The organism is Pseudoalteromonas sp. SaAl2, assembly GCF_052947895.1.
The window spans coordinates 1,325,434-1,383,104 of record NZ_CM129605.1 but is presented as its reverse complement, the minus strand read 5'-3'; the positions used below and the strand labels follow the sequence as shown (position 1 = coordinate 1,383,104).

Sequence of the window (57,671 nt, the reverse complement as noted above, 5' to 3'; positions counted from 1 at the left end):
GGTTAGTTCTGTGTACAACACTGTTATTTACTGCGCCGAGTTTTGCAGCGTATGAGCGAAACAAAGCAGTGCCAGTGCAACAGGTGTTATTTGGCGAGGTAAGATCAGTACGCAATATCACCGAACAAGAGTTGGTACAAGATAAAGCAAATGGCTGGAAAACCTTTGGCGGTGCTTTGCTCGGCGGTGTTATTGGAAATCAATTTGGTGGCGGTAGCGGACGCACCGCTGCCACTATCTTAGGTTCGGTGATTGGTGGAAGCGTTGCCCACAATAAACAACAAACCAGTCATTATAATGAATACCATTTAGTTGAGTTGATGATAAAAGTCGAAAACGGTGAGCAATTTATGGTGGTACAAGACGTAGACAGTCATATGCGCTTTAATACTGGCGATGATGTTCGTTTGGTCTATCTATCTGATAACACAGTTAGAGTTGATAAATCCTATTAGGGTGATAGTAAAAGCGAGCACTGACTGCTCGCTTTTATGTTTGTAAATCAAGTTTGTCGATAATGAGTAAAAAAACGATGCATCTTGCCCATTGCCGATTTTAAGTCATCTTTGTTGGGTAAAAAAACCAATCTAAAGTGATCTGGATTAGGCCAGTTAAATGCCCTACCATGAACCAATAATATTTTCTCTGCTTTAAGTAAATCTAAAATCATCTTTTCATCATTTTTGATATTAAAGCGTTCCGTATCTACTTTTGCAAACGCATAAAGCGCACCTTGTGGTTTCGCACACGTTATACCCTCAATTGCATTTAAGCCATGCCATGCAATGTCTCGTTGCTCGTATAAACGCCCTCCAGGGTTTATTAGGCTATCTATAGATTGCACCCCACCCAGTGCTTGTTGAATAGCATATTGGGCCGGCACGTTAGCGCATAACCGCATAGAAGCCAAAATATTTAGGCCTTTACTTAGATCGTCCATCAAATCAATACGACCACTTAGCACCATCCAACCCATGCGTAAGCCTGCTGCACGATATGTTTTGGCTAAGCCGTTAAATGTAATTATTGGCACATCATCACACAAAGCACCTATAGAGCTATGACTTACCCCATCGTACAAAATCTTTTCGTAAATTTCGTCACTCAACAGCAATAGCTTATGCTCTCTAGCAACATCAATAAGCTGCTGTAACAAATCATCAGTATAAACCGCCCCTGTTGGGTTGTTTGGATTTATAAGTACAAGCGCCTTTGTTTTTGAGGTGATTTTACTGCGTATATCTGCAATATCAGGAAACCAGTCTTGTTCTTCATCACACAAATAATGTACTGGGTTTCCACCAGCCAACTTTACTGATGCTGTCCAAAGTGGGTAATCCGGAGCAGGTATGAGCACTTCATCATCATTATTTAACAATGCTTGTGTGGTCATTTGGATAAGTTCACTGACGCCATTACCGATGTAAATGTTATCTACTTCTAAGTTATATAAGCCGCGTTGTTGGTAGTGCTGATAAATAGCCACACGGGCTGAGTAGAGGCCTTTAGAATCACAATAACCTTGGGCTGAGTATAAATTACGAATAATATCGCGATGCATATCTTCTGGCATATCAAAACCAAATGCCGCTGGATTACCAATATTTAATTTTAATACTTTTTGGCCTTCATCTTCCATTTTACGTGCTTGTACTAAAACAGGCCCGCGAATGTCATAACAAACACCTTCTAATTTGTGACTCTTTTTAATTTGTGACATTTCTACCTCTACTAGTGAATACCTAGATTAACCTAATAGAGGATCAAAATGCTAGCGTGTGTTGTCCTTTGTGAATTGAAATTTGTTCAACCTAAGTAGTTTTTATAAAACGAATCTTTTAGCGTGTAGATAACCAATCGGTTAAGGCTTGTTTAGAGCCTTCAACTTGCTCATCCAGCAACTTTGAAGCCGTAATTGCTTGCTCTTGCTGACCATTCGTAAGGCTTTGCTCTATCTCTCTTGCTACATCAGACAAACTTGTTGCCCCAAACTGAGATGCATTCGATTTTAAGCTGTGCGCATGACGAATAGATGCTTCTAAATCTTTCCCAATAGTGACTAACACTTCTGCGGCTAAACGTTCAAATTCAGCGCAACAAAAGGTCAATGTATCGCTAAATTGCTCACCAAGTAATGACTCCATACTCTGTAGTGCACTCTCATCAATAACGACTGTATTCATTTTATTTCCTTTTTATTCTGTGTACTATCATGCACATTTTAATTACTTTAACTTTCTTTAGAAAAAAATCCACTTTATCGATATATTAAGCGTATAATTACAGTGTTTTCAAACTAATTGTTATAATAATAGATTATTTTTATGTCTCGCACCGTATGTGATAAATGCCAATATAGTGCCGTAACTTGTCTTTGTGATGATCTGGTTACAGTGCAAAACCAACTTAACATTATTATCTTGCAGCATCCAAGTGAATTAAAAATAACTAAAAATACAGCAAAGCTACTTAATTTATGTCTGAAACGCTGCACTCTTGTACAAGGTGAAAGTGATAAAGATTTTAAAATTTTAGACACACTACCAGTAACCACAACAGCCTTACTTTACCCCGATCACGATGCAATCTTGCTCGATAAAATAAACTCTCATACTAAACTATTTTGTGAACAACTCACTCATTTAGTGGTCTTGGATGGCACTTGGAAAAAAGCATTTAAAATAATGCAATTAACACCCAAACTAAACGAGTTTAAAAAAGTGAGCTTTGCCACTGTTCCTGCTAATAGATATAGGATTCGTAAAGCACCTAGAGCTGATAGTTTATCGAGTTTAGAAGCCGTTGCACATAGCCTGATGTTGATAGAGCAATGTGAACCTGCCTCCTTATATCAAGTTTTAGATGCACTCAATGATAAACAAACACAATTTATGCCAGAGCATGTAAAAACACGTTATTTAAACCCATGATCTACACCAATCGATTAAAACGCGGCTTTTACCGGCAAGGGCCTGATTACCGTTTTGATGACCAAGTTGACTTCAGCGATATTAAAAACACTTTTGGTTTTCGCACTATGGTTGTTGGAAAATGGGTCACTAAAGAAGAGCGTTATATCAGCGCAAATTTGATTTATGATGCATTAGCGGATTTAGCACAAATATTACAGCTACCACCTAATGCCATTGGACTTAGAGGTAAATTAAACTTTGCTTTTGGTCATGGCGGGCAACAGCATGTTCAGGCTCATTATAATAGTACAACACAAACGTTAGCCCTCGCTAAAAACGCTGGCGGAGGTGCACTTGCCCATGAGTGGTTTCATGCCTTTGATCATCATATAACACGCCACCTATACCCTGATTTCAGCTCTCATTTCTTTGCTTCCAAGTTATGGCTTAAAGAGCCTATTAACAACAGCCATCCGCTCAACAGTGCTCTCAATGAATTTTACAAGAACGTATTTTTAAGCCGTGACACATTGCAAACAAATGACTACGTTAAGCGCTCAATGTTAATCGATGAACAACAAAAATCATTTTATATGAGCATGCCTGAAGAGCTAGCAGCGCGTTGCTTTGAAGCATGTATTGCGAGTGATAAGAAAATAACTAATCTATTTTTGGTTGATAACTTAGCAAATTCAGAGCTAGTTTATCCAGATGCTGAACACATCCTACAAAGCAAACAAGCACTCGACGATTATTTTCATGGTTTAGGCGCGTTATTAATTCGCTAAATCAATTCAGCTGGTATATATCGACCTTAGTGTGCGTTTGTAAGTTATTTTCAAGCCATGCAAGGTAATCAGTAAATGCTAATGGCCGGGAAAAATAATAACCTTGGCCAATTTCGCAACCAAAGCTTTTGAGTCGTTTTAAACTTTGTATGTCTTCTATGCCTTCTGCGACCACATAAGAACCCAAGCTTTTAGCAATATCACACGTTGCACGACAGATTGTTTGGTCATTTTTAGAGTACTCAATATTCATCACGAATTGCTTATCTATTTTTATTTCGTCAAAACCCATTTTACTCAAATAAGCTAATGAAGAATAACCAGTGCCAAAATCATCAATCGCAATTTTTAGCCCTATCAATCTGTAATCATTTAAAGCTGTTTTTATGTTTACACCATCATTTAATGTTGCTGACTCAGTCAGCTCAAGCATCACATTTGCGGCATTTATTTGATACTCATTTAAAAGCGTTAAAAATAATACCGGTAACTCTTTACGCAATAAATCTTTGGCCGATATGTTGATGGAAATAATATGATCCGGGTAAATAGCCTGTACTTCTTTTTGATATGCTAAAGCTTGCTCAACCACCCACTCTGTCAGTTCAAAAATCATTCCTGAAGATTCCGCAATGGGAATGAATTGATCTGGTGGCACATGCCCTAATGTAGGATGATGCCAACGTAATAAAGCTTCTGCGCCGTGAAGGTTACCTGTAGTTAAACAAATTTGTGGTTGAAAAAATAATCTTAATTGATTTTCTTCAATGGCTTCTTTTAAGGAGGATGCAACTTCTAGGCGGTATTGCGACAAACTTGAGTTTTGCGCATCATACATATGCCAACGCTCACCATGAAGCGGTTTTACGCTCAATGCTTGCAAGCCGCGTTGAATTAACTGCTCCGCATTTACAGCATGTAGCGGGTAATTTGCCACTCCTATGTCAACTTTATTCACAAAATGGTTGCTGTTATGGCTAATTCCTTCGGCAAATACCGCCATCGTAACGCATACAAACTGCTCTATTTGGCTCAACTCCAATTTCCCGTTAGCCACAAATGCATATGTACTATCATCAAGCCGCGCTATATAGTGACTTTTAAGTTCTGTCGCTTCTATTTTTTCTGCATTTATTACACTCAACTGATGGGCTAATTTAGCCATTGTTATTTTTATCTGCTCATTCGCATGTTCATAACCAAAGTTAGCGCGGGCGTCTAACAATATAGCAGGCTGAAATAAAATAATTGAATGCGACTGGGATAACTTTACCTTACTTTGAAGACAATTTAGTAGCAGCTTTTTATTGGGCAGTGCAGTTTCATCATCATGTAACAGATTATAATTGTATTGCAAAATACGTAATCTATCTTGAATTAATACTGTACCGATAAACACGCAGGTATTTAATACTATAAAGATATCGTTTAGTAAATGTAACGATTGCTGCAGCATCAAAGTTAACTGCCACACAACCGCTTGAACAATGATCACATACCAAGCAAGAAAATAGCTGCCACTACAAGAAGGTTGAGTTTCTTTCCATTGCATGTATAAATATATCAGAATGGCTGATTCAGTAATAAAGCTTGCCATCAATAGATAAATAGCAAAGTCATACGGTAAGATAATCGCGATAACACTCAACCCAAAAACAGTCAGCAATATCAGTGGCAGTCTTACTCTTGCGATGATAATTTCTCTTCGCCCATAGCTCGAGCGCATAAGAAACATACATGCAAAACCAAGTGCAGCAATGAAGCTTGCAGCACTAACCTTCACAGCAAAGCTGATAGGAACCGTTGCATCAATAAATATGAATACATCTTTACTTGCTAGCATGCCAACCAGTAAACACAATAAGTATGCGAATAAATAAACAAACTTAATACGTCGTGATAAAAAATAAAATGCACAACTGATTGCCATAGCAACTAAAAGTAAAACTGTTAGGGCTAAGATAGTAAACAACTGCTGCTCAACGAGCTTATAAAACACCTGCTCAGGGACTATGTTAATAGCCAATTGACTACTGCGGCTATGTTTAAGATAAACCGCTGCCCAACTTTGATTCGAGCCTGATTTTAACACGCTATGTGGAATTATTTTATCAAGATAAGCAGCATGACGGTGAGAGACTGAATTTAATAATGCAAAATCACTATCTAATAAATAATACTCAACAGTATCAATTTGTGCACCATCAAGGTATAAAAATATGGTCGTGCTTGTTACTCAACTCGTTTAGCTCAAACAGCAACCAATAACCTTGCTGGGGGGGCAAATTAAATGATGTGACATCTTTAAATTCAGCAGTGCGAATTAACTGTTCAAATGGCGGAAGTGTATCAGACAAAGTATCACTGCGAAGCACAGCTGCATTTTCAACAACAGATGCAAGCACACGTGGGCTAACAACACTGCCAAATAACAGTACAGCCAGAATAAAAACCTTAAACAACGTGTTTATATACCTCACTCTCACTCCATGTGTCGATTGAGCTATACTAAAGTATGGAAGGAATATTTATAAATGCCAGTACAAAACTGTAATCTGTGCCCCAAAAACAAAAAAAGCCTGATTTCAGGCTCTTTTAATTTCTTTTTGTAATATGACTTTTATTCGTTTTTATCGTCGCTAATCCGACTTGCTACCGCGCTATTTTGATCTTTATACTTTGCATCTTTACGAATGTTATACGGGTTAGCGGCAGGACCTGACATCGTCTCAAAACTCATCGCCCCAATTTTCATCATAGGTCTAAGTGCCAACGGTAATTTCCCTGAATTGTAAAACTCCAACACAATATTACCGGACCAACCGGGATCAATTCGATGTGCTGTCACATGCACCATTAATCCTAAACGCGCTAGTGATGAACGCCCATCGAGCCACCCTACTACATCAGCGGGTAAAGTAACTTTCTCGTGAGTGATAGCTAAAGCAAGTTCACCTGGGTGTAAAAAGAATGCTTGCTCTTGATCAAGCACAATTTCATCACTCATTATCGATTCCATTGCTTTATTAAGCTGATCTTTGGGCCCGCTTAAATCAACATACGCGGCTGTGTGATCTTGAAAAACACGAAACTTATTTCCCAAACGTAAATCAACTGTCACGCCTGAAATCATCTCATCACTTGGGCTTGGCTCTATAATAATGCGTTGCTGTGCAATGTATTCTTTAATATGGGTATCTGATAATCTCATTATTTTAATCGTCCGTAATCACAATCTCTAACGGATTCTGATGGGGTTGTTGATAATAAAGCTGGCTTGCTATTAAACGCGCGGCACCGGCATAAGTACTGCTGATAGCCGCCTCGTTGTCATTGGCAATTAATTTGCCTCGCTCTGAATATTCTCGAATATCTATCGCCAGTGGAATGTGTGAAAGTACAGGTACGCCATGACGCTGCGCGAGTTTAACCGCACCGTCTTTACCAAACACATGATTTGGCTCGCCACAATGCGTACATATAAAGTGGCTCATATTTTCTATTAAGCCAAGCACCGGAACATTTACCTTGTTAAACATGGCTATGCCCTTTTGTGCATCGGCAAGTGCTAAGTCTTGTGGGGTAGTAACAATAACTGTACCGCTTGAGGGCACTTTTTGGCTCATAGTGAGTTGGATATCGCCAGTACCTGGTGGCATGTCCACGATTAGGTAATCTAGCTCACCCCAGAGAGTTTCGTTCAATAACTGGGTTAATGCGCCGGATGCCATAGGTCCACGCCACACGGTGGCATCATCACTGGGCACTAAAAAACCTATAGACTGAGCTTTAATTCCATTAGCATCAAATGGGTATAAGTGCTTATCATCTTTTGCTTTGGGCGTAGCGCCAGCTAATCCAAGCAACATAGGGATTGATGGACCATAAATATCCGCATCTAAAATACCTACTTTAGCACCCTCTTGCTGTAATGCACCGGCTAGATTAACCGCAGTTGTAGATTTACCAACGCCACCTTTGCCTGATGCCACTAATACAATGTGTTTTATTTTTTTGAATTTATACTGTGCAGGTAACGCAACTGTTGCACTAATTTCCACGGGTTGTTTTAGTTGCTCACTGACAAACGCCGCTAAAGCGTTCATTTCTGAGCGGGCAGCAAACGGTAAAATCAGTTCAATAATTAAAGATTTATCATTTTTACCGTGGATATATTTAATAAACTGCTCATCAATACCTACTGCAAATGCAGCACTGCGATAAGCGGCTAAGGCAGCAATTATCGGTTGTTTTTGCACCGATTTAGAAGAGAATAGTTTTGACAGTCCAAACATAGCAATAAAATAGCGTTTCTTTGATGAAAATTGCCTCGGAATTATGTAACATTCAGGGCATTAACACCAGTCAATTAATAAATATCGGCTAGTCTTGTACGCTCGCGTTACAGTTTAGTGATAAAAATTATGATTTTCATCCGTTCCTTTACCGGAACCGTCAATTCGGAATGATTATGGCACAGCGAAAGATCCTTATAACCAGCGCATTACCTTATGCCAATGGTCCAACTCATTTAGGCCATTTATTGGAATACATTCAAACTGATATTTGGTCACGTTTTCAAAAACTACAAGGTCACGAAACATATTACGTTTGTGCCGACGATGCCCACGGCACGCCAATTATGCTCAATGCGCAAAAACAAGGGATCACGCCGGAAGAAATGGTAAAAAACGTTAGCATAGAGCGTCAACGTGATTTTGCTGATTTTAATATCAAGTTTGATAACTACCACAGCACTCACAGCCAAGAAAACAAAGAGTTTAGCGAATTAATTTATAATCGTTTAAATGCAGCAGGTCACATCAAAAAGCACACTATCTCTCAGTTGTTCGACCCTGAAAAAGGCATTTTCTTACCAGACCGTTTTGTCACAGGAACGTGCCCTACGTGTAAGTCTGAAGATCAAAATGGCGACAGCTGTGATGCATGCGGTGCAACATATAGCCCGACTGAACTAATTAACCCTCGCTCAGTTATGTCAGGTGCTGAGCCTGTATTAAAAGATTCTGAACATTATTTCTTCGACTTACCCGCCTTTGAAGGCATGTTAAAAGAGTGGCTACACTCAGGCACAATTCAGCAAGAAATGGCAAACAAACTTGATGAATGGTTTGCTGATGGCCTACAACAATGGGATATTAGTCGCGATGCCCCTTACTTTGGTTTTGAAATACCCGGTGCGCCAGGTAAATACTTTTATGTATGGCTAGATGCACCAATCGGTTATATGGCCAGCTTTAAAAACTTATGTGATACCAAAGGAATTGATTTTGATGCATTTTGGGCTGAAGGCTCAGATGCAGAGCTTTATCATTTTATTGGTAAAGATATCATCTACTTCCATAGCCTATTTTGGCCTGCAATGCTGGAAGGCGCGAACTTTAGAAAGCCTACAAACGTATTTGCCCACGGTTTTGTTACCGTAAATGGCGCCAAAATGTCTAAATCAAAAGGCACTTTTATCAAGGCGCGTACTTACTTAGATAACTTAGATCCTGAGTTTTTACGTTATTACTACGCAGCTAAACTTAACAGCGGTATTACCGATCTTGATTTAAATCTAGAGGATTTTGCTCAACGTGTTAACTCTGACCTAGTTGGTAAAGTGGTTAATATTGCAAGCCGTTGCGCAGGGTTCATTACTAAAAAGTTTGACGGCAAGCTAAGCGACACCATTATGCAGCCTGAACTACTTACCGAGTTCCAAGCCGCCGCTGACGGTATTGCACAGCATTATGAAAACCGTGAATACAGCCGCGCAATTCGTGAAATAATGGCTCTTGCCGACAAAGCTAACCAGTTCATCGATACTGCTGCACCATGGGTATTAATTAAAGATGAAGCAAAGCAGGAAGAAGCACATCAAGTCTGTTCATTAGGCCTTAACTTATTCCGCATATTAATGACTTACTTAAAACCGGTGCTTCCGGGAATGGCAGCTAACGTTGAAGCTTTCTTAAATAATGAGCTTACTTGGCAAGGCACACAAACTGCGTTGATTAATCATGCAATCAATAAATTTAAACCGTTAATGCAACGTGTAGAAATGGATAAAGTAAACAAAATGGTTGAAGAATCAAAAGAAAGCTTACTCGCTGAAAAAGATAAAATAGATCCAAATAGCCCACTTGCAAAAGAGCCTATTGCAGATGAAATCGAATTCGATGATTTTGCCAAAGTAGACTTACGTGTAGCTAAAATTGCTAAAGCAGAACATGTTGAAGGTGCTGATAAACTTCTTAAACTAACACTTGATTTAGGTGGCGAAACACGCCAAGTATTTGCCGGGATTAAATCAGCTTATGCGCCAGAAGATATTGAAGGCAAACTGACAGTGATGGTGGCAAATCTTAAACCTCGCAAGATGCGTTTCGGTATGTCAGAAGGCATGGTTTTAGCAGCAGGACCTGGCGGAAAAGAAATTTATATTCTCAACCCGGATGACGGTTCAGAGCCTGGCATGCGTGTAATGTAATTCGATGGTATGACTACAGACAGCCGCTTTTTATAGCGGCTTTTTTATTACTATTTTTGTTGTGGCAAAATTAATTTAATCTAAATTCCTTAATCGCGCGTATAAGCCTACTAACTATTACAAAGCCGCTTATTCTACCAAGGAAAAATCATGTTTTCATTCTTCAAACCTGATCCGTTAAAAAAATTGAATAAAGACTACAGCATAAAACTAGAGCAAGCGATGCATGCCCAAAGAAACGGTGATATTCGACGCTACGCTGAGCTTACACACCAAGCTGAAAAAATCTTGGAACAAATCCAAGCATTAGATACAGCTTAAAGGTTAGTTCATTTTTGGATCAGAACGTTTAACCGCTTTACCGTCGGCAAAGTTAGCAACTTCAGTGACTATTGCACCTTCTTTACCTGCCATTTGCCAATGTTTAGATAATACCTGCTGTAAATTAGTAAAGGAGCCAGGCACGCCCTCAATAATATGTTTGGCTTCAACTTTACCATCCCAATGTATGTGTGGAATTTCAACCTGGGGGAATTCAGACAAGTTGTTCTCGCCAACACCGGCAATATAACTCTTACCCCAGCGCACCAGCCAGCCTTCACGCTTAGCGGCTGTTTCTTCGCCATCTACATGCCAATGCTCGGCAAGCATTTGATTAGGTAATAAGAAGATATCTAGCAGCATGTACAAGTTTTTCTGGTTATTCTCATAAGTGATCCCAGAAAGTCCAACTTCTGCAAAACGCCCCGCGTTATAATCCATTACCCATAAATCATCACGGATACCTTCATATATAGGGTATTGATGGTATTTCATTAAAGCAATAATTGCATCTTTCGCTTTTTCTTGAGCAAACTCACCTTCGCTATTGTAAAAATAAGCATTTTCAAATTTTATCGAGTTTAATTTTTTATCTGATGTTGGTTCATGTGCCAAAACTTGAGAGACGAACAGTAATGCAGTGACTATACATGCAGTCATTATTTTCATTTAATCTTCCTTATATAGCATTGCCAGAATGATGCATCGCCCAATATTCAACCAATAGTTAATGTAACACATCACGCTAATTGTAAGACAAAGAACAAGTAAAAAAAAGACAAAATATGAAAAACGAGTTGAAAAACAAATAAAATTGGTTAACAACATATTTTGCGAAGGTGATCTATTCAATATTATTATTTATTAATGAGTCCGCTTTTAAATAGAGTCAATAGACTTGCCACTCTTTTTATTGATAAAAACATTGATGTTTTTATCAATAAAAACAATGAAAAGCTCATTTACTCAGTTTCCTATCCATGAGTTTACAGGCAACAAACCAAATTAAACCAAAGTGTATTACCAATACCTAAAACCACACTTCCAAATCAGAGCTATTTGTATTACAATAAAATGGTATTTATAGCTTGATTACAAATCGAGTTACTGGAAGCCTCAATATGAGTGCCTTCTTTACGAGCCTTTACTTAAGTAAATAGCATTAAGCTCATACCCTTAGGTATCACTAATTAGTTGACTAAATACTGAGAACTTAAATATGTCTAAAAAAATTGCACTAATCACTGGCGCTACCGGTGGTATCGGTTTCCAAGTAGCTAAACGCCTTGGTGAAGATGGTTATACAGTGGTACTTAACGGTATCGAAGATGAAGTGGGCGCTAAGCGTGTTGAAGAACTAACAGCTGCGGGCATTGAAGCTGAATATTATGGTTTTGATGTAACGAATGATGAAGCAGTAACTGAAAACGTTACAGCAATTGGTAACAAATATGGCCAAATTGACGTTGTGATCAACAACGCGGGTGGTCTAGGTGGTCGCAGCCCTATTGAAGGCATGACAACTGAGTTTTTCCGCTTCGTAATGGCGCTTAACCTTGACAGCGCATTTTTTGTGTCTCGTGCAGCTATACCATTTATGAAAAAAACAGAAGGTGGTTCAATCATTAACTACACTTCAAATGCAGCATGGAATGCAGGCGGCCCTGGTGCTGGTATCTATGGCACTTCAAAAGCTGCTGTGCATACATTAACACGTGCATTAGCAAAAGAGCTTGCACCTGCAGGTATCCGTGTAAATGCAGTATCACCAGGTACTATTGACACTCCTTTCCACGCTCAAATTAAAGAAACCAAGCCAGAAGTTTTCGCTTCTTGGAAAGACAGCATCATGCTAGGTCGTCTTGGTCAACCGGAAGATGTTGCTGGTGTAATTTCGTTTTTAGTAAGTAAAGATGCTGCATTTATTACTGCTGAAACCATCCAAATCGGTGGCGGACAAGCGCTAGGTATTTAATTCATTCCTTTATCAATGAATAAACAGCACTGATTTAGCCCGTCAATTAGTTGTTTTTATACATTGCTATTGGTTGAAAATTAAAAGTCGTTGTAAGCTCAGCTTACAGCGACTTTTTCTTATGTCGCGTACTCTATCTAATTTAATTCTTTTAGAAAGCGATTTTTACGAGGTAAATAATAATTATCATAATCTAACGACGAAATAACGCACTTTGCTTTACCAAGTAGTTCTGCTCTGGGAACAAGACCATTCACGCGAGAATCTGCACTATGCTCCCTGTTATCACCCATTGCTAAGTAAGACCCTTTAGGAATAATGATAGTATCAAATGATTGTATTTTTGAAACATACTTCTACACGCGTATTTTATGTTTTATACCCAGCAAATTTTATATAGATTTTTCACACTCATCTCCGTTTATTAAGTAACATATTAATGGACTCGACTCTATTTAAATCAATTCACTGGAATTTGTAACAAAGAATGAATGTTAAAGATGTAAACTGAGCTCAATACCAGCCATTTGTACTAGTGATTTTTGTTCAAATTTAAATAATACTTATTGGAAACAATATAATAAAAAAATGTATATGGAAATTGCTCAAGACCTTTCAACACCATCAAACAAAGCTAAATTCTTCTTAAATTTATTACCGGGAAAAATAATTGATATTCAATTTACCAACCCTTTATCGTTTAGGTTTAAGCTGACATTAATTGGTTATGAAACAGGTAAATATCTGATATTAAAATATCCAAAGCAAGCTAAACTAAATGAATATTCAGATATACTCAAAGAAGGCAATGGCGCGATTGTCCGTTATATTGTTGAAGGAGAACGTGGTGAATGTGTTGCTTTTGCCACCACAATTTTAGCAATATCGGTGAGACCGGAAAAATTACTCTATCTCACCTACCCTAAGCAAATTGAGAGTAGGCAGCTCAGGGAAGTTAACCGATTGCAAACACATATCCCAGCAAAAATCAGTATCAATAAAGACCAACATTTTGACAGTGAAAACTTATTACAAGGTGTCATTATTGATATCTCCGCCACTGGCTGTCGCTTTACCGTGCATGTTAACTCAGGCTTTTTAGCTCTGAAAAAACGCCGGGTTTTTGTTCATTTACTCTCGCCAATAGATAGTAAAGCAGTCATGATAAGTGCGCATGTACGTAATAATCAAATGCAAGGTAACCGGCTCAATGTTGGAATTGAGTTCGCAGACCAAGAACGCGAAAAAATGCAATCGCTGCTGGAAGCGTATGCAATAGATATTAATTGACCAGTCACTGGTCAATAGTAAACAGTTCATATAACAGGTTATATTTTCTGGAGTAAAGTTATTGTGCAGTTAATTCCCCCGCAGGAAAGTCACCTTGTACAAATGCTAAACTGGTTTGAAAGTAAGAAAGCGCTTCGAGAGTGGGCTGGGCCAGATTTTAGATTCCCGTTTGATATAGCGTCATTTACCGACGACTTGCAACTGAATACTTTGAACTCATTAGTGTTGATCTCAACTGAGGGTGAATTTTTAGGGTTTGGGCAATTTTACCTGCGTGTAACAAGGTGCCATCTGGCTCGGCTAGTAGTTAACCCAAGGCTTCGAGGTAAAGGATATGCCCCGATTCTTATTGAGCAATTATGTGAAATAGCTCATAAAAAGCTAAAATTAGAAGAGTATTCTTTATTCGTTTTCGCAGATAATCAAAGCGCGATTAAATCTTATACTCGGTGTGGCTTTGCAGTTGCAAATTATCCTGGTGAAATACCATTAACTAATTGTTTATACATGGTAAGAACATAACTCAGAAACACACCCAGACAAGAAACTAATTACTCTATTTCACTATAAATCAGTTCAATATTAATAATTTTGCTGCGGTTAAGCGTTATTTTGTAGCGCTGATGTCTAACCTGATCCCTGTTTTGGTACACCACAACAACATTCAATTGATACCTGCGTTCAACACTCTGCTTAGAGATTTTACTATTATCAAGATGGTAAAGCTTGCCCTCACCTTTTTTCAGATAACGAGTAAAGGGTGCAAGGCTAAACCTTAGAGTTTGTTGCAGTGTGTCATAGCCGGGTAAGAACTCTTTAGCCCCAACTCGCGTTTCACTAGCAAAATGAAACCATTGTGCAGCGAGCTTATTTTGCTGGCGGCGCTTAGAAAATATATTACGTACACTTTCAGGGATTTTTTTAAACCGAGTATATTCAAGCCAAATGAATTGCGTTGCAACTTTATCTTTCGTCACACTGTTACGAAATTGAAAGCGCCATTTCGGCCGCCCTTTTACAATAGTCCGCCAAATAACTCGCGTTATATCTTCTTTAAAAATCTCACGCATGCCATAAATAGCCCCTAAAATAACAATCAATGTGGCTGTTACTTCGGTAAAACTGCTTCGTGCATTCAGTACAACTAGCATTACCAATGCCATTATAACTGCTGTCACACTTCCTTTTACCAATCGCTTTAAATAGCTATTCAAATAACGCGTATGACGATTAAGAACCACTCCGTGTTCTATAAGGCGCTGTAGTAAACGCATTTTATTAGTAATACGGTTTGCATCTTTTAAGGTTGAGTCAGAATTATATTGCTGCTCTTGCCGATATGCTTGCTCACTTTTACAAAAGTTCAATAAGTCCCCACGTTCTTTTGCGTGGTCACTGCTTCTTGGCCCTTCATCAAGTAACCTTAAAAACGACTGCTCAATTTGCCAACTTAAATAATTGTCTGCATTAGTATAAAAAAGAAATTAACTTTTCGTTATCGGGTGTATAGCGGCGAAGTTTCTTTAGCAGCCCTTGACTTAGCTCTGATAATTCAATTGCACGTTGATAAAACTCATCCGTATCCTCAATTTTCAGTGCATCTTTAACATCTGTATCGATGGCTAAGCGAACTTGATAACAGTAAAGGTTTAAGTTTTGTCGATAATCTTGCTGTTCGCCTTTATTCTTACTTACAAAACGGCTTCTTACTAAAGGTAAGTGAATATTGTTCGCGTTATAAGCTAGATGGGATTTAAAGTGATTATTAAAGTATGCTTCTTCACTGAGCGTTTGTGGATTTATACCCATTTCATTTGGGATGGAAAAATACAGGTCAATGCGTTGTTCTGAGCGTGGGCTTAGTTCTGGTTCGATAATAAAGGATAAGTTCTCATCCTGTTTTAACAATCAATTCTCCTAAAAATTTATTTGATAATAAGTTTACTGCCACATTTAAAATTGTTCAACAAAAAAGGCCTAGTAAACTAGGCCTTAAGAAAAATAAATATTTTTACTGATTAGAACTTAACGTTAACACCAGCGAAGAAACGACGGCCAAGTACATCGTATGTGTACGGGTCTGTATTTGAATCGTTGTTACCTGTGTAGTAAGGAGGCTGCTTGTCAAACAAGTTATTAACACCAGCTGATAAAGATACAGTCTCGTTAACTAAATATGAGCCACTAATGTCATGGTAAATAACTGACGGCGTAGTAGGTGCGTAACAGCTTGCAGGATCATCAATACATGCAAAGCTATCCATACCTGAGATATATCGAGCCTGGTACTGCGCATCCCAATTATCACCAGCAACATTCAGTGTAAAGTTCGACTTAACTTCAGCATAACCACCTGAGCCTGATGTGATGACACCTGTGTAGTCAGTTGGTTCGCCCGTAACTTGTGTAACATATTCATCAAGATACGTTGTATCAAGTCCAGCTTTCCAATTTAAACCTGCGGCTTCAAAACTATACGCAAGGTTTAAATCATAACCTGATGTTTTCTCTGAACCAATGTTTTGTAATTGGTTATTGAAAATAATACGTCCAGTACTATCAATTGTTGCAGATGCAGATTGACATAAAGCCGTGCCAGCATTTGCAGCGTTATTTACACATTGATCTACAATGTATTGACTATCAACTGTCACAATTGCATTTTCAATTTCAATGTCATAGTAATCTAATGTCATTGAGAAGCCTTCAAACCACTCTGGCTCATATACGATACCAGCAGTTAGCGTATCTGCTTCTTCAGGTGTTAATTGATCATTACCACCTACAGTTACTTCTGCTTGGCTTTGAGCACCTGGGTATGTAACATTCTCAAACGAAGGTGAATTACCAGAGTATAGCTCTGAAACAGTTGGAGCACGGAATGCTGTTGAAACAACGCTACGGAACATTAGTTCATCATTAGCTTTCCAAGTTAAACCAAGTTTCCACGTTTCATCAGAACCAAATGTGCTGTAATCAAACGCACGAATTGCAGCGCTTAATTCGACGTTTTGAGCAAATGGTGCATCAGCTAGTAATGGAATTGCAAATTCTACATATGCTTCATTTACATCAAAACCACCTGATGTAGGTTCAACTGGAGGATCGTTCGCTAAACCTTGTGCAGTCAATGAATCAGGCGTGTACCATGCTTTTTCTTGACGACGTTCAACACCGGCTGCAAATGCAGCATAGCCCGCAGGAAGCTCAAACATTTCACCAGATACAGAGGCTGCTAAAATAAATAATTGGCTACCACCATTATTTACTTCAGTATAAACATTTTTACGGAAGTCTTCTGATGTCCACGCAGCTTGATCTAACGGGTTGAATGTACCTTCAGTGATTTGATCTTGAATAGCGCCCATATTATGAAGGTTGCTTAGTTTATCCACTGAATCGTTACGACCGAAGTTAGCTGACACATCCCAAGAATAATCACCGACAAAACCTTCAGCACCAATTACAGCACGAACCGTATCAACAGATTGTTCAAAATAACGAGCACCTGTATCAGACATACGACGGCCATAGAAAATATCATCACCATATGCATAGTTTGCGCTTTCAGTAATGTAGTCGCCATTTGAGTCACGATCTGCAATACCATTACCGTCACGGTCAACTTTACTGTTATATGTTTGCCCTAATAAAGAGTCACCCATCGCTTCATTGTATTCAAAACCAAACCATACTGGTTGTGCAGCCATTTGCTGCTCTGACCAACGTTTAGTGTAAGTAAATTCAGTAAAAAGATTAGTATCATCATTTAATTCATATGTAGCGATACCTGTTAGGTTTAAACGCTCCATTGGCGTGTAAAGGTAGCTAGCTGGGGCAAAGTTATAACGATCTGAATCAGTAAATGGGTGAAGACCACCTTGACCACTTAAGCCATTATCACCAATAGCAAGACCTGATGTAATTGGATTACCATCAGCATCAACTATTTGACCGTCGGCATTTATATCACCAATAAGGCTGTCTTGCCAAATGTGACCGCCTTCAGAGTAAACAGAACCGCCATTACAGTTTAGGCCATTTGCATCTTCAGCAATTGGACAGCTTGAGAAGTCACGATCAGACTGTTTTGCCTTACCACGGTCAGTATATTGCATACCGATTACGATGTTACCTTTATCGAAAGACGTGCCAACAGTAAAATCGATAGAATTTTCTGATGCGTCGCCTTCACCGGTGATAGCAGCATTTACATTCATATCAAGGCCTTCAAAATCATCTTTTAAGATGATATTTACAACACCTGCTACAGCATCAGTGCCGTAGACAGCAGATGCACCATCTTTTAGGACTTCTACAGATTTAATCATTGATACAGGGATGGTATTAAGGTCAACAGTTGACGCAGCACCAGTGCCCGATGCAATCATACGGCGGCCATTTACAAGCACTAATGTCCGATTAGAGCCTAAACCACGTAAATCAATTGACGCATTACCGCCAGAACCATTATTGATACCTGGGTTAGTCATCGCACCGCCAGTGGCAGTCATTTTTTGTAATACGCCATCGATGCTTGTTGCACCCATTGCTTTAATGTCGTCTGCACCTATAAGAGTAACTGGGCTTGCGTTTTCCATGTCTGAACGCTTAATACGAGAACCCGTTACCTGGATTTTTTCAATAGATTGTGCTGCTTCGTCTGCAGCTATAACACTTGTTGAGAACATAGGAATTGCTGAAATAACAGCTAAACCAAGAATTGATTTTTTCATGTGAAACCCTACTTGTTGGAAAAAGTACCTTATTCAGGTAGTGCTCGTTTTTGTTAGAATGACGAGTCAACGGCGGGCAACTTAGGCTGAATTAACTGAACGAAAACTGAATGAAAGAACACTATATAACCACTCGCATTTATTAGGATCTAAAAAAGAAACAAACGTTAATTGATGTTTCAGTGTTAACACTATAAAACTTATAAAAATCAATAAAGTAAGAGCATTAAATCACATAAAAAACATGAATGAAATCAAACACTCTGACTTTGTAATTTAATGTAACTGAGCACCAAATATACCCAAAACAGAAATTTTCACATATTGATCACACTGTTTTATAGAAACCGTAAAACTCGCTGCTAAAAACTAACCATAATTATTCAGTAAGAATGCGTAAATAATCGAAATTCCAAAAGATTAGTGGCATATAACACTGGGCATGACTATATTCATTACCGTTTATTGCCAGATAGAGGTAAAAATATGCAAGGAGCTGAGAGTCTATTTTATATAGTAAAGAAGCAAGGAAGGTTGATTGAAACTAACGCAACCTAAAGTTGTCACGTCTCTAATACCTAACAATAAAGAAATAAGTTATGTGCTGTGTATTGCCCTCAGAGTCTTGCAGTTGTAGCCGTAATTTCCATTTCATGTTTTTTTTCAGAACAAATACCGACCATAGTAGTAGCTTGATAAATATCATCAACAGCCTCGAAAGTAACAGGGATGTAACCCATATACATAGTCACGCCCTCTAGTTTGGCAGAAATAATTGTACTACCTTCGGGAATAGACAAATTGATTTTAAAAGCTGTTTCAGGTGTTAGGTCTGTTACAGGTAACCAAATTTTTGTTGTATTAGAATAATCACATGGTTCATTTGGTTGGCAACTTGCAGCAACAGGCTGCTCTTCTATACTAATCGCTTGGGGATTACATGCAGTCAAACAGAGTATTATCGACAAAAAAAGCATTGTCTGGCTAAAAGTCATGTGTGTTACCTATTATATAAAAAGCAAATACTAATTAGCACGCACTATAAACACAACGACGAAGAGTTAAAAAGCGGGTTAATTTCAAAAAGTGTAACAAAAAATAGTCAACTACATGATAAAAATTGATTGATGTCATAATTTTATGCAATTGACCTATCTTTTTTAGGTCAAAAATTTTATCATTTCCCCCGCAAAAAATAGGGTTTCTCGAGTTTGTTTTCTGAAGCAGTCAAGTATTGGTAGTTTTAGATAACACACTTGTGGAGTAATAGTAGGCCCCGCTTTTCATTAAGTGGGTAATTCATTTCTAAACGCATATATTGCAGCGGAAGCCAGAAAATGAGCCAAACAGTAGCATCACAAACTGAGTACAATTATAAAGTTGTACGCCAATTCGCTATTATGACAGTGATTTGGGGCATCGTTGGCATGAGTATTGGGGTTCTGATTGCTGCCCAATTAGCTTGGCCAGCACTTAACTTTGATACACCATGGTTAACATACTCTCGACTTCGTCCGTTACATACGAACGCAGTTATTTTCGCATTTGGTACAAGTGCACTTTTCGCAACATCGTATTATGTTGTGCAACGTACTTGTCAAACGCGCCTTCTTTCAGACAAATTAGCAGCCTTTACATTTTGGGGTTGGCAATTAGTTATCGTATTGGCAGTCATTACACTACCATTAGGTATCACAAGCTCTAAAGAATATGCAGAGCTAGAGTGGCCTATCGATATTTTAATCGCGATTGTATGGGTAACGTATGCAGTTGTATTTATGGGCACTATTGCTAAACGTAAAGTGTCGCATATCTATGTTGCTAACTGGTTTTATGCTGGTTTTATTATTACTGTTGCAGTATTACACATTGTAAACAGCATGGCTGTACCTGTATCACTTACTAAGTCATATTCAATCTACGCAGGTGCTGTAGATGCAATGGTGCAGTGGTGGTATGGTCATAATGCTGTAGGTTTCTTATTAACTGCTGGCTTCTTGGGTATGATGTATTACTTTGTACCAAAGCAAGCTGGTCGCCCTGTTTATTCATACCGCTTATCTGTTGTTCACTTTTGGGCATTAGTGTCTCTTTATATTTGGGCTGGTCCTCACCACCTTCACTACACTGCACTACCTGATTGGACACAAAGTCTAGGTATGGTGATGTCTATCATCTTATTCGTTCCTTCTTGGGGCGGTATGATCAATGGTATTATGACGCTATCAGGTGCATGGCATAAGCTACGTACTGATCCAGTACTTCGCTTCTTAGTTGTTTCATTATCTTTCTATGGTATGTCTACCTTTGAAGGCCCTATGATGGCAATTAAATCTGTAAACGCACTTTCTCACTACACTGATTGGACCGTAGGTCACGTTCACTCTGGTGCGTTAGGTTGGGTTGCAATGATTTCTATCGGCGCTATCTACCATCTAATTCCAGCACTATTCTCACAAGGTCGAATGTACAGTGTGAAACTTGTTAACACCCATTTCTGGTTACATACAGTAGGTGTAGTACTTTACATTGTTGCTATGTGGATTTCAGGTGTAATGCAAGGCCTAATGTGGCGTGCTGTTAACACTGACGGTACATTAATGTACAGCTTTGTTCAGTCACTACAAGCATCACACCCTTTCTATGTTATGCGCTTCTTAGGCGGTGTATTCATCGTCGCAGGCATGCTAGTTATGGCTTATAACGTTTACCGTACAATTACAGCGAAAAATGATTCGTTGAAATTAGACGCGCAAGCCCAGTTAGCATAATGGAGTGAGATGATGAGCAATAAAAATTCACAAAATAAACACGAAATAGTCGAAAAGAATATCGGCCTAATGGCTATATTGACTGTTTTTGCTATCAGCTTTGGTGCATTAGTAGAAATCACTCCTCTAATGTTCCAAGACGATACAACAAAACCTGTAGATGGCTTACGTCCGCTAAACGCACTTGAAATGGAAGGTCGAGATATATACGTACGTGAAGGCTGTTCTAACTGTCACTCACAAATGATTCGCCCTTTTCGTGATGAAGTTGAGCGTTATGGTCACTATTCTGTAGCCGGCGAATCAGTATGGGATCACCCTTTTTTATGGGGTTCCAAACGTACTGGTCCTGATCTTGCCCGTGTAGGTAAGCGTTACTCAGATGATTGGCATTATGCCCACTTAATGGACCCACGTGCAGTGGTTCCTGAGTCTAATATGCCAGCGTTTCCTTGGTTAGATGAGAATCGTGTTGATACAAGCCTGACTCTTAAAAAACTTAAAATTTTCCGTGATACGTTTGCTATCAACCCACAAAACCCAGCTCACCCTGGTTTAGGTTACGGTAGTGACGAAGAACTAATCGCTGATATTGCTAAAGTTGATGCAATGAATGACGGTAAAGGTGCAACAGAAATGCAAGCCCTTATCGCCTATCTGCAACAACTTGGCACACATTTGAAGTAATTAATTATGGATTACGGAACATACAGAGGCATTTTAACTCTGGTAATTTTAGTATTGTTTATTGTGATTGTTGTGTGGGCATATAGCAAACGTAGCAAAACGCGTTTTAAAGACGCGGCTAATGCCATCTTTGAAGATGAGAGCAAACACAACAAAACACTCTCTAATGAGGAAAAGGGGTCTGAGAAATGACTAGCTTTTTGGAGTATTTGGGTTATTGTATTAACCCTTGCATGCTTATTTATCATTTTTGGCTTACTAGTGTGGAATTTAAAAAACTACGCCGGTGTTAAAGAAGGTGAAAGCTGTGGCCATGAATTTGATGGCATTGAAGAATTAAACAATCCACTACCAAAATGGTGGACTTACATGTTCTTCGCAACATTCGTATGGTCAGTTTACTATTTAGCAGCTTACCCTGGTTTAGGTAACTGGGAAGGCTTAGCTAAATGGACCAGCTCTAACCAAGGTGTGACATCTTTAGCTGAATCTAAAAAAGCAATTGAAGAAGCGAAAGCCAATGGTGAATTTGTTAAGCTTGATAAAGAGTATGAAGCTGCAGATGAACGCTTTGGCCCTATCTTTGAAGGTTTTGCTAAACAAAACATTGAAACATTAGTTAAAGATGAAAAAGCGCTTGAAATTGGTCAACGTTTATTCGCGCAAAACTGTTCACAATGTCACGGTTCTGATGCACGTGGTGGTCAAGGTTTCCCTAATCTAACTGATAAAGACTGGTTATATGGCGGTACACCTGACAAAATAAAAGAAACTCTTTTATACGGTCGTATTGCAGCAATGCCACCATGGGGAGCTGCATTAGGTGATCAAGGCATTAAAGAAATGACTGCCCATGTCCTAAGTTTGTCTGGCCGTACTGTTAACCAAAAAGACGCAAGCGCGGGTGCAGCAAAATTTGCTATGTGTGCAGCGTGTCACGGTGCTGATGGTAAAGGCTCTGTTGCTCATAACTTACCATTTGGTGCACCTGATTTAACTGATAACATCTGGTTATATGGTGGTTCTCAACGTGCTGTTGAAGAAACACTTGTTAACGGCCGCGCTGGTGTAATGCCTGCTTGGAAAGATATTTTAGGTGAAGAGAAAGTACACTTATTAACAGCCTATGTTTACAGTTTATCGCAAGATAAATAAGCAAAATGTTAATAAAACGTTTAAACTTTAATCTTTTATATCAATAGATTAATTAAGATCAAAAAAGCCTCCATCAGGAGGCTTTTTTTAGTCTTTTTATATCAAATCCTATAAAATGTCTCTATCACAAACTAATTAAGTGCTTTTATGAAACCTACTCCTTGGTATAAAAATTTCTGGCCTTGGTTTTTAATCTTTTTTCCACTGGTTGCCATTATTGGTTGTATTTCGTTATTAATTACAGCTATAGGAAATGGCCCTGATATGGTTGTTGATGACTACTATAAAAAAGGCAAAGCGATCAATTTAGAATTAAGTAAATTCGATAAAGCCAAAGCGTTATACTTACATGGTGATTTAACCGTAGAGCACGACAAAGTTAGCTTTAAATTTAATAAAGGTGACACCAGTAACATTCATTCGTTAAAAATGTCTTTTTATCACCGTACCATTGGTGAGCATGATTTTAGCGCGCACTTAACACCAAATGCGAACGGCGAATTTACCGCAATCATTGACCCTTACAGCGAAGGCACTTACACCGTATTTATTGAGCCAATCGACGCTAGCTGGAAGTTAAAAGAAAATATTACGTTGCCAAATGAGCAAAGTATTGCGATAAATCCGGAATATAAGTAGTAATTTATCATGTCAAAAAACTGCTTTCATTGCCTTGAAAGTGTACCAACTGGGTTTAATGCTACCGTTGAAATAGACGGTATCCCTGAACCTATGTGTTGCATTGGCTGTCAGACTGTCGCCGAAACAATAGTTGCTCAAGGCATGACTGATTACTATAAATTTAGAACCGTGCGTGCAGGTAAAGTAGAACAACTTGTGCCTGAGCAGTTAAAGCTTGTTGAAAGTTATGATAACCCGGACATCCAAGAAGAATTTATTTCACAAACCAATGATATCAGTGAAGTTTTATTAACAGTTGAAGGTATTACCTGTGCGGCATGTGCATGGCTTATCGAAAAACAATTATTAAACATGCCTGCTGTAAAACGTGTTGATGTAAATACTTCAACTAACCGCGCCATGATCCAATGGCATAAAGATGCCCTCCCTCTTAGTGAAATAATTAAATCTCTTCTTGAAATCGGCTACAAAGCATACCCATTTCAAGCCGATATCGAAGCAAGTCAAAAGCAACAAACTGCAAAAGCCTATATTCGCCGTTTAGGTGTCGCTGGCCTTATGACCATGCAAGTGATGATGTTTGCCTTTGCTATGTACTTTGGTATGTTCTCTGGCATGGAAGAAAACTTTGAACAGTATTTTCGCTGGATCAGTTTAATCCTTGCGTCACCGGTTATTTTATACAGTGCTCTGCCATTTTTAACCAATGCTATAAATGGCCTTAAAGCCAAACAGCTAAACATGGATTTACCTGTTTCCTTAGCTATTTTTGGAGCCTATGGTGCAAGTTGCTATGCAACTATTATGGCTGTAGGCGAGGTTTACTTTGAATCAATTTGTATGTTTACCTTCTTACTTTTATTAGGTAAATACTTAGAATTTAGAGCACGCCTTAAAGCCAGTGAGTTCACCGCAAACTTACAAAAGCTACTACCTTTAACCGCCCGTATCTTAGATGAGCAAGGTAATGAGCAGATTATCGCGGCTAAAAAGCTTAAATTAGATGACCGAGTACTAATAAAGGCAGGCGAAACAATTCCAGCGGATGGTATTGTATCAGCTGGAACCACGAGTGTTGATGAGTCAATGATGACAGGCGAACACCTCCCCGTAAATAAGTACATTGAACATCAAGTGTTTGCAGGCACCGTGAATCACGACGGTGTTATTGAAATTCGCATTAATAAGCTTGGTCAAAACACCTTATTGAACCAAATTATAAAGTTACAACACAGCGCCCTTGCGACTCGCCCCAAACTTGTAGAAATTACTGATAAAGTAGCTCAGTGGTTTGTGGCATGCTTGCTAATATTTGCATCGATAACAGCAGTTGGCTGGTATCAAGTTGACCCAGAGCATGCTTTTTGGATAACGATATCTGTTCTTGTAGCCACTTGCCCGTGTGCGCTAAGTTTAGCGATTCCAACAGCGTTAACCTGTGCTGTTGCCACACTCACACGTAAGGGGATTTTAATCAAACAAGCCCATGTGCTTGAAACTTTGCCGCAGTTGACACGCGTTGCGTTTGATAAAACAGGCACTTTGACACAAGGACGCTTTAGTCTCGATGCGGTGGATATACTTGCAAAAAATATCAGTAAGGTAGATATATTAGCGTTGGCTGCCCAGCTGGAAAGTTACTCTGAGCACCCTATCGCTTCAGCGTTTGCTCAGTTTACTCCCCAAAACCGTCACCTTGAAGATATCAAAGTGCATCCAGGGTTAGGTATTACAGGTACAGATGAAAGCCACCGCTATGCCATTGGTAAAAGTGGATGGTTTGACTCTAAAAAAACCAATGCCCAAGCAACTTTTTATATTGATGAGCAACCCGTTGCACATTTTTATTTTGTTGATGAAGTAAAACAAAATGCGCAGGGGCTTAATTTCATCATTAAAAGGCCAAGGTTTAAGCTGCCACATGTTAACTGGAGATGCTTCAAATGCAGGGCAGAAGATAGCCAAAAAGCTAAATCTCGATAGCTTTACAACGGGCTGTTTACCTCAAGATAAACAAAAGCAAGTTGAGACTTGGTCTGCTCAAGGTGAAATCGTCGCTATGGTTGGTGATGGCGTAAACGACAGCCCTGTTTTTAACAGTGCGCATTTATCTATCGCCATGGAGACTGGTGCTGATATTTCCAAAAACACGGCCGATGTGGTATTACTTAACAGTGATTTAGCAGCTATTTCGCATTTGCTTAGTGTATCGAAAAAAACACGCCGTATTATTAAACAAAATTTAGCCATTTCATTACTTTATAATGGGTCAATTTTACCGCTTGCTGCAATGGGCCTAGTTGCTCCTTGGATGGCAGTGATTGGCATGTCTGCCAGTTCAATCATTGTTATAACTAACTCCCTGAGGTTATTAAAGTTATGAGTATAATTTATATCTTGATCCCGATTGCTATTTTGTTTGTTATTATCGCCATAGCGGTGTTCTTTTGGGCTGTACGAGGAGAGCAATTTTCAGATCTAAACAAACAGGGCCACAGTATCTTGTTTGAAGACGATAAAGAGCAACACAAAAAAAGTAATGATTGATCCTCTTTTTATTAGTGCATTCGTTATGGGGTTAATTGGTAGCGGCCACTGTATTGCTATGTGCGGAGGGATTGCCAGCTCTTTACAATTGGCAACAGATAAAACGCGGCCCTTTGCTTACTCGGTATCATATAATTTAGGCCGTGCAACAAGCTATATGCTAGCAGGGGCGCTTGTAGCTGGGATCAGTAGCCATTTTGCAAGCCAAAGCCACTGGTTTTCCATGCTATTAGCATTTTTAAGTGGTCTGTTCATGTTGCTTGTGGGGCTATATGTTATGCGCTTAGGGATGAGTTTACAGTGGCTCGAATCACTTGGTAAAACACTTGTTTGGCAACACTTAGTTAAACTAAATCGTTTCATAATGCCAATAAACTCATTGCCAAAAGCCGCAGCTTACGGTGCACTTTGGGGCTGGTTACCTTGTGGTTTAGTCTACTCAGCACTGACATGGGCAATGACTAGCAAAACCGCAATAGATGGTGCCTTAGTAATGCTATTTTTTGCGCTGGGTACTTTTCCTTCCATGTTAAGTATTGGTATGGGCGCACAAGTTTTACATAAATTTCTCAATCACCCATGGGCACGCGTGGCTATGGGCAGTATACTTATATGGTACGGTATATACTTACTTATTATTGCAACTGACAAATTAGTGCATTAGTCTAACTAAAAATACGCACTTTAATGGATTTAACTGATGGATTTATCTCACAATAAAGCAAAAAGCAACTGCACAATTAGCTGTAACGACTGCAGCATCAGCCAACTATGCTTACCATTTACCCTTAATGGCCAAGAAATGGATAAACTTGATGAAATCATTGAGCGTAAAAAGCCCTTACATAAAGGCGACTATTTATTTGAATCTGGTGCGTCTTTAAATGCTATTTTTGCTGTGCGCTCTGGTTCATTTAAATCATACACGTTATCTGAACAAGGCGATGAACAAATTACTGGTTTTCACTTAGCCGGAGATTTAGTCGGCTTTGATGCTATAAATAAAATGCAACATCAAAGCTTCTCCCAAGCTCTTGAGACATCAATGGTCTGTGAGATTCCGTTTGATACACTCGATGAGCTCTCTGGTAAATTACCTAAGCTGCGCCAACAAATAATGCGTTTAATGAGCAATGAAATAAATTATGATCAAGAAATGCTACTACTGCTCAATAAAAAATCAGCAGAAGAGCGCCTTGCTAGCTTTATACATAATTTATCCAACCGGTTTGGCGAACGAGGATTTTCTCGTAAAGAATTCAGGTTTACTATGACCCGGGGTGAAATCGGTAATTATTTAGGCCTTACCGTTGAAACAATCAGTCGCTTACTTAGCCGCTTTCAAAAAGCTGGATTGATAAAAGTTGAAGGTAAATTCATTACTATTTTGAATAGCGATGGTTTGCGCGAAGCTGCCGCAATTTACACTAAATAAACTTTGATCTAAAACAACTCTTCTTTAGCTACACCTTTAACTACGCACATAATACGTTACACTGTATATAAAGTAGTTAAAGGAGCAGCTCATGAATACCATTAAACAAATTCTTGCCGTAATTGACCCCACTGCTGATTCGCAGCATGGTCTATCTCGCTCAATTGATTTAGCTAAAAAATCAGGCGCTAGTATCACTGCATTTATGAGTATTTACGATTTCTCGTATGAAATGACCACGATGCTTTCGTCTGACGAACGCGAAGCTATGCGAAACGCTGTCGTAAAAGATCGCCAAGCTTGGCTTGATGAAATACTCGCGCAATACCCTGATTTAGAAATTAACAGCCAAGTGATGTGGCACAACCGCACTTACGAAGCCATTATTGATACAGTAATTAATCAAGGTTTTGATTTAGTTGTCAAAGGCACCCACCAACATGACACTCTTAAATCAGTCATTTTTACACCAACAGATTGGCACTTAATTCGTAAGTGCCCTGCCCCAGTATTATTAGTCAAAGAACATGCATGGCCAGCACAAGGAAATATTTTAGCTGCTGTGAACGCGGTCAGCGAAAACGAGCAGCATCTAGCATTAAATAATCGTATTATAAAAGATGCACAATTTTTATGTGAGCTTGCCAATGCTAAGTTAAACCTTGTGAATGCCTACCCTGCAACACCTGTTAATATTGCTATAGAAATTCCTGAGTTTAACCCAAGTGTTTATAACGAATCAGTGAAAAAGCATCACTTAGAATCTACCTATGAGTTAGCTGATAAGCATCAAATCGCTCATCAGAACTGTGCGATTGAAGAAGGTTTACCTGAAGACGTGATCCCAGATGTTGCCGCACGTTTAAACAGTGAGCTAGTGGTTATTGGTACTGTTGGCCGCACAGGATTAAGCGCAGCCTTAGTTGGCAATACCGCAGAGCATGTAATAGACAGCTTAGATTGCGATGTGTTGGCATTAAAGCCTGATGGTTATATCTCTCCATTGGCAAAGTAAATTAGCCAATAAATAAGTTTTGAGCATTGCCATTTTCAGCATATAATACGCCCCTTATTTTTACGTATAGTATCTCAAGGGGCCGTAATGTCGCATTCTGTTCAAGCCAAAGCTCAATTTAACTTCAATAAGTTACAAAAGCGCTTACGCCGCCAAACTGGTCAAGCAGTGATGGACTTCAATATGATTGAAGAAGGCGACCGCATCATGGTGTGTTTATCAGGGGGAAAAGACAGCTATACCCTTTTAGAGATGCTGAAGCACTTACAGCGTGTTGCTCCGATTAAGTTTGATCTTTTGTTGTCAACCTTGATCAAAAACAACCCGGATTCCCAGAGCATGTATTGCCTGAGTATTTAGATACTCAAGACGTAGAATACAAAATTGTCGAAGAAGATACCTACAGTATTGTTACCGATATAATCCCTGAAGGCAAAACAACCTGTTCATTATGCTCTCGCCTGCGCCGCGGTATTTTATACCGCACCGCAAAAGAACTAGGCGCCACTAAGATAGCACTTGGTCATCACCGTGACGACATGATAGAAACCTTATTCTTAAATATGTTTTACGGCGGTAAATTAAAAAGCATGCCTGCTAAATTAATGAGTGATAACGGCGAACATATGGTTATTCGTCCTCTTGCCTACTGCAAAGAAGCTGATATTGAACAGTATGCTATACACCAAGCATACCCGATCATTCCGTGCAATTTATGTGGCTCACAAGAGAACTTACAACGTAAGCACACAAAAGCCATGCTTGCTCAGTGGAATAAAGATCATCCTGGGCGCATTGAAAGCATATTTACTGCAATGCAAAACGTGGTGCCATCTCACCTAGCTGACAATGAATTGTTTGATTTTGCCCACTTGCAAACCGGTGATGTAATCGATGGCGGTGATATTGCCTTAGACAAGCCTGATATTCCTAAACAGCCCAGCACAGAACCTGAGCAAGAGACTGCTGATGTGGTCACTATCAACTTAAGTTAATTACCCCCGTTTTATTTTAAATAATTATATTAAAAATGCCGCGTTATTCGCGGCATTTGTTGTACTTTATTTAAGGCATATCCATTAGTTCTTGGCTTTTCTCATCCAGCTTTACTTTATAATTTTCAGCACTTAAGCCTAAAAATTGAGGTAGCGTCGCAGCGATACAAATTGATGATAGCGTGCCAACAACTATCCCCGTAAATAATGCAATTGAAAATCCTTGAAGTGGTGCTCCAGCTAATAACCAAACGCTGGCAACAGTGGCAAGTGTTGTACCTGAGGTAATTAACGTTCGCGTTAATGTGCTACTAATCGCATTATTTATCACTTTATCTACCGTATGGTTCTGCGCAGCTTCAATGCGCAATAACTCTCTGACTCTGTCTCCTACAATTATAGAATCATTAAGGGAGTAACCGATTATGGCGAGTAAGCTTGCAAGCACTGTTAAATTAAACTCAAGCTGTAACCAAGCAAATAGCCCTACCACAATAATAATATCGTGTAACAATGCGACCACAGCTCCCAGCGCTAAACGCCACTCAAACCGCATAGCTAAATACAACATTACCGCAATCATAGCCGCAAACAAAGCTAAGCAACCTTGTTCAAACAATTCATCACCTACTTGCGAGCCTAAATAAGAAGAGGATAAAACATTCACTGAAAAATCCTCGTTTTGCTCAAGTGTATCTAACCAAAAATTATGCTGCTCACTTTCTCTTAGTTGAAAATGCTGAGCCGATTGTGCAGTCACAGTGTAATTATCCAATCCTGAGGCATCAATTTTACTGCTCAACTGACTTAGTGTCAGTGGCGTACTTGTCGTAAATTCTGTTAAATAGCCCCCAGTAAAATCGAGGCCAAAATTAAGCCCTTTACTGGCAATGCCAAATGTTGAAATAATTATTAACAATAGTGAAAACACCAAGCCTGCAAAACGCATCTGTGAACCATTTTTTAGCCAGCCACGATTGATTTTCATGCGCTTGCTCCTTGTCTATCTGCCAGTTTTAAGTACAAAGATTGGCTTAATGCTTTTGAAACATACACGCCTGTAAACACACTAGTTATAAGCCCAAGCGCTAACGTAATAGCAAACCCTTTAATAGGCCCATACCCTATGCTGTATAAAATAATTGCAGTGATCATAGTGGTTATGTTGGCATCGAAAATAGTGCTAAATGCTTGGTTATATCCTTGTTCAATGGCTTGATAAGGTGCTCTACCTTTACGGCGCTCCTCTTTGATACGCTCGAAAATAATCACATTAGTATCGACCGCCATACCAATAGTTAGTACTAAGCCTGCTATTCCTGGCAGTGTTAATACAACACCTGGTAGTAACGACATTAAACCGACAAGGGCCGTTAAGTTTAGCAATAACGCTATATTTGCAATCAAGCCTAAACGACGGTACCACAGCGCCATAAAAGCGAGTGTAATTCCCATGCCAAGCATTAAGGCTGCTAAGCCATTGGTTATGTTATCAGCCCCTAAGCTTGGCCCAATGGTTTGTTCTTGAACTATAGTAACCGGCGCGGTTAATGACCCTGCACGTAACAACAAGGCTAAATCCTGAGCTGCTTGTGCACTTTGCATATTGGTAATACTAAACCGACTACTCAAATGCTGAATAATATTGGCTACATTGATGACTTCGCTATTTTTTACAATCTCACCCTGCTCATTTTGGTAATACTCTGAGTACACAGTTGCCATCGGTTTGCCGATATTGCGTTTTGAGAACGCAGACATAGCCTCACCACCTTGGCTATCTAAACTTAATTGAACTAATGGTTTTCCCCACTCATCTCGTCCGGATTGAGCATTATTAATATGCTGCCCTGAAAAAATTGCCACTGGATCTAAATTAATTATTCCGCCGTCTTTGTGCTTAAATGGTTTGCCACCCACTTCTTTTAATTGATAAAAATCTAAAGACGCTGTCGCACCAATTATACGCTTTGCTTCTGCAGGGTCTTGCACACCAGGCAACTCAATGCGAATACGTTGCTTACCTTGGCGCTGAGTGACCGCTTCGGTAATGCCTAGCTCTTCAATACGGCCTCTGAGCGTTGTGAGTGTTTGGCTCATCACTTCTTTTGTAAATGAACTGACTCCGCTCTCGCTGAAGCTAAATGCCATTGATGTCATACTTCCTTGATTATGACTCGTTGCTTGCAAACGGGCAAAACGTGCTAAAACTTCATCTTTAACTGTTTGCAAACTCGTGAGGGAGTTATCAAGTGCATGCAGTTCAAATCCGGCGTCATTTTTTTGCACTCTGACTCCTCGCGCTTTTTGTTCCCGAATAATGGTTTTGGTTTGCTCAAATGCACTATCAAGCAGCTCTTGCTGTGCTTTATCAAGGTCGACGTCTAACACAAATAGCACTCCGCCATTTAAATCTAACCCTAGTTTGATAGGAGCAAGTCCAAGTCCTTGGACCCATGAGGGACTTGTTTGATGAGTCACAATCTTAGTCTCAAGTGAGCTAAATGCGGCTTTTAATGCCTGTTGTGCTGCCGCACTTTTACTAGGCGTGTTAAGTAAGATATTTAACGAAACCACCATTCAATTGTGGCTCTTCAATAGATTTCGCAACTAGAAAACCATGCTGATTAAGAAACGCGATAACATCTTTTTGCTTGTCTACTTGCACTGTAATTTGACTATCTTGCATTTGGATATGCAGCCAAGATTTAGCGGGGTATAAATTAGGTAACGCACTGATAGCTAATAGCATCAGTGCCATAAACATTGCCACATAGCTAATTTTAAGCCGTTGCCACAACGGTTTTTTCGAACTTTTTTTAAACATAACTTTCCTTTAAACCAACGCATAGCGTTGATTCATGCCTATTAGACACATTAATTTTTAATTGGTTTAGGTTTTAAATTAACGAAGGAGTTAACTGTGGTAAGTATTTATGGCTCGATAAAGCAAGTTAGCGTCTTTCCAACCACTTAAGCGTGTTTTTTTCCCTTCATAAGCGATATACCAAGGTTGTCTAATTGGCGGCTCTAAAGGCTGTAAAAACAGTTCTTTAGCAAGACTTGGAGTAAAAAACTCAAAGACAGGGGTGTAATTGGGTTCAACTTGAACCTGATTTAAAAATAAAGATGAATTACTAACAACTAAACGAAAGTAAGTTGGCTCAAAACCAGAGGAATTTTGCTCATGAGAAACATGTTTAACTGATTCAGCCTTATCAAATAATTGTATTTTTATGCTGTGCTCACTATTCAAGTCTATAAGGGACTCATGAGCAGCAAAAGATTGAACCCAATTTGCTTTATCAGCTCCCGCAGCATTGCTTTGCGCACTAAAAAATGCAACAACAAGTAACAACACAGAAAAAATTAGCCGAAAGCGAATCATTTTATAATCTATTAATATCAGTAAGCATATTTATTGGGGCAATTTGAAATAATTCAATGATTAATTAAACCGCAATATAAAATTTCAATGGCAACATCTTCATCATGTAAATCCCGCCATTCAAAATGAAAAGACTCAAGTGGTGTATTTTCTTTATGTGTGGCCTATATTCAATCATTTTCATATTCTTACATCCTGTATTTAACTCAGTGTTAAGAATTTATTATACCCAAGGGTATGGCTGAATTATTTGAGTATAGCTGTCATTAAAGTTTATACTCGACTTTACTATCAGACTTAATAACGTATTAATTAATCAGGAAAAATATGCGCGGTGCCGGCCAAAAAGAAGTAACAAAACATCAAGACGCGATGAATCTCAGCCAAAGTATTAAAACACTTTGGCCCTATTTAATAGCATTTAAAGGTCGTGTCGTTTTAGCTTTACTGGCACTTGTAGGCGCAAAAGGTGCCACACTTTTAATGCCTTGGGCGTTAAAAGAAATCATTGATGCAGTCGACGGTAACTTACATGCCGTATTGATAGTGCCTATAGCCTTATTGGTACTGTATGGTGGGCTTCGTTTTGCTGGCGTGTTTTTAGGTGAAGTGCGGGATGCCCTATTCGGACGTGTCACAGAACATGCCATGCGTCACATTGGTCTAAAAGTGTTTAAGCATCTACATGCTCTTGAACTGGGTTTTCATTTAGATCGACAAACCGGTGGCATTAGCCGTGATATTGAACGTGGTACTAAAGGCCTCAGTTTTTTAATGCGTTTCTTAATGTTTAATATCGTGCCAACATTACTAGAAATAGTGATTGTTGCGGTTATATTTGCGACATTATTTTCACCTTGGTTTGCCCTTGTGACTTTGCTCGCAGTAATTGTTTATATTACCTTTACGGTTAGTGTCACTCAATGGCGTAACCGATTCATCCGCGAAGCTAACCAAGCCGATAACAACAGTAATAGTCGCGCAGTAGATAGCCTACTTAACTATGAAACCGTGAAATACTTTAATAATGAACAATTTGAAGAAAGTAATTACGATACTTTTTTAGCTACCTGGGAGCATGCCAGGCTTAAAAACAGATTGTCTCTATTAGCGCTCAATTCAGGTCAAGCACTCATCATAGCAGGTGCCATTACCGCATTAATGTGGCTTGGCGCAGCAGATGTTGTATCTGGGCAACTGACTATTGGTGAACTTGTGATGATTAACGCCTACATGATTCAGTTATTTTTACCGCTCAACTTTTTAGGCTTTGTGTACAGGGAAATTCGCCGCGCTCTTACCGACTTAGAAAACATGCTCGGGCTTCTTACTCGAAAACCAACCATAATAGATAAAGTAGGTGCTAAACCGCTATTGCTAACTAAAGGAGAGATAAGCTTTAACGCTGTAGAATTCTACTATCATAATAATCGCCCTATCATTAATAATTTAAGTTTTAAAATAGCTGCTAATAGTAAAGTTGCCATTGTAGGCGCAAGTGGTGCAGGTAAAAGTACATTAGCACGCTTATTTTATCGTTTTTACGATACAACCGCAGGCACTATAACCATTGACGAACAAGCAATTAACGAAGTAACACTGCATAGTTTACGCCAAGCTATCGCCATCGTGCCGCAAGACACCGTATTGTTTAATACCAGCATACGGGAAAACATTGCCTACGGGCGACCTGCGGCCACTGATGAAGAGGTTGATACTGCCATTACCATGGCACATTTAACTGATTTTATTAACAGCTTAGAAAAAGGCGATCAAACTTTAGTAGGTGAGCGCGGATTAAAAGTGTCTGGCGGCGAAAAACAGCGCATAGCGATTGCTCGAGCTATCTTAAAAAAATCCCCTATTTTAATTTTTGACGAAGCAACTTCAGCACTTGACTCTCATTCTGAGCAAGCTATTTTGAGCGCCATGCAAGAAGTTGCTAGCAATCATACAAGTATTGTTATTGCCCATCGATTATCAACCATTACTGATGCTGATAATATAATTGTGCTTAAACACGGTCGATTAGTTGAGCAGGGTACTCATCAAGTATTGCTTGAAAAGCAAGGAGAGTATGCACATATGTGGCAGTTACAACAAACCAAACCCACAAACTAGCTCAACTTATCGAGCTGTTAAGGGATTCAACTCAAATAATTTGTTTTGTACACCATTCTCAATAACAATTGTTCATTAAAACTAAATAAAAAATAATAAAGGCAATTCAATGAAAAAAACACTTATTGCGGCTACTCTCGCTGCTATGTTTTTAGTCGGTTGTTCAAAACCTGAAACAACTGATACACCCACACCTAAAACAGCCACAGAAACCACTGTAACAGAACAAACTGCAGAGCTTGGTAGCTTTGGTGTTGATCTTTCTGCGCGTAATGAAGCAGTGAAGCCTGGCGACGACTTTTTATGTACGCCAGTGGTACATGGTATGACAACTACGAAATGCCAGCAGACAAAACTCGCTATGGCGCATTTTCTGCTTTAGCAGAGCGCAGCGAAGAGCGTGTTAAAGAAATCATTGAAGAAATCGCAGCACGTGATGATTTAAATGCAGAAGAGCAATTAATTGCTGATTTTTACAATGCCTACATGGATACCGAAACGCTTAATAAATTAGGCTTAGCCCCTATTAAGCCTTTACTTAATGATATTAGCGCAGTTTCGTCAACTGACGACTTAACTAAGCTGTTTGGTCAATCATGGCTATCTGGTGTAAATTCACCGATTGGCGGTGGCATGTGGTTTAACCGGCTTGATCCTAATAAGTATGAAATGTCTTTAGGCGCTGGCGGCTAGGTTTACCAGATCGTTCTTATTACCTAGAAGATTCTGAACGCTTTGAAAAAACGCGCGCTGCGTATGTAGCACATATCAGTGAGATGCTAACATTGGCAGGCGTTGATAACAGCACTGAGCGAGCAAAATCAATCTTAGCGCTTGAAACAAAAAATTGCACAAGGTCATTGGCCTCGTGAAAAACGCCGCAATCGCGATCTTACATTAAATCAAATAAAACGGGACGAACTCAGCACAACCTACCCCGATTTTAATTGGGATCTTTATTTTGCGCAAACGGGCTATAAAGTACCGCAGCTTAATGTTTCTCAACCAGAACCTGTTAAAGCCATGATTGAGCTAATCAATCAAGAAGGTTTAGCTGTATGGAAAGACTACTTAACGTATCACGCACTGAGCGGTAACGCGTCACTATTATCAGAAGAAGTCTTTAATACCAACTTTGATTTTTATGGTAAAGAGTTAAACGGTCAACAGCAGCCTCGTCCTCGCTGGAAACGTGCTATTAACCAAATGTCAGGAACCACATCGTTAGGTTTTGCGATTGGTAAAGTGTATGTTGAACGTTACTTCCCTGAGTCATCCAAACAACAAATGTCTGAGCTAGTTGAAAACTTACGCACCGCCCTCGGTGAACGTATTGATAACCTCGATTGGATGGGCGAAGAAACCAAAGTCAATGCGCATGCTAAATTAGCCGCATTTGTACCAAAAATTGGTTACCCAGATGTATGGCAGTCCTATGATGGTTTAACAATTAGTAAAACTGATTTAATGGGGAATGTTAAAAACACCCGTGAATTCTTTAGAGCTGATAGCGTTGCCAAAGAGCTTGAAAAAACCGATCGTAATCGCTGGGGTATGACACCACAACGCGTTAACGCTTACTACAATAGCTCGTTTAACGAAATTGTATTTCCTGCGGCTATTTTACAACCGCCATTTTTTGATCCAAATGCCGATCCAGCCGTTAACTATGGTGGCATAGGTGCTGTCATTGGTCATGAAATGGGGCATGGTTTTGATGATCAAGGCTCTAAGTCAGATGCCAATGGTGTACAACGCAACTGGTGGACAGACGCCGACCGTGCAGCATTTGATGCTAAAGCCGATCAGCTTGCAGCCCAGTACAGCCAGTACGAGCCTATCCCAGGTAACTTTGTCAATGGCCGTAACAGCCTAGGTGAAAACATTGGTGATGTGGGCGGCTTAGCAATGGCTTATCATGCATACAAATTAAGCTTAAATGGTAAAGAAGCGCCAGTTATCGACGGCTTAACGGGCGATCAACGTTTCTTTCTAGCTTGGGCGCAAGTATGGAAGGAAAAACGTACAGAGCAAAGTATGCTAAACCAACTTCGTGGTGGCACGCACGCGCCAGGTCGCTTCAGAGCACAAGCCCCGCGTAACCATGACGCTTGGTACAAAGCATTTGATGTAAAACCTGGTGATGCACTTTACTTACCTGAGGAAGAGCGTGTACGTATTTGGTAACTTATACCCGTGAATAAAAAATCATAAACCGTAAAATAACCCGCATTCGCGGGTTATTTTATTCTTACAGCCCTAAAGCGGGCTCATTATCACTGCTCGCACTTTAATCTTCGAATACTTACTAGCCCTACCCGAAATTTACCTTTAGAATACGGCATTACAAAATTTATACTTTTAAAAAACATTTAAGGCGAAACGCAGATGGGAAGAGCTTACCAAAACAAAAAAGATTCAATGGCTAAAACTGCGGGTGCTAAAACAAAAGTTTACTCAAAGTACGGAAAAAGAAATTTATATTTGCGCTAAAAATGGCGGTGTTGATACCGATGGTAACTTAGCACTTCGCCGTTTAATTGAGCGCGCAAAGAAAGACCAAGTCCCTGCGCATGTAATTGAGCGTGCTATCGACAAAGCCAAAGGCGGCGGCGGTGAAGATTACGCTGCAACGCGCTATGAAGGCTATGGTCCGGGTAATTGCATGATCATTGTAGATTGCTTAACCGATAACAATAAACGTACATTTGCTGACGTGCGCGTGTGTTTTACCAAAGCAAATGCAAAAATTGGTGCGCAAAACTCAGTCTCTCACTTATTTGATCACCTTGCTATTTTTGTATTTGACGGTGATGACGATGAAGCCGTATTAGAAGCGCTGATGATGGCCGATGTTGATGTAACAGATGTAGAAGTCGAATCAGGTAAAGTCACTGTATTTGCTCCTCACACCGAATACAACAACACCCGCACAGCTCTTGAAGAAATGGGTATCACAGAGTTCGACGAAGATTTAATTGCATTTGTGCCACAGGTAGAAGCCCCAATCGAAGGGGAAGACGTGGAAGTAATGGAACGCTTTTTAGCTATGCTTGAAGATTGTGACGACGTACAAAACGTGTACCACAACGCACAGTTTTAATAACATTCATTAAGACTTAAAAATAGGCCAACTTAGTTTGGCCTTTTTAATTTTTAAACATAATAAACGGAATTGTATTTTGAATACCCTTGAACAGCTTCGCAGTGGTCAATTAGTTGGGGCAAAACGCTTACAATTAGTCGAACAGTTGGACTCTTTTCCCGCAGAAATTTTTACTCTACACGACACTCTCGAAGTACTCGATTTATCTAATAACCAACTATCAGATTTACCCGATGAGTTTGCTTGCCTGAGCAAATTAAAACGGGTGTTTTTATCGTTTAATCAGTTTAAGCACATTCCCCCGTGTTAGCAAAGTGCCCAGCCCTCGTCATGATTGCGTTTAAAGGCAACCAAATTAGTGAATTTACTGAACATAGCTTACCGCTTACAACCCAATGGCTAATTTTAACCGATAACTGTATCGAGCAATTGCCTGAGTCTTTTGGTGAGCTAACTCAGCTACGCAAATTGGCACTTGCGGGCAATAAAATACCGTGTTTGCCGCAAAGTATGCAACACTGCCAAGCACTTGAGCTTGTACGTTTATCTGCAAATAAACTAACCCATATAGATAATTGGTTGTTTGAGCTGCCCAAACTTACTTGGCTTGCCTTTGCCGGTAACGACTTTAATAAATCACAATCGTTACAAAACGCCGCTCTGGAGCAAGCTAAACTCAACGAGTTTACGCTTCTAAAACAAATTGGTGAAGGTGCATCGGGCATAATTCATTTAGCTGATTGGCAACAACAAAACGTGGCATTAAAGCTATTTAAAGGGGCGATCACCAGTGATGGCTACCCTCTCGATGAAGTAAACTGCTGTTTACAGGCCGGCGTTCACACAAATCTTATCAAGGTGCTTGCGTATATTGATACCCCAGAGCAGTTAGGCCTTGTTATGGAGCTGATAAGCCAAGATTATCAAAATCTTGGGTTACCACCATCCCTTGAAACCTGTACTCGCGATACCTTTCCTGAGCATACCCATTTTAGTGCCCAAGCAATTGAGCACATTGTAAAACAAATGGTCAGTTCCCTTGCCCACTTACATACTAATAAAGTAAGCCACGGCGATGTTTACGCCCATAACATGATGATAAACGATGAATACAAGGTATTGTTTGGCGACTTTGGTGCAGCGACAAATCTAGATTCACTTACTGACTATCAACGCCTGCAAATGCAAATGATAGAAGTAAGAGCTATTGGCTGCTTAATTGATGATTTACTCAATGTCTGTGATGAGACTAACGCAACAGTAGCTAAACTGCAGCACATTGCGGCGCAATGTATGAATAGAGAAGTCACTCTACGCCCGAATTTATCCACTCTAAGCGCGCTTCTTTAACACTGTTAAATAGCACGGTAAAGTCAGGGATTTAAACATAAAAAAGCCGCGATTTACGCGGCTTTGGTGGATAAAGCTAAACTTTTATAGGATCAATTATAAGTACTGACCGAGTGCTTTAACTTGGTCTAACATGCGGTTTGAGAAACCCCATTCGTTATCATACCAAGCCATTACTTTAACTAATTTGCCTTCGGCTTTAGTTTGCGTTGAATCAAAAATTGATGACGCTGGGTTATGATTAAAATCAATAGAAACAAGCGGAAGCTCGTTGTACTCTAGGATTTCTTTCATTGAGCCTTCAGCAGCGGCTTTCATCACTTCATTGATTTCAGCAGCTGTTGTTTCGCGCTTAGTGATAAAGGTAAAATCAACCAATGATACGTTAATTGTTGGAACACGTACCGACATACCATCAAGTTTACCCGCAAGTTCAGGTAATACTAAGCCTACTGCTTTTGCTGCACCTGTTTTAGTTGGGATCATAGATTGTGTCGCACTACGTGCACGGTATAAATCAGGGTGATAAACATCTGATAGGTTTTGGTCATTCGTGTAAGCATGGATTGTTGTCATGCTGCCTTGTTCAATACCTACAGTGTCGTTAATAGCTTTTGCAATTGGCGCTAAACAGTTAGTCGTACAAGATGCATTCGAAATAATGTTGCTGTCTGCGTTAATTACATCGCTGTTAACACCATGAACAACGGTTGCATCTAAATCAGTACCAGGGGCTGAAACAATCACTTTTTTCGCACCAGCAGCAATATGCTTAGCAGCATCATCACGCTTAGTGAAAAAGCCTGTACATTCTAAAACGATATCAACGTTTAGCTCTTTCCACGGTAAGTTTGCTGGATCACGCTCTTGTGTCAGGGTAATTACGTCATCGCCAATGAGCATTGTGTTATCAGCAAGGGTTACTTTTTGAGAAAATTGACCATGCACTGAATCAAATTGAGTAAGGTGTGCATTTACGTTAGCCGGTGCTAAGTCATTAATTGCAACGATTTTAATATCGTTATTTTGCACTGACTCATAAAGTGCACGTAATACATTGCGACCAATACGGCCATAGCCATTAATTGCTACATTAATCATTTCAAAATTCCCCTTTAATTATTTAACTTCACTTGCTTGGCGAGCAAGCGCTTCAATGGCTTGCCAGTCTTTGTTTTCAATAAGTTGTTTATCTAGCATCCAGGTTCCACCTACACAAATCACATTACTTAATGCTAAGTAATTGGGTGCCGTCGCTAAACTAATGCCACCTGTTGGGCAAAAGGTAACTTGTGGTAATGGTGCGCCAATAGATTTAAGCATGGCTGTACCGCCCGCAGCTTCAGCTGGGAAGAACTTTAAAAACTTAAAGCCATGGCTCGCTAGTTTCATCACTTCGCTCGGTGTCGCTGCACCTGGCAAAAATGGAATGTCGCTGTCTTTAGCTAGCGCTAAAAGCTCGTCGTTGACACCTGGGCTCACCATAAAGTCAGCACCCGCAGCTACAGATGCATCAAAGCTTGCTTTATCAATGACTGTGCCTGTGCCGACATAGGCTTGTGGTACTTCTGCTTTCATCAACTTGACAGCTTCTGCTGCAATTGGCGTACGCAATGTAATTTCCAATGCTTTTAGACCACCGTTATAAAGTGCTCTAGCGAGCGGTGCGGCATCTTCAAGTTTGTCTATCACCACTACTGGCACAACCGGTGCCGATGATAAGATTTTTTCTATGCTCATTGTATGTCCTCATTACCCTGTAAATGGCTGATTATTATTCTATTCCAAACGCACTAGCGCCTAAATCTGCGCTACTTACAATGTTTCTGAATCCTTCAAATAACTCACGTCCTGTACCAAATGTTAACGCTGCAGGACTAAGTTGTAGTTCACGTTGTGCAATTTCATCATCACTTACATGCAGTTTTAAAATACCTGCAGGTGCATCAAGTGTGACTAAATCACCCTCATGAATTTTTGCAATAATGCCCCCTTCAACCGCTTCAGGCGCTAGGTGTATGGCTGCGGGCACTTTACCTGATGCCCCTGACATACGGCCATCAGTAACAATTGCCACTTTAAAGCCCTGATCTTGTAATGTTGCCATTACAGGTGTGAGCTTATGTAATTCTGGCATGCCTTTCGCTTTAGGACCTTGTTCTTTTAAAACCGCAATGAAATCTTGGTTTAGTTCACCGCGGGAATAAGCTTCTTGCAGCGCACCTTGCGAGCTAAATACTTTAGCCGGTGCCGTTACTACTTGATGCTCTATTGCTACCGCCGATACTTTGATAACCGCTTTACCTAAATTACCAGTTAAAAGCTGTAAACCACCTTGTTTGCTAAATGGATTATCAACTGGACGAAGCACTTCTTCATCAAGTGATTTTTCAGGGCAAGGAACCCATTTAACTTTGCTTGGACCAGAGCTGTCGGTCATGATCAAGTTGTTGTCGGTGTCTAGACGAGGCTCTTGTGTATACGCTTCAAGGCCTTCACCCACAATCGTCTTAACGTCATTATGTAAGAAACCCGCTCCTACTAATTGCTTCATTAAGAAGCCCATGCCACCCGCTGCTTGGAAATGGTTAACATCAGCAGAGCCATTTGGATAAATACGGGTTAAAAGTGGTACCACTTCAGATGGATCTGACATGTCTTTCCACGTTAATTGAACACCTGCCGCTTTAGCTATGGCAACTAAGTGAATAGCATGGTTAGTGGAGCCACCCGTTGATAGCAAACCAACTAAGCCATTAATAATGGTTTTTTCAGTTACCACATCAGCAAGCGTATTAGCATCTTTAGTTTGAATTAGCTGCTTCAACATGGTCTCGACTGCATTGCCAGTTAAGCCATCACGCAACTCTGTGTACGGGTTAATGAATGAGCTACCTGGAAGGTGTAACCCCATTATTTCCATTAACATTTGGTTTGAGTTGGCAGTCCCGTAAAAAGTACAGGTACCCGCACTGTGGTAAGACGCGCTTTCAGCTTCTAGAAGCTCATCACGGCTCACTAAACCTTGGGCAAACTTTTGACGTACACGGGCTTTTTCTTTATTCGGAATACCTGATTGCATAGGCCCTGCTGGTAAAAAGTACACAGGTAAATGACCAAAAGATAATGCGCCAATTAAAAGGCCTGGGACAATTTTGTCACACACACCTAAACAAAATACACCGTCAAATACATCGTGCGACAGTGATACCGCAGTAGACATTGCAATAACGTCACGAGAAAAAAGCGATAACTCCATGCCATCACGACCCTGTGTAACACCATCACACATAGCGGGTACACCCCCGGCTACTTGTGCTGTGGCATCATATTTAGTCGCAATGTCTTTAATTAGATCTGGAAAATCTTTATACGGTACATGCGCAGAAAGCATGTCGTTATATGAGTTGATAATAGCCAAATTTGGCTGCTCGTCTGCTTTTAAGCGAGCTTTGTCATCGCTGCTACATGCAGCCATAACATGGGCAATATTTCCGCAACCTAGACCTGAACGAACTCTTGTTTGTTTTTTTGCGTGATTAATACGATCTAAATAGGCTTGGCGGGTTGTTTTACTGCGTTCGATAACGCGTTCGGTGACTTCTTGAATACGAGGATGCAACATAAAATTCGACTCATCTCTATGGTTAGAGGATAAAGGCTCAGTGGCAACCACATACTCCACGAATGTAATTGCACTGAGCATCTTTGATTTACCCGTTCAAAGGTATACGTTGTCAGGTTGTCTCTCACAATCAACCTGACACCGGTGTCACTGTATTAACGCATGACTGTGACACCGGTGTCAACCTTATCACTTAAATTTAGTATAATTATTTAAAATGACCAAATAATGATCACTTGAAATTTAAAATAAAGGAGGTTTCTCGACATCAAAATAACTAAACGCATCTTATTATTATTTAGCTTGGGCTATTTATTATAAAAATGGTATATACCCAAGTGCAGAGTATTCAACACTCGGGTAAGCTACTAATTGATTTAATAAGGTTGGCAGGCGTTAAAAAGTTATTTGATTTGTGCAGTTGACTCGCGGGTGATTAAACGCGCTTCAAGCGTCACTTGATAAGGCGCCTCTTGTGGCTCAGCAATATGCTCGATCAGTTTGGTAACCGCTTGCTTAGTCATATCTTCAACGGGCTGAGCAATGGTTGTTAACCCAGGCCAAATATGCCGCGCAATCGGGGCATTATCAAAGCCGGCAATTGAAATATCATCAGGCACCTTTAATTGGCGCTGAGTTGCTAATTTAAGTACTGCCGCAGCCATGTAATCATTCGATGCAAAGACAGCCGTTGGACGTGGACTCAAATCTAATATGCTGCGTGCACTATCAACACCGGAGTGATAACTAAAGTTACCTTCTTCAACTAAACGCTCGTTGAATTCAATACCATGGGTATTAAGTGCTCTTAAGTACCCATTAAAACGTTGTTCTGTCGCACTGTGATCAGGGTGGCCTTTAATAAATGCGATTGACTTATGACCCAAACGAATTAAATGCTCTGTAATTTCAAATGCCCCCTGCTCATCATTACTGCGCACTGAAATAGACTCATCATCAAGTACTGCTGATGCAACCCGAGCATAAGGTATTTTTTTAGCTTTGAGGAAATCAACCAGCACTTTAAAGTCTGAAAATGGCGGCGTAAGTACTAAACCATCGAGCCGTGAAGTTTGAATTAAATGCTCAATATTGCTGATCAAGGCATCGCCTCGCAAATCACACGGATGAATCAGCAAGTTATAATTATTCTCTTGGCAGGCAGCCAAAGCACCGGTTTGTACACGCGTGATATAACTTTTACTGGGGTTATCGTAGATGCAACCAATAATAAAACTTCGGTTCTGCGCTAACCCTCGGGCAATTGGATTGGGCGTGTAATCAAGTTCTTTAAATACTTTTAGAACTTTTTCACGGGTCGCATCGCTGACGTTAGGCTCATTATTTAAAACCCGTGATACCGTCTTTTTAGACACACCAGCATAACTTGCAACACTATTTATAGTAACTTTTTTCATCCAACCTTCCCAATGACACCCTTATAAAGCGATGTTTTATGCCTGCTCATTGACATGCAAGCAAGCTGCGGCACCAATAAGCGGAATATTATCCTGAGTAACCAAGGTTACCGGTATTTGGCCAACATACTGAGACATAATCCCTTTAGCCGTAAAACGCTCTACAAAACGACTCGCTAATAAACGAGCTTGCATGCGAGGTAAAATACCGCCCCCAATAAATACACCACCTAACGCACCAAAAGTAAGTGCCAAATCCCCTGCTACACTACCAATCCAATCACAAAATTGATTCAGTGTGGCATCGCACACACTACATTCTCCGCTATTTGCTAGTTCACTGATTTGTGCCGCTGTTAAGTTTTTTGCTTCAACACCCTTAACGGCTGCCATAGCTTGATACAAGTGGCTAATACCTGGGCCTGAAAATACTGTTTCTACTGACACATGGGCTAACTGTTTGCGTAATTCATTAATCAGCTGAGAGTCGAGTTCATTAACTGCGGCAAGGCTAATATGACCTGCTTCACAGCTGAGAACGGCACTGCCTTGACTGCTTCTAACTAAGCTTGCCGCGCCAAAACCGGTACCAGGCCCCATAACGGCTATAGTTGCATCGGTATCAGCTTGCCCGGCTTTAACGGTAATATTCTGTTTTAAATCCAAGTAGGGTGCGGCATAAGCAAATGCTGCAAAGTCATTAATAACTTCAAGTTGTGCAAAATTAAATTCGGCCTTAACTTGATCAACACTAAAATGCCAGCCTAAATTTGTCAGGTGTACTTGCCCTGCTTTTATAGGTCCTGCAACAGCAAGGCATGCGCGTGTCGGTTTAATATGGCTTACTTGCGATAAATAATGCGCAAGTGCGGCCTCTAAAGAAGCAAAGTCGGCGCTTGGAAATGTGATATTATGCTCAATTACAAATTGGTTCAGCTCAGGTTTGAACGCAGTAATCAAAGCAAAGCGAGCATTAGTACCGCCAATATCGGCGACTAAAATGGGGGCGAATTCTGTATTTAGGTTGCAACTGTTCATGTTTTCTCTTTTGTCTAAGCGGTTTATTAAATAGCTATAACCAAGCTTATTATTATAGTTTCAACGGCTTTGCCATCGCTATGAGATAAACTTTGAGCTATCACCTCAAAGTAGCTATCCTAGTAAAAAATGCTGCCCATAAATGGGCAGCTAATACGTTTTGACAACAAAATGATAAAACACCGACATTATGACACCGGTGTCAGGTTGGGATCAATATAAATATTCAAATCCTGATAAATTGCTTGAAAAAATTAACAAATAAACGAAAATGGTTCGAAGTGTTAGCAGTTTGCTTACGTCGTCTCTTATTAGGTTGTGTATATGAAAGGTAAAGCTACATCATTTGATATTGCCCACTACGCAGGGGTTTCACAATCTACTGTATCGCGTGCATTACGTAATAGCCCATTAGTGAATGAAGAAACGCGTAAACGCGTTTTTGACGTAGCCAAACAGCTTAATTACAAAGTAGATAAAAATGCCAGTAATTTGCGTACACAACAAAGCAGTACACTTGCTTTATTGCTGTTTGAAGACCCGACTGCTGATGATTCGCAAATAAACCCATTCTTTCTCGCAATGCTTGGCAGTATCACCCGCGCGTGTGCTAGCGAAGGTTATGATTTACTGGTTTCATTTCAATCCACCAGCGCAGATTGGCAAGCCGATTACGAAGATAGCCATCGCGCTGATGGCATCATATTATTAGGTTATGGTGATTATGTAGATTACCAAGCAAAATTCAGAAGCCTAATAGAGCAAAATACAAAGTTTGTTTGCTGGGGAGCCAGTGTTGATAATCGCCCAGACTTAACGGTTAGCTGTGATAATTACGGAGGCGGAAGACTTGCGGCTGAGCATCTGTTAAAAAGCAATCGCAAAGATTGCGCATTTATTGGTGATGCATCAGAACACAGTCCTGAATTTTTTGCCCGCTATCAAGGTTTCAAAGACGAGTTTAACCGCAACGGTGTAAGCTTAAGCGAACGTAAGATGGCCAATGCTATTTCTACTGAAGAGTCTGGCTACCACGCTACACGTTCGTTAATTGCTAATAATATCGCATTCAACTCTTTGTTTGCAGCCAGTGATTTAATTGCGATAGGTGCGATTAGAGCACTAAAAGAAGCCGGTATAAAAGTCCCCAAGGATGTGCATGTAGTTGGGTTTGATAACATTGCAGTAGCCAGTTTTACAAACCCCCCACTTACTACGGTACAGCAAGACACAACCCTTGCTGGTCAAATGCTGGTAAATAATTTACTTAAGCTAATACGCGGTGATGAAGTTGAAAACACTTTACTACCACCACGATTGATCATTCGCGGTTCAAGTATTTAATCATCTGGTGTAATTATCTCTACTAAGGTATTAAATTTGCTTTGTAATGCCACCGTATTTACGTTTTTTTCAAGTTGAATATTGTACGATGCCTGTGGTGTTAACCATGAAAGCTGCGTAGATGCGTTACCGGCTTTATCTTGCAATACATAAAGTACAGCAGGACTACCTTTAACTCGGTAATTTATCGCATCAGCGTCCATTACCGACCCTGAGTTTTCATCAAATGCTTGCACTTCAATTACCACAACTTCATAGTCGGGGTGGGTAACTATGTATGTGAGGTGATCCCACCCTTTGCCTGCTATAAAATTCCCCCCCAAGTTTTTACTTTTCACTGTAAACTCTTTGTCTATTACAGATTCCAGATTATCTATATCAGCAGCAAACTTATTGACTAAATGGCTTTGATCATAATCTGATTGCTCAGCCAATAGTAAGGGTTTTAATTTTTTTGAAAAAGTTTCGGTGTACTGCGTAAAACCTTCTATCCAAGTAGTTAAATCAATAACCTTGTCAGGCTCTACTAAAGCAAATCCATTAACTTGAGTTTGTTTTGCCAATTCCACATAGTTAGAACCGGGAAAAATATCAGGGACTCTTTCTGGCTGCTTTGAAAAAGAAAACACCTGTGGTCCTTGCACGTGTTTGTTTTCCTCTAGAAATGGATTTGAACTAAAATCCACCTCTGCGCTAAATGCATTAATTGATAGCAAAGATATTAACGTTAAACCTGTCATTAAAAAATTGGGGGTTTCCATATCACTTTTCACCGTATAAATAACACACCCTAAAGTACCTTTATTGATACAGCAAAGCCAGATAAATAGTACAGATTTTTTAATGCTTTAAGCTAGAATATGAATTAAATCACGCTAAAAACACATTCAAAGCATCTCTCACTCGATTATTTTACAAATCATAAAAATTTACTATATGATGGAATCAAATAAAACATTAACCAATTTAGGGAGTTAGTTTTAGTATTTAAGCTCTCGAATACTAAAATGTTAAATACTATGGCTTTTAAATCAAAAAATACAGTATCGACTCTACCGACTACGAGATTGGCCAAGATAACGTAAGTAAATGGGGAATGGATATACATAACACCGTATTTACAACATCCGTTGGTTTATCTTTACTTTTTATCATTACTTTATTGCTGTTAGAGCCAAGCGCTGCGAAAGCCGCTATTGATTCTATCAAAAGTTCAGTGCTATCAAACTTTGATTACTTGTTTATTTGGGGAGCCAATATTTTATTGCTCTTCGCTGTTGCTATCGCTTTTTCACCATTAGGAAAAATTCGTTTAGGGGGTGATAAAGCTAAAACTGATTTTTTCAACCGTATCGTGGATCTCAATGTTATTTGCTGCAGGCATGGGCATAGGTTTGATTTTCTGGGGGGTTGCCGAGCCTACCGCATTTTATACTAATTGGTTTGGAACACCGTTAAATGCAGAAGCGTTCACTGAACAAGACCGAGAGTTGGCGCTTGGTGCAACTGTATTTCACTGGGGCTTACACGCTTGAGCAATTTATGGCGTGGTAGCGCTTTGTTTAGCTTATTTTGCTTATAATAAAGGCCTGCCGCTTTCTATGCGCTCAGTGTTTTATCCTATTTTAGGTGAACATGTTTGGGGCAAACTCGGTGATGTAATTGATGTACTCACTGTATTAGTGACACTATTTGGCCTCTCAACCTCCCTTGGCCTTGGTGGTTCACAAGCCGCTAGTGGCATTAGTCATGTATTTGGCTTTACGAATAGTCTCTTCTTACAGCTGGGTATTATCGTGTTAATAATGGGCTTAGCTATCATTTCTGTGATCCGAGGACTCGACGGCGGTGTAAAATTACTCAGCAACATCAATATGGTTATCGCAATTGCATTTCTAGTTTTGATCACCATTTTGAATTTCACCACCGTACTTGACTCTGTTATAACGGCTATGGTTTCCTATGTAAAAAACATTATCCCCTTGAGCCTTGTCAGTGGACGAGAAGACACGACCTGGTTGCACGGCTGGACAGTTTTCTACTGGGCATGGTGGGTAGCCTATGCACCCTTTTTTTGGTATGTTTGTAGCACGTATCTCTAAGGGCCATACTGTTAGAGAGTTTTTATTCTGCGTATTGATAATTCCAACATTAGTGACATCGGCTTGGATGTCAGTATTTGGTGGCGTAGCGATTAAGCAAATCATTGATAAGGTTGGTCAACTTGGTCTTGATCAAGGTATTACTGATGTATCTTTAAGCTTATTTTATATGCTCGACGCTTACCCTATCGGCGACATACTTTCTATCGTTGCTATTGTGCTCATAATTGTATTCTTTGTAACAACCTTAGACTCTGGTTCTATTGTCATCGATAGTATGACCGCAGGTGGTAAGTTAGAAGTACCCATTAAGCAAAAAGTTGTTTGGGCTGTTATTTCGGGTGCGATAGCAATGGTGATGTTATGGGTTGGCGGTACTGAATCAGTACAAGCATTGCAATCAATAACTATTATTGCCGCACTGCCTTTTACTATTATTTTGGTACTCGGTTGTTTTAGTTTATTAAAGGGCATGTTAACGGAAGTTAGTAAGGTCAAACATTATTAACTGATTAAGCCATAATTGGTAGCGTTCACCAATTATGGCTATTTTATGGCTATTTAGCACTTAACCTTGCCCAACTTTGATAACTCCCTATCGCATACCTATACTTAAACAAATCGTAGAACTTATCAGCCAAAAGGTCATACTATTTGTGGAAACACAGAAATAAACATAGTTCATTTATTTTCCATATAAGTAAGTTGAATGAGACTTTACCAACTATTCAGCATTGATAAAGCACAACTATATTATTATTTTCAACTGGTTAATTAGGATTAGCTTGCTATGAATTAACTAATACATAATACTTAACCTATTAATACAGTTAAACACAGAGCAACCTCAAATGCTGCATTTACCTACAGTAATAGGCATCTCATTACTTTTAAATATTTTAATAAGTTGTTTCTTTTTATCTGTTTATTTTTATAAGAAGCAACGCTGCTATTTATATTTTTCACTTGCTTGCGGCACCTTCGCTGTTGCAGAAGTGCTAGCCTGCCTGCGATTAGTTATCGAGCAGCCTTTTATAACGCATTACCTAGCTGATTTATTTATAATTGCTAGTCCCCTTTTAGCAATTATTGGTTTGCAAAAAGTGTCACATAATGCAAAACCAGCCCTGCCATATTTTATTGTATTAGCTACAAGTGCTCTGGTGCTACTGCCTTTATACGATCTTAGTAGCGGACAGCTATTAACAACTATCATCATCGCCTCTCTATTTTTATATGCCGCAACTATCGTTTATAAAACAAGCACCAATGCCCACTTACAACAGAAGATTCTACTTGCTTGCTTTACTATTCACGGTCTAATTATGTTTACTCAAGCCGCGCTTCTAGCAGCACCACTAATAAGTATCACTGTTTATGATTTTACCCAGCCGTTACAAGTCATCCTAATTAATCACTTAATACTGGCAACCGCTACTGCTGTCGTCATGCCATTTGTGCTATTTGCAGATTTAGAAGCTAAATTACAACGTTTAGTTAATCGCGATTCACTCACCAATTTGCTAAACCGCAGGGGCTTCTTTATCAACGGTGATAAAATAAGCAAAGAATTAAAATCCCATAAACACGCACTATCAGTTGTAATGATAGACATAGATCACTTTAAAAAAGTGAATGATCAATATGGTCACAGTACCGGTGATATGGCAATAAAGTGGATTGCTCAGCATATTTTAAACCAACTTAATGACAATGATATCGCTGCACGCATCGGTGGTGAAGAGTTTGCTATTTTGTTACCTGAGCAAACCCTCAATCAAGCAAAACGCACTACACAAAATATTTGTTTAGCCATAAGAGAAAACACCTTAAAATATAAAGGCAATACACTTAACCTTTCAGTTAGTGCCGGAGTAAGTTGTTGTGACACCCACTCATGCTCAATTAAGCGCCTATTAGAGTTTGCAGATAAACGTTTGTACATTGCGAAATCTCAAGGGCGTGACCAAGTCGTAAGCACTGACCAAAATCAATTCCTACCAAATGAAAATATAGCAGCACAAATAAGATGACTTTGCGAGTTTCAAATCATTTCACATCACTGTTTTTCATATAATAATTAATTAAAGAAAAATATTGTCATTTATTGAATACTGCCAACCCGCTTATTTTGCATAGCTTTTTTTATATTGTTAATTATTAAATACATTTTATTAATCACAACAGTTGACGATACGGGGAAAATCCACTAGCCTTTCTGGAAGCGCTTCCAACAAATAGATCTACAACCTTATGGAAGCGCTTCCACACACAGTAATATCGCTTAATTTTATTTTGCGGTTAATAATAATGATAAAAGTACGAGGGAAACCTAATGTCGAATCATATTTTGAAGAGAACAAAGTTGGCTACTAGCCTATCTTTAGTTTTAAGTGCATCAACTGCATTGCCGATCTTAGCCGCTGAAGTTGAGCCACTAGATGACGTAGAAGTCATTCAAGTAACGGGGTTTAAAGGAAGTATTAAAGAGTCAACACAACTCAAGCGTTATTCATCGGGTGTGGTTGATGCTATTTCTTCTGAGGACATTGGTAAGTTCCCTGATACTAATTTAGCCGAATCACTGCAACGCATTACTGGTGTTTCAATAGACCGTAGTAACGGTGAAGGCTCCAAAGTAACTGTGCGTGGTTTTGGCCCAGATTATAATATGGTGACCTTGAATGGCCGTACAATGCCTGCAGCTTCTTTACCAGCCGGCGGTGGTACACCAAATTCACGTGCATATGACTTTGCTAACCTTGCATCTGAAAGTGTTAAATCTGTTGAAGTTTATAAAACAGGTAAAGCACAAATTGCGTCTGGCGGTATTGGCGCCACTATCAATATAAACACCGCCCGCCCGCTTGATAACCCAGGCCTTGTTGCCAATATTGGTGTAAAAGCCCAACATGATACTACAAACCGCGTAGGTGATGATATCACCCCTGAAATCTCAGGTATTTTTAGCTGGACGGATGAAGATGCTCAATTTGGCGCATCCCTTACCGCCAGTATGCAACAACGTGATAGCTCAGGCACCGGCGCATTTGTCAACGAATGGCGTACCACTGAGTATGACGGCACTATCCCTCAAGCTGCCGATGACATAATTGTAGAAAACGCACCTGCCATGGGCCAGTACTACTCTATGCCATCCGATTTACGCTACACAATTGCCGATCGCGAACGTACCCGTACGAATGCACAGCTAACATTACAATATAGCCCGATTGACTCATTTACAGCCACCCTTGATTACACCTACTCGCAACAAGAGTTGTTTGAAGCCCGCGCTGAGCAATCAATTTGGATGGATAATTATAAAACTCATTTGATTTTTGATGACAATGACGTAAAAACACCGATTTATTACCGCGAAGAACGCCGTGACTTGTCAACCCGTGACCTAGGTTTAGCACTACAAGAACAAAACCAAGTAAACGAAAATAATTCGATCGGTTTAAACATTGAATATTTTTTTAATGATCAACTGAGCTTTATGTTTGATGTCCATAGCTCAAAAGCCACCAGCAAGCCTGATGCCGAATACGGAAGCTGGGTAAATGCAGGGCTAGGAGCCAATGTAGTCGCTGCTCAAGAAGTTGATTTTAGCCGTGATTTACCATCAATGGTCATTGACTTTGATGATTGTAGCCGCACCAATTTAAACTGCACAAATACTCTGGAACAATCTGATGTAGGAACCTCTATTTTAGATTCAAACTTTGCTAGCCAAGAGTCTACAGTTGATGAATTTCGTCTACACGGTAGCTATGAAATGGATAACGGCAGTATCGATTTCGGTGTAGAAGCTCGCTCAATGGAGAGCCACTCACTGCAATCACTTACTCGTAATACCATGGGTAACTGGGGCATTGAAAACCCAGGTGAACTACCTGAAGGCTATTTAGACCCAACCAATTTCCTAGCTGAGTTTGATGACTACAATACCGATGGCTCATTTAATCAAGGCTTTACTGGTAGTGCATCTGAAGTCGGTTATTGGGCGGCTGAACAATACGGTTTTAATTTTGCAGCCGATGGCGCGTTTGCAACCAATCGCACCATAGAAGAAGACATTAAAGCCGCGTTTGTACAATATAACTACACCAATGAAATTGGCGATATGCCATTTAATTTAGTTATTGGTGCACGCTATGAGACAACCGATATAACCTCAACAGCGAACATAGATTTACCCGATGCCGTAGCATGGGAAGGTAATAATGACTTTAATGTACGCTACGGAACAAACAAAGAAGATTACTCATTAAGCTCAAGCTATAACCACTTTTTACCCAGCTTAGACTTTGATATCAATGTACTTGATGATGTAACATTACGTGCATCTTATAGCACCACAATCGCCCGCCCTACCTATGATAATTTAAGTTCAGCGGCTACCGTTGGCGTACCTACCGGACCCACAATTATTCCAGGAACCACCAATGCTCCTGCATCAACAGGTAACCCAGGGCTTGTACCACTTGAATCGGATAACTTTGATGTTTCAGCTGAATGGTATTTTACTGATGTTAGTTATGTCTCGTTAGGTTACTTTAACAAAAAAGTAGATAACTTTATTGGTCTAACACCAATGACACAAAACTACTATGGTCTTCGCGATGTATCGGCAGGGCCTCGTGCCGAAGCAGCTAGAGCTGAACTAGAATCACAAGGTTTAGCGTTAACAGATTCGAATTTATTCCAAATGGTCGCTGCGATGGAAAATGGCGTTGCTTTCGACTCGATGAGCTACGAAGAATTTGAAGCCGCTTATGATGTATTGCCAAACAGTGACGACCCACTGATGGACTTTACTGCGCAAGTACCCACAAATAATAAAGACGCCAAAATTGATGGATATGAATTTGCTGTTCAACACTTCTTTGGTGATACTGGCTTTGGTTTACAAGCAAACTACACTATCGTAAACGGTGATATCGACTTTGACGTTGCCGCCGATCCGACCACCACTCAATTTGCATTAGTAGGTTTAAGTGATACAGCTAACTTTATCGCCATGTATGAAAATGATAAGTTTCAAGCGCGTATTGCCTATAACTGGCGTGATAAATTCTTAAACAGTGCTGCAAGATACGTTAATGAGCCAAGTTTTACTGAAGCGTATTATCAAATTGATTTTAATGTGGCCTATAATTACAGTGAACAGATGTCGTTCTTTATTGAAGGTATTAATATAACTGAGCAAAATATGCGTCAACATGGCCGCTATGAAGCTCAATTATGGAACCTTGAACAAAACGGCGCGCGCTATAATATCGGTATGCGCTACAACTTTTAATTAATAGTGATAAACGCTATATATTAATAAAGCATTATTAAGCCGCTACTGTGTTAGCGGCTTTTTACATTTAAGAATAAAAGCGCTCAATCTATGAATAAAACAATACAACATATTGTGGTGTTAGGCGGCGGCTCAGCAGGCTGGCTAAGTGCAGGGCTACTTGCCGCTGAGCACCCAGATAAAAAAATCACATTAATTGAATCAGCTAACATTGCTATTTCAGGTGTTGGTGAAGGTACTTGGCCATCTATGCGCAATACCTTAAAGCGGATTGGCGTTAAAGAAGTCGACTTTTTACGTCACTGTGATGCATCATTTAAGCAAGGCTCTAAATTTATTAACTGGCGTAATTTAACAGCGGGTGAAAACTACTACCACCCCTTTATGACGCCCTCAGGCTATTTAGAAACTGACTTACACGCCTATTGGCAGCAACATGCTGCAAGCCAAAAGTATGCTGATGCTGTTAATATGCAAAGCTTTGTTTGCCAAGCCGCTTTAGCCCCTAAACAGCTCAATACCCCAGAGTACGCAGCAGTAACTAACTACGGCTACCACCTAGATGCAGGAAAGTTTGCCACATTTCTAAACCAGCATTGTGTCAGTAACCTTGGTGTTGAGCATATTATTGATGATGTAACTTCTGTGCACAATGACCTTGATGGCTATATTGAATACTTACAAACATCTCATCATGGCAACCTATGTGCTGACTTATTTATTGATTGCTCAGGGAGTCATGCTCGTTTGATTAGCGAGCACTACAACACACCACTGATTACTCAAGATCATATATTATTTAATAACCGTGCTATTGCAGCGCATCTTCCTTATACAGAGCAACAACAAGATATCGCTTCAGCGACCTTATCAACAGCGCAGCAATTTGGTTGGATATGGGATATAGGCTTACCCAGTCGCCGTGGCATTGGCTATACCTATAGCAGCCAGTATTGTGATGAACAAACCGCAATCGACACTTTAAAGCAGTATGCAACGCAATCAATAGGTCATGACGCAGCAGCTCAATTGCAAACCCGCACTTTGCACTTTACCCCAGGCTATCGAGCACAGTTTTGGGTTAAAAACTGCCTTGCGATTGGTATGTCACAAGGGTTTATTGAACCCCTTGAAGCATCGGCACTTGCTATGGTGGAGCTGTCACTGAACATGTTAAGTGAACAAATGCCACAGAGCCGCGAACATATGGCATTATTAGCAACACGCTTTAATAACCGCTTTAACTATCGATGGCAGCGTGTAATCGACTTTTTAAAATTACACTATGTATTAAGCGAACGAAATGACAGCCCATACTGGCAAGATATTAAAGCACCTCGCAGTACACCTGCGCGTTTAAAAGAGCTGCTGAATTTGTGGCAATATCAAGCACCAAGTCGGTTTGATTTAATTGAAAACGAGGAAGTTTTTCCTTCTGCCAGTTACCAATACGTGCTTTATGGTATGGGGTTTCAAACACAAACAGCTAACAGCAACAACGCATTTAACAATCCTGCAGTTGGGCAGTATTTTTATCAGCACAACCGTGAAAAAATCGCTAAATATTTGCATGGCTTGCCCTCAAACCGCGCTCTATTAAATCAATTATTAAGTAACAAGGCTGACACATGACACACAATAAACAAATAAAAAATGTGGTGATCGCAGGCGGCGGAACCGCCGGTTGGATGGCAGGCGCAGCATTGTGCAAACTATTGGGTAAAAATATTACAGTAACACTCATTGAATCAGATGAGATTGCCACTGTGGGTGTTGGCGAAGCCACAATACCACCTATACGCACATTTCATAAGTTATTAGGGATCAATGAGCAGACCTTCATGAAAGCCACCCAAGCGAGTTTTAAACTGGGGATCAGTTTTGAAAACTGGGGCCAAAAAGAAACCGATTATATCCACTCATTTGGTATGACAGGTAAAGAATGTTGGGCCGGTGAATTCCATCATTTTTGGCTCCATAGTTTATCACTTGGCTTAGAATCTGAGTTTGGCCAATACTGCTATGAACTCCAAGCGGCTAAACAAGGTAAATTTGCCTTTAACCCGCAAAACCCAATTAATTATGCCTTTCACATGGATGCCAGCCGCTATGCATTATTTTTTGCGTGAATTCTCTGAAAATTTAGGTGTAAAGCGCCTAGAAGGTAAAATAACTCAGGTTAATAAATCTGCCGATACAGGTTATATAAACAGTTTAACCCTTGAGGATGGCAGCACTGTTGCTGGAGATTTCTTTATTGATTGTACCGGCTTTAGAGGGCTACTGATCGAGCAAGCGCTACATACAGGTTACGAAGACTGGTCTCATTTATTACCTTGTGACAGTGCAATTGCCGTGCAAACCAAAGCCATCAGTGACAATATCCCCCTTACACTCGGGCTATTGCCCATGATGCAGGTTGGCAATGGCAAATCCCTTTACAACACCGTGTAGGCAATGGTCTAGTGTATTGCAGCCGCTATCTCGCCGATGCTGATGCCAAACAATTATTGCTTAATAATATCCAAGGTGAAACCTTAACTGAGCCCAAGGTTATAAAATTCAAAACTGGCCGTCGACGTAAAGGTTGGAATAAAAACTGCCTCGCGCTTGGTTTGGCGAGTGGTTTTGTTGAACCTCTTGAATCCACCAGTATTCATTTAATTATGTCTGGCATAATTCGCTTTATGCGGTTATTTCCATTTAATGGCATTACAGAGCAAGCCATAAATGAATACAACAAGCAACTTAAAAGTGAGATCGAAAATATTCGCGATTTCATCGTGCTGCACTATAAAGTCACTGATCGAACTGATAGTGATTTTTGGCAACACTGCCAGAGTATGGAAGTGCCAGACACTCTTGCCCATAAAATTAGCTTATTTAAACAAACTGGTCGGGTATTTTTAGATGATGGTGATATTTTCAGAGTCGATTCGTGGGTGCAAGTGATGTTGGGACAAGGGATAATGCCAAAGCAGCACCATTTGATTGCAAGTTTAATGAGTGACGATGAATTAACCCGTTTTTTAAATAGCATTAAACAACAAATTAACCAACGAGTATCACAACTTCCCTCACACCAAGCCTTTTTACAACAATA

The 57,671-nt window shown here is 39.8% G+C and carries 40 protein-coding genes and 9 pseudogenes (2 of these 49 only partly in view); 29 read left to right on the top strand and 20 right to left on the bottom strand.

Translation table 11 applies throughout. The features are described from left to right. A protein-coding gene (locus ACU8V8_RS06820; RefSeq protein ID WP_446889236.1) for a glycine zipper 2TM domain-containing protein crosses the window boundary here: on the top strand, nt 1-455 show its 3' portion. 13 nt of this gene lie to the left of the window's left edge; 455 of the gene's 468 nt are visible here — the last part of the coding sequence; its start codon lies beyond the left edge, outside the window; its stop codon occupies nt 453-455. A 47-nt stretch (nt 456-502) separates the two neighbouring features. On the opposite strand, the gene ACU8V8_RS06815 is transcribed toward ACU8V8_RS06820, so the two are convergent. Continuing rightward, on the bottom strand, nt 503-1,720 hold the full coding sequence (locus ACU8V8_RS06815; protein ID WP_446889235.1) for a pyridoxal phosphate-dependent aminotransferase: 1,218 nt from the start codon (nt 1,718-1,720) through the stop codon (nt 503-505). A gap of 118 nt (nt 1,721-1,838) precedes the next feature. Next, nucleotides 1,839-2,183, bottom strand: a complete 345-nt coding sequence (locus tag ACU8V8_RS06810; protein WP_446889234.1) for an Hpt domain-containing protein — start codon at nt 2,181-2,183, stop codon at nt 1,839-1,841. A 141-nt stretch (nt 2,184-2,324) separates the two neighbouring features. Here ACU8V8_RS06810 and ACU8V8_RS06805 point away from each other — a divergent pair, with 141 nt between their 5' ends. Together ACU8V8_RS06805 and ACU8V8_RS06800 are read left to right on the top strand one after the other, a co-directional pair. Beyond that, the gene (locus ACU8V8_RS06805) at nt 2,325-2,930 is read left to right on the top strand and encodes a tRNA-uridine aminocarboxypropyltransferase (protein WP_446889233.1); all 606 of its coding nucleotides are present in this window, start codon (nt 2,325-2,327) and stop codon (nt 2,928-2,930) included. After that, a complete protein-coding gene (locus ACU8V8_RS06800) occupies nt 2,927-3,700 on the top strand; it encodes a CLCA_X family protein (RefSeq protein ID WP_446889232.1) in 774 nt (257 codons plus the stop codon). The genes ACU8V8_RS06805 and ACU8V8_RS06800 overlap by 4 nt, the downstream gene beginning before the upstream one ends. A gap of 1 nt (nt 3,701) precedes the next feature. Here ACU8V8_RS06800 and ACU8V8_RS06795 read toward each other — a convergent pair whose 3' ends face one another. From ACU8V8_RS06795 to apbC, 4 genes are all read right to left on the bottom strand, one after another. Then, the gene (locus tag ACU8V8_RS06795; RefSeq protein ID WP_446889231.1) at nt 3,702-5,726 is read right to left on the bottom strand and encodes a putative bifunctional diguanylate cyclase/phosphodiesterase; all 2,025 of its coding nucleotides are present in this window, start codon (nt 5,724-5,726) and stop codon (nt 3,702-3,704) included. A gap of 178 nt (nt 5,727-5,904) precedes the next feature. Next, nucleotides 5,905-6,180 carry a hypothetical protein gene (locus ACU8V8_RS06790; protein ID WP_446889230.1) on the bottom strand — a complete coding sequence of 92 codons (276 nt, stop codon included), beginning with the start codon at nt 6,178-6,180 and terminating at the stop codon, nt 5,905-5,907. A 140-nt stretch (nt 6,181-6,320) separates the two neighbouring features. Then, nucleotides 6,321-6,911 carry a dCTP deaminase gene (gene dcd, locus ACU8V8_RS06785; protein WP_446889229.1) on the bottom strand — a complete coding sequence of 197 codons (591 nt, stop codon included), beginning with the start codon at nt 6,909-6,911 and terminating at the stop codon, nt 6,321-6,323. A 4-nt stretch (nt 6,912-6,915) separates the two neighbouring features. Next, nucleotides 6,916-7,995 (bottom strand): iron-sulfur cluster carrier protein ApbC, encoded by a 1,080-nt coding sequence (apbC, locus tag ACU8V8_RS06780; protein ID WP_446889228.1) that lies wholly within the window; start codon nt 7,993-7,995, stop codon nt 6,916-6,918. 176 nt (nt 7,996-8,171) lie between these two features. Here apbC and metG point away from each other — a divergent pair, with 176 nt between their 5' ends. After that, complete coding sequence (metG, locus tag ACU8V8_RS06775; RefSeq protein ID WP_446889227.1) at nt 8,172-10,196, top strand: methionine--tRNA ligase; 2,025 nt, start codon at nt 8,172-8,174, stop codon at nt 10,194-10,196. A gap of 150 nt (nt 10,197-10,346) precedes the next feature. Beyond that, nucleotides 10,347-10,517 carry a DUF6435 family protein gene (locus tag ACU8V8_RS06770; protein ID WP_446889226.1) on the top strand — a complete coding sequence of 57 codons (171 nt, stop codon included), beginning with the start codon at nt 10,347-10,349 and terminating at the stop codon, nt 10,515-10,517. Between the two features lie 3 nt (nt 10,518-10,520). Here ACU8V8_RS06770 and ACU8V8_RS06765 read toward each other — a convergent pair whose 3' ends face one another. Beyond that, nucleotides 10,521-11,186, bottom strand: coding sequence for a hypothetical protein (locus ACU8V8_RS06765; RefSeq protein WP_446889225.1), 666 nt, complete (start codon nt 11,184-11,186; stop codon nt 10,521-10,523). Between the two features lie 550 nt (nt 11,187-11,736). Here ACU8V8_RS06765 and ACU8V8_RS06760 point away from each other — a divergent pair. Then, nucleotides 11,737-12,492 carry an SDR family NAD(P)-dependent oxidoreductase gene (locus ACU8V8_RS06760; protein WP_256826188.1) on the top strand — a complete coding sequence of 252 codons (756 nt, stop codon included), beginning with the start codon at nt 11,737-11,739 and terminating at the stop codon, nt 12,490-12,492. Between the two features lie 137 nt (nt 12,493-12,629). Here the strand turns inward: ACU8V8_RS06760 and lepB are convergent. Next, nucleotides 12,630-12,884, bottom strand: a pseudogene (gene lepB / locus ACU8V8_RS06755) (signal peptidase I); the annotation flags it as partial. A 202-nt stretch (nt 12,885-13,086) separates the two neighbouring features. Between lepB and ACU8V8_RS06750 the strand changes: the two are divergent. Both ACU8V8_RS06750 and ACU8V8_RS06745 read left to right on the top strand, forming a co-directional pair. Further along, entirely contained in the window at nt 13,087-13,782 is a 696-nt protein-coding gene (locus tag ACU8V8_RS06750) for a flagellar brake domain-containing protein (protein WP_446889224.1), read from the top strand. Between the two features lie 63 nt (nt 13,783-13,845). After that, nucleotides 13,846-14,304: a GNAT family N-acetyltransferase gene (locus ACU8V8_RS06745; RefSeq protein WP_446889223.1), complete on the top strand. Its 459-nt coding sequence runs from the start codon at nt 13,846-13,848 to the stop codon at nt 14,302-14,304. Nucleotides 14,305-14,333: 29 nt separating this feature from the next. Here the strand turns inward: ACU8V8_RS06745 and ACU8V8_RS06740 are convergent. The 3 genes and pseudogenes from ACU8V8_RS06740 to ACU8V8_RS06730 form a co-directional block, all read right to left on the bottom strand. Then, a pseudogene (locus ACU8V8_RS06740) lies at nt 14,334-15,690 on the bottom strand (hypothetical protein). A gap of 110 nt (nt 15,691-15,800) precedes the next feature. Continuing rightward, nucleotides 15,801-18,518, bottom strand: a complete 2,718-nt coding sequence (locus tag ACU8V8_RS06735) for a TonB-dependent receptor (RefSeq protein WP_087534507.1) — start codon at nt 18,516-18,518, stop codon at nt 15,801-15,803. A gap of 617 nt (nt 18,519-19,135) precedes the next feature. Continuing rightward, entirely contained in the window at nt 19,136-19,513 is a 378-nt protein-coding gene (locus ACU8V8_RS06730; protein ID WP_446889222.1) for a hypothetical protein, read from the bottom strand. 342 nt (nt 19,514-19,855) lie between these two features. Here ACU8V8_RS06730 and ccoN point away from each other — a divergent pair, with 342 nt between their 5' ends. The 11 genes and pseudogenes from ccoN (at nt 19,856) to ttcA (ending at nt 29,765) form a co-directional block, all read left to right on the top strand. Then, a complete protein-coding gene (gene ccoN / locus ACU8V8_RS06725; RefSeq protein ID WP_446889221.1) occupies nt 19,856-21,289 on the top strand; it encodes a cytochrome-c oxidase, cbb3-type subunit I in 1,434 nt (477 codons plus the stop codon). 12 nt (nt 21,290-21,301) lie between these two features. After that, the gene (gene ccoO, locus ACU8V8_RS06720; protein ID WP_087534510.1) at nt 21,302-21,976 is read left to right on the top strand and encodes a cytochrome-c oxidase, cbb3-type subunit II; all 675 of its coding nucleotides are present in this window, start codon (nt 21,302-21,304) and stop codon (nt 21,974-21,976) included. A 6-nt stretch (nt 21,977-21,982) separates the two neighbouring features. Beyond that, nucleotides 21,983-22,168, top strand: a complete 186-nt coding sequence (locus tag ACU8V8_RS06715; RefSeq protein WP_087534511.1) for a cbb3-type cytochrome oxidase subunit 3 — start codon at nt 21,983-21,985, stop codon at nt 22,166-22,168. Nucleotides 22,169-22,183: 15 nt separating this feature from the next. Then, nucleotides 22,184-23,131, top strand: a complete 948-nt coding sequence (gene ccoP, locus ACU8V8_RS06710) for a cytochrome-c oxidase, cbb3-type subunit III (protein ID WP_446889602.1) — start codon at nt 22,184-22,186, stop codon at nt 23,129-23,131. Between the two features lie 147 nt (nt 23,132-23,278). Next, complete coding sequence (locus ACU8V8_RS06705) at nt 23,279-23,770, top strand: FixH family protein (protein ID WP_421959380.1); 492 nt, start codon at nt 23,279-23,281, stop codon at nt 23,768-23,770. Between the two features lie 9 nt (nt 23,771-23,779). After that, nucleotides 23,780-26,156: pseudogene (locus ACU8V8_RS06700) on the top strand (heavy metal translocating P-type ATPase). Next, nucleotides 26,153-26,320: a cbb3-type cytochrome oxidase assembly protein CcoS gene (ccoS, locus tag ACU8V8_RS06695; RefSeq protein ID WP_087534515.1), complete on the top strand. Its 168-nt coding sequence runs from the start codon at nt 26,153-26,155 to the stop codon at nt 26,318-26,320. Before ACU8V8_RS06700 ends, ccoS begins: the two are co-directional and overlap by 4 nt. After that, nucleotides 26,313-26,984 (top strand): sulfite exporter TauE/SafE family protein, encoded by a 672-nt coding sequence (locus ACU8V8_RS06690; RefSeq protein WP_446889220.1) that lies wholly within the window; start codon nt 26,313-26,315, stop codon nt 26,982-26,984. Before ccoS ends, ACU8V8_RS06690 begins: the two co-directional genes overlap by 8 nt. A gap of 36 nt (nt 26,985-27,020) precedes the next feature. Further along, nucleotides 27,021-27,755, top strand: coding sequence for an FNR family transcription factor (locus tag ACU8V8_RS06685; RefSeq protein WP_446889219.1), 735 nt, complete (start codon nt 27,021-27,023; stop codon nt 27,753-27,755). A gap of 91 nt (nt 27,756-27,846) precedes the next feature. Next, nucleotides 27,847-28,770, top strand: a complete 924-nt coding sequence (uspE, locus tag ACU8V8_RS06680) for a universal stress protein UspE (protein WP_446889218.1) — start codon at nt 27,847-27,849, stop codon at nt 28,768-28,770. Between the two features lie 87 nt (nt 28,771-28,857). Next, nucleotides 28,858-29,765: pseudogene (ttcA, locus tag ACU8V8_RS06675) on the top strand (tRNA 2-thiocytidine(32) synthetase TtcA). Between the two features lie 70 nt (nt 29,766-29,835). Here the strand turns inward: ttcA and secF are convergent. The 3 genes and pseudogenes from secF to ACU8V8_RS06660 form a co-directional block, all read right to left on the bottom strand. Next, complete coding sequence (gene secF / locus ACU8V8_RS06670; RefSeq protein WP_446889217.1) at nt 29,836-30,753, bottom strand: protein translocase subunit SecF; 918 nt, start codon at nt 30,751-30,753, stop codon at nt 29,836-29,838. Next, nucleotides 30,750-32,592: pseudogene (gene secD, locus ACU8V8_RS06665) on the bottom strand (protein translocase subunit SecD). Before secD ends, secF begins: the two are co-directional and overlap by 4 nt. A gap of 90 nt (nt 32,593-32,682) precedes the next feature. Further along, entirely contained in the window at nt 32,683-33,153 is a 471-nt protein-coding gene (locus ACU8V8_RS06660; protein ID WP_446889216.1) for a hypothetical protein, read from the bottom strand. Between the two features lie 372 nt (nt 33,154-33,525). Between ACU8V8_RS06660 and ACU8V8_RS06655 the strand changes: the two genes are divergently transcribed. The 4 genes and pseudogenes from ACU8V8_RS06655 to ACU8V8_RS06640 all read left to right on the top strand — a co-directional run bounded on the left by ACU8V8_RS06655 (nt 33,526) and on the right by ACU8V8_RS06640 (nt 39,730). After that, the gene (locus tag ACU8V8_RS06655) at nt 33,526-35,274 is read left to right on the top strand and encodes an ABCB family ABC transporter ATP-binding protein/permease (protein ID WP_446889601.1); all 1,749 of its coding nucleotides are present in this window, start codon (nt 33,526-33,528) and stop codon (nt 35,272-35,274) included. 109 nt (nt 35,275-35,383) lie between these two features. Beyond that, a pseudogene (locus ACU8V8_RS06650) lies at nt 35,384-37,461 on the top strand (M13 family metallopeptidase). Nucleotides 37,462-37,711: 250 nt separating this feature from the next. After that, nucleotides 37,712-38,377, top strand: a complete 666-nt coding sequence (locus tag ACU8V8_RS06645; protein ID WP_446889215.1) for a YebC/PmpR family DNA-binding transcriptional regulator — start codon at nt 37,712-37,714, stop codon at nt 38,375-38,377. 79 nt (nt 38,378-38,456) lie between these two features. Beyond that, nucleotides 38,457-39,730 (top strand): annotated as a pseudogene (locus tag ACU8V8_RS06640) (leucine-rich repeat-containing protein kinase family protein). A 96-nt stretch (nt 39,731-39,826) separates the two neighbouring features. Here ACU8V8_RS06640 and gap read toward each other — a convergent pair. The 5 genes from gap to glk all read right to left on the bottom strand — a co-directional run bounded on the left by gap (nt 39,827) and on the right by glk (nt 45,811). Next, complete coding sequence (gene gap / locus ACU8V8_RS06635; protein WP_087534501.1) at nt 39,827-40,831, bottom strand: type I glyceraldehyde-3-phosphate dehydrogenase; 1,005 nt, start codon at nt 40,829-40,831, stop codon at nt 39,827-39,829. A gap of 18 nt (nt 40,832-40,849) precedes the next feature. After that, nucleotides 40,850-41,470: a bifunctional 4-hydroxy-2-oxoglutarate aldolase/2-dehydro-3-deoxy-phosphogluconate aldolase gene (gene eda, locus ACU8V8_RS06630; RefSeq protein ID WP_446889214.1), complete on the bottom strand. Its 621-nt coding sequence runs from the start codon at nt 41,468-41,470 to the stop codon at nt 40,850-40,852. Between the two features lie 34 nt (nt 41,471-41,504). Further along, the gene (gene edd / locus ACU8V8_RS06625) at nt 41,505-43,355 is read right to left on the bottom strand and encodes a phosphogluconate dehydratase (RefSeq protein WP_446889600.1); all 1,851 of its coding nucleotides are present in this window, start codon (nt 43,353-43,355) and stop codon (nt 41,505-41,507) included. A gap of 404 nt (nt 43,356-43,759) precedes the next feature. Beyond that, on the bottom strand, nt 43,760-44,773 hold the full coding sequence (locus ACU8V8_RS06620; RefSeq protein WP_290208604.1) for a LacI family DNA-binding transcriptional regulator: 1,014 nt from the start codon (nt 44,771-44,773) through the stop codon (nt 43,760-43,762). A gap of 36 nt (nt 44,774-44,809) precedes the next feature. After that, nucleotides 44,810-45,811: a glucokinase gene (glk, locus tag ACU8V8_RS06615; RefSeq protein ID WP_446889213.1), complete on the bottom strand. Its 1,002-nt coding sequence runs from the start codon at nt 45,809-45,811 to the stop codon at nt 44,810-44,812. Between the two features lie 324 nt (nt 45,812-46,135). Here glk and ACU8V8_RS06610 point away from each other — a divergent pair, with 324 nt between their 5' ends. After that, nucleotides 46,136-47,155, top strand: a complete 1,020-nt coding sequence (locus ACU8V8_RS06610) for a LacI family DNA-binding transcriptional regulator (RefSeq protein ID WP_446889212.1) — start codon at nt 46,136-46,138, stop codon at nt 47,153-47,155. Here the strand turns inward: ACU8V8_RS06610 and ACU8V8_RS06605 are convergent. Continuing rightward, nucleotides 47,152-47,916 carry a hypothetical protein gene (locus ACU8V8_RS06605; RefSeq protein WP_446889211.1) on the bottom strand — a complete coding sequence of 255 codons (765 nt, stop codon included), beginning with the start codon at nt 47,914-47,916 and terminating at the stop codon, nt 47,152-47,154. The genes ACU8V8_RS06610 and ACU8V8_RS06605 overlap by 4 nt on opposite strands. 269 nt (nt 47,917-48,185) lie before the next feature. On the opposite strand from ACU8V8_RS06605, the pseudogene ACU8V8_RS06600 reads away from it, so the two are divergent. From ACU8V8_RS06600 to ACU8V8_RS06580, 5 genes and pseudogenes are all read left to right on the top strand, one after another. Beyond that, nucleotides 48,186-49,765: pseudogene (locus ACU8V8_RS06600) on the top strand (BCCT family transporter). Nucleotides 49,766-50,108: 343 nt separating this feature from the next. Then, on the top strand, nt 50,109-51,290 hold the full coding sequence (locus ACU8V8_RS06595) for a GGDEF domain-containing protein (protein WP_446889210.1): 1,182 nt from the start codon (nt 50,109-50,111) through the stop codon (nt 51,288-51,290). Between the two features lie 302 nt (nt 51,291-51,592). After that, nucleotides 51,593-54,565, top strand: coding sequence for a TonB-dependent receptor (locus ACU8V8_RS06590; protein WP_446889209.1), 2,973 nt, complete (start codon nt 51,593-51,595; stop codon nt 54,563-54,565). A 93-nt stretch (nt 54,566-54,658) separates the two neighbouring features. Further along, nucleotides 54,659-56,200 carry a tryptophan halogenase family protein gene (locus tag ACU8V8_RS06585; protein WP_446889208.1) on the top strand — a complete coding sequence of 514 codons (1,542 nt, stop codon included), beginning with the start codon at nt 54,659-54,661 and terminating at the stop codon, nt 56,198-56,200. Beyond that, nucleotides 56,197-57,671, top strand: a pseudogene (locus tag ACU8V8_RS06580) (tryptophan halogenase family protein) (it continues 16 nt past the right edge of the window). Before ACU8V8_RS06585 ends, ACU8V8_RS06580 begins: the two are co-directional and overlap by 4 nt.

Coding starts and splice junctions, on each gene's coding strand:
- ACU8V8_RS06610 (WP_446889212.1), top strand. CDS start 46,136: ATGAAAGGTAAAGCTACATCATTTGATATTGCCCACTACGCAGGGGTT.
- ACU8V8_RS06605 (WP_446889211.1), bottom strand. CDS start 47,916: ATGGAAACCCCCAATTTTTTAATGACAGGTTTAACGTTAATATCTTTG.
- ACU8V8_RS06685 (WP_446889219.1), top strand. CDS start 27,021: ATGGATTTATCTCACAATAAAGCAAAAAGCAACTGCACAATTAGCTGT.
- ACU8V8_RS06760 (WP_256826188.1), top strand. CDS start 11,737: ATGTCTAAAAAAATTGCACTAATCACTGGCGCTACCGGTGGTATCGGT.
- ACU8V8_RS06620 (WP_290208604.1), bottom strand. CDS start 44,773: ATGAAAAAAGTTACTATAAATAGTGTTGCAAGTTATGCTGGTGTGTCT.
- ACU8V8_RS06770 (WP_446889226.1), top strand. CDS start 10,347: ATGTTTTCATTCTTCAAACCTGATCCGTTAAAAAAATTGAATAAAGAC.
- gap (WP_087534501.1), bottom strand. CDS start 40,831: ATGATTAATGTAGCAATTAATGGCTATGGCCGTATTGGTCGCAATGTA.
- edd (WP_446889600.1), bottom strand. CDS start 43,355: ATGTTGCATCCTCGTATTCAAGAAGTCACCGAACGCGTTATCGAACGC.
- ACU8V8_RS06655 (WP_446889601.1), top strand. CDS start 33,526: ATGAATCTCAGCCAAAGTATTAAAACACTTTGGCCCTATTTAATAGCA.
- dcd (WP_446889229.1), bottom strand. CDS start 6,911: ATGAGATTATCAGATACCCATATTAAAGAATACATTGCACAGCAACGC.
- ACU8V8_RS06805 (WP_446889233.1), top strand. CDS start 2,325: ATGTCTCGCACCGTATGTGATAAATGCCAATATAGTGCCGTAACTTGT.
- ACU8V8_RS06765 (WP_446889225.1), bottom strand. CDS start 11,186: ATGAAAATAATGACTGCATGTATAGTCACTGCATTACTGTTCGTCTCT.
- apbC (WP_446889228.1), bottom strand. CDS start 7,995: ATGTTTGGACTGTCAAAACTATTCTCTTCTAAATCGGTGCAAAAACAA.
- secF (WP_446889217.1), bottom strand. CDS start 30,753: ATGAAAATCAATCGTGGCTGGCTAAAAAATGGTTCACAGATGCGTTTT.
- eda (WP_446889214.1), bottom strand. CDS start 41,470: ATGAGCATAGAAAAAATCTTATCATCGGCACCGGTTGTGCCAGTAGTG.
- ACU8V8_RS06660 (WP_446889216.1), bottom strand. CDS start 33,153: ATGATTCGCTTTCGGCTAATTTTTTCTGTGTTGTTACTTGTTGTTGCA.
- ACU8V8_RS06690 (WP_446889220.1), top strand. CDS start 26,313: ATGATTGATCCTCTTTTTATTAGTGCATTCGTTATGGGGTTAATTGGT.
- ACU8V8_RS06705 (WP_421959380.1), top strand. CDS start 23,279: ATGAAACCTACTCCTTGGTATAAAAATTTCTGGCCTTGGTTTTTAATC.
- ACU8V8_RS06800 (WP_446889232.1), top strand. CDS start 2,927: ATGATCTACACCAATCGATTAAAACGCGGCTTTTACCGGCAAGGGCCT.
- uspE (WP_446889218.1), top strand. CDS start 27,847: ATGAATACCATTAAACAAATTCTTGCCGTAATTGACCCCACTGCTGAT.
- metG (WP_446889227.1), top strand. CDS start 8,172: ATGGCACAGCGAAAGATCCTTATAACCAGCGCATTACCTTATGCCAAT.
- ACU8V8_RS06810 (WP_446889234.1), bottom strand. CDS start 2,183: ATGAATACAGTCGTTATTGATGAGAGTGCACTACAGAGTATGGAGTCA.
- glk (WP_446889213.1), bottom strand. CDS start 45,811: ATGAACAGTTGCAACCTAAATACAGAATTCGCCCCCATTTTAGTCGCC.
- ccoN (WP_446889221.1), top strand. CDS start 19,856: ATGAGCCAAACAGTAGCATCACAAACTGAGTACAATTATAAAGTTGTA.
- ACU8V8_RS06590 (WP_446889209.1), top strand. CDS start 51,593: ATGTCGAATCATATTTTGAAGAGAACAAAGTTGGCTACTAGCCTATCT.
- ccoS (WP_087534515.1), top strand. CDS start 26,153: ATGAGTATAATTTATATCTTGATCCCGATTGCTATTTTGTTTGTTATT.
- ACU8V8_RS06595 (WP_446889210.1), top strand. CDS start 50,109: ATGCTGCATTTACCTACAGTAATAGGCATCTCATTACTTTTAAATATT.
- ACU8V8_RS06730 (WP_446889222.1), bottom strand. CDS start 19,513: ATGACTTTTAGCCAGACAATGCTTTTTTTGTCGATAATACTCTGTTTG.
- ACU8V8_RS06750 (WP_446889224.1), top strand. CDS start 13,087: ATGGAAATTGCTCAAGACCTTTCAACACCATCAAACAAAGCTAAATTC.
- ACU8V8_RS06735 (WP_087534507.1), bottom strand. CDS start 18,518: ATGAAAAAATCAATTCTTGGTTTAGCTGTTATTTCAGCAATTCCTATG.
- ACU8V8_RS06715 (WP_087534511.1), top strand. CDS start 21,983: ATGGATTACGGAACATACAGAGGCATTTTAACTCTGGTAATTTTAGTA.
- ACU8V8_RS06815 (WP_446889235.1), bottom strand. CDS start 1,720: ATGTCACAAATTAAAAAGAGTCACAAATTAGAAGGTGTTTGTTATGAC.
- ACU8V8_RS06585 (WP_446889208.1), top strand. CDS start 54,659: ATGAATAAAACAATACAACATATTGTGGTGTTAGGCGGCGGCTCAGCA.
- ccoO (WP_087534510.1), top strand. CDS start 21,302: ATGAGCAATAAAAATTCACAAAATAAACACGAAATAGTCGAAAAGAAT.